The sequence below is a fragment of the Atlantibacter sp. RC6 genome (assembly GCF_014193285.1).
Taxonomy (GTDB): domain Bacteria; phylum Pseudomonadota; class Gammaproteobacteria; order Enterobacterales; family Enterobacteriaceae; genus Atlantibacter.
Genome location: NZ_JACHZE010000015.1, coordinates 1 through 53,992, shown reverse-complemented (window position 1 = coordinate 53,992; position 53,992 = coordinate 1). Strand labels below are relative to the sequence as shown.

The window sequence follows — 53,992 nt, the reverse complement described above, 5'->3', positions numbered from 1 at the left end:
GCTCGCCGATTTGCCGTTGGCGTAAATGACCCATATCCACTCGCGCCAGCGCCTGATCGGCGGCATGGCGATCGGCGGCGGACGGACGGCGCAACATGCCCATATAGCCGTAGCGCCCCATCATGACCACATCTTCCACCAGCACCGGGAAATTCCAGTCCACCTCTTCGGATTGCGGTACATAGCTCACCAGGTTATTGCCGAGCGCGGTTTTCACTGGCATGCCCAACAGGGTAATAGTGCCGTGCGCCAGCGGCACCAGCCCCATAATGGCTTTAAACAGCGTCGATTTTCCCGCGCCGTTGACGCCGAGCAGCGCGGTGATGCTGCCCTGCGGAAGTTGAAACGACGCGTCGCGCAGGGCGGTGTGGCCATTGCGCCAGGTGACGGTCGCCTGGTTAACCGCCACGCCGGGTCCGTGACGTGAGATATCTGAAGTTTGAACTCGCCTGAAAGGAGAAATCATTGTGCTGCCCCCTCGCGGATGCCGGTGACGATGGTGTCGGTGGTGACGCGTAGCAAATCGATATAGGTGGGAACCGGGCCGTCGGCTTTGCTCAGTGAATCGACATACAGTACGCCGCCGTAATGCGCGCCGGTCTCCCGGGCCACCTGGCGGGCTGGCTTATCGGATACGGTACTTTCACTGAAAATCGTCGGGATGCGCTCGCGCTTAATGGTGTCCACCACGTTGCGTACCTGCTGCGGCGTGCCTTGCTGATCGGCATTGATGGGCCACAGATACAGCTCTTTCAGCCCCATATCCCGGGCCAGATAGGAAAATGCCCCTTCGCTGGTTACCAGCCAGCGCTGCGGCGGCGGCAGTTGATCGAGCTTTTGATGCAGCGGCGCAAGAGTGGCGGCAATTTTTTGCTTATAGCGTTGGGCATTCGCGCGATAGGTGTCGGCATTGGCCGGATCGTGCTCAACAAAAGCATCGCGGATGTTATCCACGTAAATCATGGCGTTATCCGGCGACATCCATGCGTGAGGGTTAGGTTTGCCCTGATACGGCCCATTACCGATGGCCATCGGTGTGATGCCTTTCGTGACCACCACTTCCGGCACGCCTTTAAGATGCTGATAAAACTTGGCAAACCACAGCTCCAGGTTCATGCCATTAACAAGGATCAGCTTTGCCCCCTGGGCGCGTTTGATATCGCCAGGCGTGGGCTGATACTCGTGAATTTCTGCGCCGGGTTTGGTGATGGATTCCACATCAGCGGCGTCCCCGGCCACGTTTTTCGCCATGTCGGCAATGATGGTGAACGTCGTGACTGCTTTAAATTTTTCCTGCGCGCTGGCGTGAAAAGACATCAGCATGGCAACCAGTGCCGTTATTGCAGCCGCACTGCGCCCCTTTCCGGTTCCCATCATGCCTCTCTCCTGATTGATATTTCATCGTTTATAGCACCTGCTATAAAACATAGCCTAAGCTATATGAGAGGGCAAATGATAATTGTTATCATCGAAATTCATAAAATCAGGTAATCAGGATAACTTTTCAGAATGGAGAGAATGGGCATTTCACACCAGGGTGGCTATAAGATCATACTTCTGTAACATTCGGTCATGTTTTGACAATCTATGCTTAAAGTTCTGACTCAATAAGGAACGCTATGCTTCGTTTAATATTGGTTTCATTTTTACTTCTGGTTTCTGCGCTGCGAGCGTCCTGGGCGACTACCTATCCATTGCCGCCCGAAGGCAGCCGCCTGGTGGGCAGTAATATCACCATCACGATACCGGAAGGCAACACCGAGCCGCTCGAACACTTTGCGGCGATGTACGGGCTTGGGCTCAGCAATATGCTGGAGGCCAATCCGGGCGTTGATCCGTATCTGCCTAAACCTGGCAGCCAGTTAATTATTCCTCAGCAGGTGATCCTGCCGGATACGCCGCGTAAAGGGATTGTGGTGAACAGCGCCGAAATGCGCCTCTATTACTATCCGCCAGACAGCGGAACCGTGGTGGTGCTGCCGATTGGTATCGGCCAGGCGGGCCGCGAGACGCCGCGCAACTGGGTAACCAAAGTCGAGCGTAAACAAGAAGCGCCATCATGGACGCCGACCGCCAATACCCGCCGCGAATACGCCAAAGAGGGTGTTACGTTGCCGGCGTTTGTGCCTGCCGGGCCGGATAACCCGATGGGGCTGTATGCGATTTATATTGGCCGCCTGTATGCCATCCACGGCACCAACGCCAATTTTGGGATCGGCCTGCGGGTGAGCCAGGGCTGTATCCGTTTGCGCGACGATGACATTAAATTGCTGTTCGATAATGTCCCGGTGGGAACGCGTGTACAGCTGATCGATCAGCCGGTAAAAACCACCATTGAACCGGACGGCACGCGTTGGCTGGAAGTCCACGAGCCGCTATCGCGCAACCGCACCGAGTTTGAATCGGATAAACGTGTGCCGATCACCTTAACCGGGGCGTTGCGTAAGGAAGTGGAAAGCCCGGATGCCGATGCGCAGATTGTTGCCGAAGCTCTTGAGCGCCGCTCGGGCATGCCGGTACAGATTAATCATGTGGTCGGGACGACCTTTTAATTCCCCATATTACGAACCGAACCAGGCTTAAACGCCTGGTTTTTTTTCGTTCGTTTTGTTGATTCGGCGTTTATCTTTCCACTGGTAAGATTATTTCATCGACACGTACTCCTGAATCGCTGAGGTGAAAAATGACGACCACTCAAATTCTGATGCTGATAGCCCTGACCTGCTGGTCGGTTTACAAACAAACCATCCGCACCGAAGTGAACGGTAAAGGCCGGTTCAAAATGGCGAAAATTTACGGCATTGTCGGCCTGGTGGTTGGCGGCTTTTACCTGCCGACCGATGCCATCGCCTGGGCAACCGTTGTGTTAAGCGTTGGCGCAAGCGCGCTGGTGGGAGTGATGCGCGGTAATTTAACGCGTCTGAGCATTGAGGGCGGTAAAGTCTTCAGCCAGGGAAGCGCGCTGACGATTGGTTTATTCCTTGGGCTGGTAGCGTTTAAATTCCTGCTCGGCACCTGGCTGTATTTTAACCATCCGCAGCCGCATAACGGTTTTGGGGAAATCCTCGTGCTGATTGCCATCATGGTGGCAGTGCAGGCGCAGATAGTCTGGGTGCGGGCTCAAAAAGTTATGGCGGGAATGGTGCCGTCTGTACAGTAATATTCTTTCCTGCCTGCGGCGCAGACCCGTTACGGAAGCTGCGCCGCATTTTATTTATCTGATCCATCATAAACATTTCAACCGTCAAATCAGTTTCTTAGTATTGGCTTTCACGCCTGGCTGCGTTAAGGAAATCATCAATGGAATTGATGACTAATTGTGCATTTCGCAACTTCGATGTTATATTAAAATATAACTTTCGGAGGTTTAATATGTTTACTACTCGTTTAAAAAAGGTCGGCGGATCCATCATGTTGGCGGTTCCTCCCGCCGTGCTGAAAACGCTGGAACTGTCTACGGACAGCGAAGTGGGTATGACCATTGATAATGGCTGCCTGATTATTGAACCCCAGAAACGGCCCCGTTATTCACTTGAAGAGTTGCTGGCGCAGTGTGATCCCAACGCCGAAATGAGCGAAGAGGATCGTGAATGGATGGATGCGCCGCCGGTGGGCAAGGAGATTCTATAAATGGACAGAGGCGAAATCTGGCTTGTTTCACTCGATCCCATTGCTGGTCATGAACAAAGCGGAAAGCGTCCGGTGCTTATCGTATCGAAGGCATCGTTTAATACGTTTACCCGTCTACCCGTTGTCGTTCCCGTTACCCGTGGCGGACACTTTGCCCATGCTGCTGGGTTTACCGTTTCACTAGACGGGACCGGCACCAAAACAACGGGCGTCATTCGCTGCGACCAGCCCAGAACCATCGATATGGTAGCCAGGAGCGGCAAGCGTGTGGAACGTATTCCCGAGGCGATAGTGAATGAAGTACTGGCCAGGCTGGAAGCTATTCTGAACTGATGTTTCTGGGAGGTAGCGAGACAGGGAAAAGCTATAAAAACAAAAAAGCAGATACCTTCCGATATCTGCTTTTTCTAAATTTGGCTCCTCTGACTGGACTCGAACCAGTGACATACGGATTAACAGTCCGCCGTTCTACCGACTGAACTACAGAGGAATCGTGTGAACGGGGCGCATAGTATCGACCCACCGAATGCTTGTCAAAGCCTGTTTTTGATTTTGAGTGCGTTTGCTGATTAATTCCACAACTTGCCGAAAATCCGGGTGAAAACGCTCACCCGGACGGTGTTGCGCGGTTAGCGGAACGGCGGTTCGTTAAAGGTGCGCAGTTTACGGGAATGGAGGCGGTCGCCCTCGGCGCGCAGTAAATCTATCGCCCGGATGCCAATCTGCAAATGCTCGGAAATCGCCCCTTCGTAAAACCGGTTTGCCTGGCCGGGGAGTTTAATTTCACCGTGCAAGGGTTTATCCGATACGCACAGCAGCGTGCCGTAGGGCACCCGGAAGCGATAGCCCTGAGCGGCGATGGTGGCGCTTTCCATATCAATCGCCACGGCGCGACTTAAGTTAAAACGCAACGCCGAGGCGCTGTAGCGCAACTCCCAGTTGCGGTCATCGGTGGTGACGACCGTGCCGGTACGCAACCGCTGTTTGACCTCTTCCCCAGGCATGCCGCTCACCTGTTTGGTGGCGTCGTACAGCGCGCGCTGCACTTCGGCAATGCTCGGGATCGGGATATCCGGCGGCAGTACCGCGTCCAGGACGTGGTCATCGCGCAGATAAGCGTGAGCCAGCACATAATCGCCGATCGCCTGGCTTTCGCGCAGCCCGCCGCAGTGGCCAATCATCATCCACACGTCCGGGCGCAGCACCGCCAGATGGTCGCAGATAGTTTTTGCGTTCGACGGCCCGACGCCGATATTCACCAGCGTGATCCCCTGTCCGTCCTGCGTGATCAAATGCCAGGCCGGCATCTGGTGTTTCTTCCAGGCCAGATCGGAAATCGCCTCCTCAGGCGCTTCGGTATCCGCGGTGATCCAGATGCCGCCCGCGCAGGAGAGTGCGATGTACGGGCTGTCCGGGTCGAGGATCTGGCTGCATCCCCAGCGCACAAACTCATCTACGTAGCGGGTGTAGTTAGTAAACAGCACAAACGGCTGGAAATGCTCTACCGGCGTACCGGTGTAGTGGCGCAGCCTCGCCAGCGAGAAATCGACCCGGCGCGCGTCAAAATGCGACAGCGGGTAAAACTCGGTGGGGTGGAAAATCCCATCGGCGGTTTCGTCGCCGATTTGCGCCAGTTCGGTGGTGGGGAAATGGCGCGCCAGACCGGCGCTCATGGAGCGGTCCAGCGTCAGCGCCGAGCCGTCAATCACGTAAGGATAGGGGATTTCATGTGGCGACGGCGCCACTTCGATGATCGCGCCGTAATCGTGATACAGCAGCTCCAGTTGTTCCGCCAGATAGGCGCGGAACAGCGCCGGGCGGGTAATGGTGGTGGTGTAACAGCCAGGATGGGTAAACCGGGCGTAAGCGCGGGTCTTTTTCGGATTAACCGCCGTGCCGTCCCAGCTCACTTGCAGTTGCGGATAAACAAACAGCCCGCTGGCGCGGCGGGTGGCATCCGGCAATTTTCCTTCTGAAATGTACAGGCTAATGGCGTCGCGCAGGGCGTTTACCGCCTGGTCGTAAAGGGCTTCCAGTTGATCCAGCGCCTGTTCTGGCGTCAGGCTTACTACGGCTTGGTTCATCTTCTCTCCTTATCCCGGCAAGCTGTCGGGTGCAACATTACCGATAGTATGTCACAGGAGTAATACAGTCGTGTGTTGAATAGCAACCTCTGTAAAACTCATCCGTCTGAATGATTGCCACCCTGAACCGACTGTTAATGTTCAACAATCCGCATCGGACTGGTGATCTTCGCCGCAAATTTCTACTTGCGGGGTGCGCAGCCTGACGGGCGCGCGGCTATGTTTAAGATTCTGGACGGTCCGGAAACCGCGCATCCCAGCCAGCCACGTGATGGCAAACTCATCTCTTTGATTGTTAATAAACAGGCCTGTCCGAATGCCCGTGTATTGACGAAGCCCGTGATTTTTCCCGCGCCAGCGTTGGCGCCGTGTCTGAACAGTGCGAGGAATATCCGAATGTCTTTGAAAATAAAACAATTACCGCTGCATATCGCCATTGTCGGTTGTTTAACCACGGCATTTTATGCCCAGGCGGATATCAAAATCGGCGTGGCGGGGCCCTTCACCGGCCCGAACGCCACTTACGGCGCGCAATACTGGAAGGGCGCAACCCAGGCGGCGGAGGATATCAACGCCGCTGGCGGCATTAAAGGCGAGAAAATCGTACTGGTTCAGGGAGATGACGCCTGTGAACCCAAGCAGGCGGTGGCGGTAGCCAACCGCATGGTAGATGAATCAAAAGTCTCGGCGGTGGTAGGGCACTTCTGTTCTTCTTCCACCATGCCCGCGTCCGAAGTGTATGACGAGGCGGGTGTGCTGACTATCACGCCGGGCTCCACCAATCCGCAGGTCACCGAGCGCGGCATGAAGGGTATGTTCCGCATGTGCGGGCGCGATGACCAGCAGGGCGTCGTGGCGGCCAACTATATGCTCGACACGCTGAAAGCGAAGAAAATCGCCATCATTCACGATAAAGACACCTATGGACAGGGCCTCGCCGACGCCACCAAAGCGGCGCTGGAAAAACGCGGCACCAAAGAGGTGTTGTACGAAGGGCTGTCACGCGGTGAAAAAGACTTTAACGCCCTGGTGACCAAAATCGGTTCGCTGAAACCCGACGTGGTTTACTTCGGCGGCTGCCATCCGGAAGCGGGCCCGCTGGTGCGCCAGATGCGTGAGCAGGGCGTGCAGGCGAAATTCTTCTCCGGCGACTGCGTAGTGACCGAAGAGATGGTGACCGCAGCGGGTGGCCCGCAGTTTACCAACGGCGTGTTGATGACCTTCGGCAACGATCCGCGCACCATCCCGGCGGGTAAAACGGTGATCGAAAAATTCCGCGCCAGCGGTTTTGAGCCGGAAGGCTACACCCTTTACGCCTACGCCTCCATCCAGGCAATTGCCGCAGCCTATAACGGCGCGGGGAAAGATAACGAAAAAGCCAGTGAGTGGTTGAAATCCAATACCGTGGATACGGTGATGGGCCCCAAATCCTGGGACGGCAAGGGCGACCTGAAAGTCTCGGATTACGTGGTCTATCAGTGGGATGACAAAGGCAAATACAAACAACTGTAGTTTGCCGCCCCGTCCGTTTTGCCGCCAGGTAAAACGCCGCGACACTGAAAGCTGCCCGGCTGGCGGGCAGCTTTCTCACTGGCGAGAGTGTTGATATGGATGCTTTTTTTCTCCAACAGCTGATTAACGGGCTGACGTTAGGCGCTGTCTACGGTTTGATCGCCATCGGCTACACCATGGTTTACGGCATTATCGGGATGATCAATTTCGCCCACGGCGAAGTCTATATGATCTCCGCGTATCTCTGTGCCATCGGGCTGGCGCTGCTGGCCAGTTTCGGCATTCACTCCTTCCCGCTGCTGATCTTCGGCACGCTGATTTTCACTATCGCCGTGACCGCCGTATACGGCTGGGCAATTGAGCGGATCGCCTACCGGCCGCTGCGCAACTCCACCCGGTTGGCTCCGCTGATCTCCGCCATCGGTATGTCGCTGATCCTGCAAAACTACGTTCAGCTAAGCCAGGGACCAAATCAGCAGGGTATTCCCACGCTGCTGACCGGGGTGCTGCGCTTCCATGTTGACGACGGGGTGGTACAAATCACCCTGACTAAAATCTTTATCCTGGTGGCTGCCGTGGTGGGGATGGGGGTACTGACGTGGATTATTCAGTTTACCCGGCTGGGGCGGATTTGCCGCGCCACCCAGCAGGACCGGCGCATGGCTTCGATACTTGGCATCAACACCAACCGGGTGATCTCGCTGGTATTTGTGATTGGCGCATCGATGGCCGGGCTGGCGGGGGTGTTGGTCACCATGAACTACGGGACCTTTGACTTCTACGCCGGTTTTATTATCGGCATTAAAGCCTTTACCGCGGCGGTGCTGGGGGGGATTGGCTCACTGCCCGGCGCCATGCTTGGCGGCCTGCTGTTAGGGGTTGCCGAAGCGCAGTTCGCCGGGCTGGTGAACTCCGATTACAAAGACGTGTTTTCGTTTTCACTGCTGGTGGTGATCCTGATTTTTCGCCCGCAAGGCTTGCTGGGCCGTCCCGTGGTCGCGAAGGTGTAAGGGGTAAACGATGACAGATGCGGCACTGAAGCCAGGAATCGATATCAAAAAATGCCTGCTGGATACCGTACTGGCAGGGTTATGCGCATTAGTGGTGTTTGGGCCGATAGTCGGGGTGGTACTGCGAGGCTACAGTTATACGCTGTCGCCGGATCGCGTGGCGCTGCTGGTGGCGGCGGTGATGGCAGGGCGCTTCGTCCTGAGCCTGGCGCTGCAAACGTCGCGCGGGCGGCGGTTTGCCCGGCAGTTTGAAAGCGCGGACGACGGCGTCTACGTGCGCCCCGTCGATTATCAATCGCCGCTGCGCTGGGTGATCCCGCTGTTGATGGTGCTGGCGTTGCTGTTCCCCTTTGTCGCCACCAAATACTTGCTCACCGTGGCGATCCTTGGGCTAATCTACGTGTTGCTCGGGTTGGGGCTGAATATCGTGGTAGGCCTGGCCGGGCTACTCGATCTGGGCTATGTGGCGTTTTACGCCATTGGCGCTTACGGGCTGGCACTGGGTTATCAGTATCTGGGGCTGGGGTTTTGGGTGATGCTGCCGCTGGGCGCGCTTCTCGCCGCGCTGGCCGGGGCGCTGCTCGGCTTTCCGGTCTTGCGGATGCACGGGGATTACCTGGCGATTGTTACCCTCGGGTTCGGGGAGATCATCCGGCTGGTGCTCAACAACTGGCTGAGCTTCACCGGCGGGCCGAACGGGATTTCCGTCCCGGCGCCGACACTGTTCGGGCTGGAGTTTTCCCGGCGCGCCAAAGACGGCGGCGTGCCTTTTCATGAATTCTTCGATATTTCTTATAACCCTAACCTGAAGTTTATTTTTATCTACGCGGTACTGGTTCTGGTGGTGCTGCTGGTGCTTTTTATTAAGCATCGTCTGACGCGAATGCCGATAGGCCGGGCCTGGGAGGCGCTGCGCGAAGATGAAATCGCTTGCCGCTCGCTGGGGCTCAACCACGTGCTGGTGAAGCTGTCGGCCTTTATGCTCGGGGCGTCGACCGCCGGCATCGCCGGGGTGTTCTTCGCCACTTATCAGGGATTTGTTAATCCAACCTCATTTACCTTCTTCGAATCGGCGTTGATCCTCGCCATTGTGGTGCTGGGGGGCATGGGCTCGACGCTCGGCGTCGTGCTGGCCGCGTTTGTACTCACGGTGGCGCCGGAACTGCTGAGGAGCTTTGCCGAATACCGCGTACTGCTGTTCGGCGTGTTAATGGTGGTGATGATGATCTGGCGACCCCGTGGACTGGTGCGCACCAGCCGCGCCGGGTTCGCCACCCGTAAAGGAGTGGCGCCATGAGCGACAGCATCCTGCGGGTTGAGCATCTGATGATGCATTTTGGCGGCATCAACGCGCTTAACGACGTCAATCTGGACGTGGAGCGCGGTTCGATCACCGCGCTAATCGGGCCGAACGGGGCGGGTAAAACCACGGTATTTAACTGTCTGACCGGGTTTTATCACGCCACCGGCGGCGCGATCCTGCTGAATACGCGCACCCCTACCGACATCATCCAGGTGCTGGGGCAAAAACTGCGCGCCAATGATTTCCTTCATCCCCGACGGCTTGGTTCGCGGCTCTACTACAAAATGTTTGGCGGCACCCATCTGGTGAACCGTGCCGGGCTGGCGCGCACTTTCCAGAATATCCGCTTATTCCGTGAAATGTCGGTAGTGGAAAACCTGCTGGTGGCCCAGCACATGCTGGCGAACCGTAATCTGGTTGCCGGGATTTTTAATACCGCCGCTTATCGCAGGGCCGAAAACCAGGCGCTGGACCGGGCGTTTTACTGGCTGGAAGTGGTGGAGATGGTGGATTGTGCCAACCGGCTGGCGGGCACGCTTTCTTATGGGCAGCAGCGCCGGTTAGAAATCGCCCGCGCCATGTGCACCGGGCCGGAGATGATCTGCCTTGATGAACCCGCCGCCGGGCTTAACCCGGTGGAAACCCACGCCCTGAGCCGCATTCTACGGCTGCTGCGCCAGCAGCACGGCGTCACGGTGCTGCTGATTGAGCACGACATGGGCATGGTGATGGAGATTTCCGACCACGTTATCGTACTGGATCACGGCAACGTCATCGCGCGCGGCGCGCCGCAGGACATTCAGCACAACCCCAGCGTTATCGCCGCCTATCTGGGCGCAGAGGAAGAGGAGGTCACGGGATGAAGCCGTTGCTGGAGTTTCGCGATGTTGACGTGTTTTATGGGCCGATTCAGGCGCTGAAAGGCATTTCTCTGACGGTGAACGAAGGCGAAACCGTCTCGCTGATTGGCGCGAACGGCGCGGGCAAATCTACCCTGCTGATGTCGATTTTCGGCCAGCCGCGCATCGCCAACGGGCAAATTCTCTACCGGGGAGAAGATATCAGCCGCCGCTCCACCCATTTTATCGCCAGCAACGGCATAGCTCAGGCACCGGAAGGACGGCGCATTTTCCCGGATATGACGGTGGAGGAAAACCTGCTGATGGGCGCAATCGCCATCGGTAACCGCTATCAGAAAGAAGATAAAGCGCGCATGTTTGAGTTATTCCCCCGGCTTGAGGAGCGTCGCAGCCAGCGGGCGATGACGCTTTCCGGCGGCGAGCAGCAAATGCTGTCTATCGCCCGGGCGCTGATGAGCCGCCCAAAACTTCTGTTGCTGGATGAGCCGAGCCTGGGACTCGCGCCGCTGGTGGTGAAACAGATTTTTCATATCCTGCGCGAGCTGACTCAGCAGGGGGTGACGCTGTTTCTGGTGGAGCAAAACGCTAACCACGCGCTAAAACTCTCCGACCGCGGGTATGTGATGACCAACGGAGAAATTCGCCTGAGCGGGAGCGGGGCGGAACTGCTGGTGAACCCGGAAGTGAGGAAAGCGTATCTGGGTGGGGTGTGAGGCGGTTAAAACGCAGCACTGCTGGAATACAGATTCCAGATCCAGCAAACAAACTGGACGGGCCTGGCCTCCCTTTGCCAGGATGCGCTGACTGCCACTATCAGGAGAGGAAAACAAACATGGAAGGTCAATTAGTCTTCTGTTCCGACGCCATACTGCGCTTTTGCTCGGAGTATGATGACACAACCGCCGTACCGCTGCTTTCAATACAACAGACGTTCGCCGAAGCCGATCCGTACTTCCTGCTGAAATATTTTCGCCACCGGGTCGTGATAGAACAAGGCACCACTCTGGCGAGTATTTTTCTGGCGATCGAACCCTGGAAAGCGCTGTTAACGGCCTGGCTGGACCGGGACGTGGGCGCTTACATTGATGAGGTTAAAAAGCCCTCAGGCTCCACATCCTGCGATCTCGAGTGGATTGGTATCGATCGCCGGACGTCGGTTTATCGCGCTTATCATTATCAACCCCGGGAAGAAGACGAGTCTCTTCAGGATTATTTTAATCGCGAGCAAACCCCCTCCGATGAATTTGACATTGAAAGCCACTGTGATGCGTCAGGGTTTATCAAAGGCGACGAGCAGCGCTGGAGCATCAGTGAAGATATCCATCAAATTAAAAATCTGCCGGTGATCCTCTGTGATAAACAAACGCTTATCGCGCCAGGCAAAGAGGGGTTACTCAGTGACAGCGTAAGTGGCGTGAACAGCGCCCTTAATAGCCGTTACATTTCAGGTGAGACCTCGTTTTCTTTCGCTGATGTGATGGAGGCGATTTTTATTAGCGGGCTGTTTTTCTATTCGCCTCAGTCAGCCGCTGAGAGCTATCAGCAACTGGACGAGAGGCTGGGCGCATTTAAAGAGCACCTGGATAGCCAACCGGAGGGTTCAACCGAGACGGGCAACGACGATAACAAGCCAACGATACACATCGCGGACGGCGCGTTTGATTCCATGCTTGACCATATCGAAACCGAGAAAGAAGACTGGCACCTGGTGAAAACGCTTTGCAAGCAGAACCGCTCGCTGCCGGTGAGGATTGGCATAATTACACCCGCCAGGCCCCCTGAAATACCACAGCCAGGCGCACTCTTTGATGAGAGTTGAAACCGCAGCGGGGTGAGCGGCTGCAATAAAAAGCCCGCTTAAGTTTCCTTAAGCGGGCTTCCTGGAATTTGGCTCCTCTGACTGGACTCGAACCAGTGACATACGGATTAACAGTCCGCCGTTCTACCGACTGAACTACAGAGGAATCGTGTGAACGGGGCGCATGTTAACGGGGGCCGATCGCCTTGTCAAAGCCTGTTTTGCATAAAACTTTTTGATTGCTGAATTTTCCGGCAGCCTGGCGATGCAAACGTCGCCTGTAGGCAGAATCGTGATGATTATCAGGGAACTGGCGCCTTTGAGCCTACCTACGCTCGCAAATGGTGCATCCCTACCTCTTATGGGGCAGAAGTAAAACACGATTCCATTCTAAAAATGCATATAAAGATTAGTTTCTCTTATTATCCAGCGGGTTAAGAGGCCATTGCTGTAATGAAAAAAACTGGCAAGCATCTTGCAAATTCCCTGTAACCAGCTTGTTCATGTCATTCATTCCAGGGGGCCATATGAACCTTAGACGCCTGAAGTATTTCGTAAAAATCGTTGATATCGGCAGCCTGACTCAGGCGGCAGAAGTGCTGCACATCGCTCAACCGGCACTGAGCCAGCAGGTAGCAACGCTGGAAGGAGAGATGGATCAGCAACTGCTTATTCGCACCAAGCGCGGCGTTACGCCAACCGAGGCCGGGAAAATTCTCTATGCCCATGCGCGTACCATTCTGCGCCAGTGCGAGCAGGCGCAACTGGCGGTGAATAATGTGGGGCACACCTTAAGTGGTCATGTGTCGATCGGCCTTGCACCGGGAACCGCCGCCGCGGCGATTACCATGCCGCTGTTGCAGGCGGTACGTAATGAACTGCCGGACGTGCTGGTTTATCTTCAGGAAAACAGCGGCGCGCAGTTGAACGACAAACTGCTTGGCGGCCAGCTGGATATGGCGGTGCTCTACGATCGCGCGCCGGTTGCCGGGATCGCCAGCCAGCCGTTGTTGAAAGAGGAGCTGTTTTTAGTCGGCACACGGGATTGCCCGGGGCAGCAAGTGGATTTAGCCAGCGTGGCGGAGATGAATTTATTCCTGCCGCGTGATTTCTGCGCGGTACGTAAACGCGTTGACGAAGCCTTTTCGTTGCGCCGACTGACAGCCAAAATCATTGGCGAAATAGATTCGGCTTCTACACTGACTGCCGCTATCGCCAGTGGCATGGGCGTAACGGTATTGCCGGAATCCGCTGCGCGATCGTTGGCGCAAGCGGCAAACGGCTGGACGGCGCGCATTACCAGCCCGTCGCTGAGTTTGCCACTGTCTTTGAACGTCTCGGCGCATATGTCGCTGTCTCCACAGGCGCAAGCGGTAAAAGAAATTCTTATGTCGCTGATTTCACGTCCTGCGATGGAGGGTCGTGAGCTGTTGCTGGTCAGCTAGGCCATATTCCAGAAAAGAATAAGTTGCTGGTTTTTATTATTTGTTATGCAGAAGCACTGACTTTAACAATAGCGTTATATCAGAATGCTTCTGGGGACATTATGAATTTTCAGCAACTCAAAATTATCCGCGAGGCGGCGAAGCGGGATTACAACCTGACTGAAGTCGCCAGTATGCTCTACACCTCGCAATCCGGCGTCAGCCGCCACATACGCGAGCTGGAAGACGAGCTGGGTATCGAAATTTTTATTCGGCGCGGTAAGCGTTTGTTGGGCATGACGGAGCCGGGCAAAGCGCTGCTGGTCATTGCCGAACGTATTCTGAATGAAGCCAGTAATGTTCGCCGTCTGGCGGATCTGTTCTCCAACGATACCAGCGGTATTCTGACCATCGCTACCACGCACACCCAGGCGCGGTATAGCCTGCCGGCGGTAATTAAATCTTTTCGCGCGCTATTTCCCGAAGTACGGCTGGAACTGATTCAGGGCACACCGCAAGAAATCGAAACCCTGCTGGAAAACGGCACGGCGGATATTGGTATCGCCAGCGAGCGGTTGAGCAACGATCCGCTGCTGGTGGCCTATCCGTGGTTCCGCTGGTCGCACAGCCTGCTGGTCCCCGCTGGGCATGCGCTTTTACACGCCGTGCCGGTTACCCTTGACGAGCTGGGCCGCTGGCCGCTTATCACCTACCGGCAGGGGATCACCGGCCGCTCACGCATCGATGAGGCCTTTGCCCGTAAAGGTATCGTGCCCGATATCGTGCTGAGCGCGCAGGATTCTGACGTGATCAAAACCTATGTTGAACTGGGGCTTGGCATCGGGATTGTGGCGGAGCAGGCGAGCGGCGAGCATGACAGCGGGCAACTGGTCAGGCTGGATGTGCGCCATCTGTTTGATGCCAATACCGTCTGGTTAGGTTTGAAGCGCGGCCAGCTACAGCGCAACTACGTCTGGCGCTTTATCGAGTTATGTAATTCGGCGCTGTCGGTGGATGAGATTAAGCGTCAGGCTTTGGAAAGCGACGAAGTGGTCATTGATTATCAGATATAAAGGTGCCAAAAATTAAAAAGCCCGCTTAAGTTTCCTTAAGCGGGCTTCCTGGAATTTGGCTCCTCTGACTGGACTCGAACCAGTGACATACGGATTAACAGTCCGCCGTTCTACCGACTGAACTACAGAGGAATCGTGTGAACGGGTCGCATAGTAATAGCGAGCCCAATTTGTGTCAATGCAAAATTTAATGCCTTGATTCAATTGGCTGTTTTCGCACCATTTTGCCAGTTTAGTGTACCTTAGCCGCCCAGGGATCCGTTTCGCCTGAATAAAGACGTTTTAAGGGATCCTGACCGTAAAACTGGCTGAAGCGTTGCCACAGCGACGGAAAGCGCGGAGCGAACAACTGCGGCGCGCTAAAGAAATACTCTGACAACACCGCAAAACATTCCGCCGGGTCGGTTGCGGCGTAGGCGTCGATACTGGCGGCGTTTTCGCCTACCAGATCGATTTCATCCTGAATATTACTCATCGCGGCGTGGAGATCGTGCTCCCAACCCGCTACATCGCGCAGCGCGATAAAGGGTACGCCGCTGGCACGATCGCCATTACGCATATCCAGTTTATGGGCAACCTCATGGACAATAAGATTGAAGCCTGATGCATCAAAGGAGTCGTGGATATCCAGCCAGTTGAGAATAATCGGCCCCTGCTGCCAGCTTTGCCCCGATTGTACGCTGCGCTGGTTGTGGACCAGGCCAATATCGTCTTCCCACTCATCATCTACCACAAAGGGTGCCGGATAAATCAGCACTTCATGGAAGCCATCCAGCCATTCAATCCCAAGTTCCATCACCGGCAGGCAAAAAAGAAGGGCGATACGCGCGGATTTCAGTTCGTCGAGTTCAAAACCTTGCAGCGCGACCAGCCGTTTCTGCTGAAGAAAACGTTCAGCCAGGCGGATGAGCTTTTGCTGTTCCCCTGGAGTGAAGCCCGCCAAAACGGGAATGGTGAACGCGTCATCCCAGGGAAGAGGCGTTGTCGAGGTGGATTCATTCGCTTTCCACGGCCACTTAATCATCTATCTGCTCGCAAAGTCGTCATTTGAACAAAATCGAAAGGGCAAGGACTATTAAAATGCCAAATAACCTGGCATCATGGCAACCGTTCAAAACGGAGAGATGCCGGAGCGGCTGAACGGACCGGTCTCGAAAACCGGAGTAGGGGCAACTCTACCGGGGGTTCAAATCCCCCTCTCTCCGCCACTATTCAAGCACTTACACTTGATTGTGTCTGTGACCGAACTCGCGATGAGAAAATTTTGAGAGAAAAAATATAGCCATTTCATTCCGTTCGGCATATTCTGATTTTCGTGAAAAAACACAAAATCTATGTTATGGATGGCAACATGGCTAATAATCTTAATACTGCTGTAGCTCAAATGTCACACGCTACAAAATCTGCTTCTCATAGCCTATCAGATCTACTTAAAGCTCTCGATCAAGCAGATATGTATGCATACTTGAGCCAGATTTCAACTGTGTATGGGTTTCCTCCATTAAAAAGAGGTATGGATGCTGCATTACAGTCGATTGAAGAAGTTATTAATGTCCCATCTGCATCATTCCCTAATGCCGATTTAAAATCATTGTCATTGATGATTGACAGAATAAATATTGCCGGTAGCCATGTTTATTCTATCGATAGTAGTCAGACTGTGGGGTTTCATAAAAAAATCCAGCATGTATTTAAAACAGCAGTGCCAGAAAAAAAATATGCACAAAAATACCCCGTTAAGATTTATGATGGTACGACAACTAAGACTGTTACACCCGGAACACATCTAACAAAGTGCTTAGACACTGGCGATGGGTATGCGTTTATTTTTTCATATTTATACAATGTTAAAATTAAAGGTGCGAAAAACTCAACCCCATCTAACGTACCTTATCAATTTTTTACAACAGTTTTTGTTCCGAAAAAAAAGAAACGCATTGAGTACCGTATACCACGCAACCTTGGCAAAAGAGAGGGTTCTAAGGCCTTAACTGGTACAAGAAATGCTTTCATCGACTTATTACAAATTGCTGGTGTTAATATTCAGTTTAATTCACTGAACTTTTATAATGCCATCAAAAGCATTTTGACTGACAGAAAGTTTGGTCGGGCGGTGCAAATAGTCTATGTCGGAGATAGTACTGGCTCAGATGCAAATATGGTTGGCCGTAGTGATCCGAGTTTTGAAGCAAGAGATGTCACAGTAGAAAATAAAAAGAGGAAAGAGATATACTCTCCTCGAATGATTGCCGTCAGATTCAAAGGCACAGGAGATGATTTCACAGAGGTTGGTATTGATCCAAATAAAAAATCTTGGTTAGATAATAAGTTCTGTGAGGATTTTTATATTGATTTTCCTGCGGATACAATAACTCTCAACGGGTTAATCGACGATGTCATCGCTAGAGCATAAAAAAGAACGGGAATTAAATATGCTTATCGAACAGCAAAAAAAACTGATCGATGAAATCAGCTTGATTTTACCTCCGGACACTATTGTAAATTTTTACAATGTTATTGATTATATTAATGATCATCGTCACATTTCTTATTATCCTATAACAAGATTGCGTGAAGCCTCGCGCTGTAGAAATGATGAGCAACTTTTAAATATTGTTAAGTATTTTTGTGGTGCTCATTCTCGATTATTTAAGATAACTTACTGCTACTACGATCAGGACAGTGAGGAACATCAAATAACAAGTGAAGCCTATTTTAATGCTTTGATAAATGGCAAAGTACCAGTAAGTTTGAAAACGGGGCGCGAAATTGAATATTTCGATGATAAAAACATTTCATTTTATTGCAAACTAAATGTCGAACAATAACATATTAAACGTTTCGCCTGAGCAAAAAGCCTCTTTAGCAGCAACATTAACTGCTTTCAATGAGGATAATTTTGTTACAGCCTTATATAATAACATCTCAAGCGCAATTTCAGATATTGAGAAAAGTGCAGATAAATATTATTGCGAGGATGAGGACAAAATAACAAATCTTTTGGCCTTATACCTCAGAGCAAAGGGCTACGACGCTACTGAGCAGACTAAATCAAATGGTGATGTAGATCTGACTGTAAGAGATGCAACGAAAAATTTTTATTGGTTAGCTGAAGCGAAACGGGGAAACTCAAATAGTGGTGTTTTTGAGGGTATGTTACAGTTAGTTACTAGATATCTTACTGATGAAAAAAATGCTGGATTTCTAATTTATTATCAGAAGAAAGACTGCTTAAAATTCCTCAAGACTTGGCATGATTATATCAATACAGGAAAGTATTTATCATATAAAGGAATTAAAAATGATATTGAAGAATGCAAGCATTATTTTCATATAAACCCAGCGGTTACACCTTTGGCTAAAGATGTAAAATTTTTCGACTATGAAGCAACAAAAAAATCTGGGCAGCCAGTTAAGATTAGAAATTTCATAGCCAATCTTCATCATAAGCCAATAGATAAAAGCGGTCGGGGTAATGCCTCGCTTGTAAATGGACAAGCAAGGCTGAAAGTTATTGCGGATTGTGATTCATGGTTGCATGATGATAAAAACCCTGATGATATCGCGGCTTTTTTCGAAGCGTTAAAAAAAATTCACCCTGAGTATTTTCAATAAAAATGGATAACGCCCCTTAATGGCGTTATATCATCTTTTTTTATTTAATGTCGGGGTTATTTTGATTTTTCTGTCATATACAAGAACCTGTGATTCCGTTTTATGGCCACTAAACTGCTGTTTATCCCTGCTGGAACCTTCATAATCAGAGATACCTTTCGCTTTCAGGTCGTGAAACGTGCAGTCAAGTGGCACTCCAAGATATTCTGATGCAGCCGTTCTAGCTTTCCTCCAAGCTTCGTTGAAACCTTTGTAGGAATATCGCTCCCCATACATCGTTCTAATAACAGGCCCTTCCTCTCCCCATTCCCTGCAGAGTTCTACTGCATCCCGAAGCCGATCCGACCAGACCTTAATTTGTTTAACTCCATTCTTGCCCTGTTGAATAAAAATTCCTTTATCCATAATTTGATTCCAGTTCATTTTCAGAACATCGGAAACCCTTGCCGCGCATAAATAAGCAATTTCCATCGCGGCTTTAACCGGATCAGATGCATGGTTGTAGATGGCAATATATTCGTCATCAGTTATGTAGCGATCCCTCTGAGGTTTGGGATATTTATCAACACCGACACAGGGATTGCCTGGCACATAGCCTCGCTGAAAACCCCATCGGTAAACTCGAGACATCGAGCTATGTTCGTGATTCGCCTGAACGCGGCTACGTTTACCTCTGGCGTCCATGTAACGCCTGATGTGTTCCGGTTTAATGGATTTTGCCTCGGCCTCCCCAAACACCGCAAGGATATACTTTTCATGGGCGTGATAGTCTTTTTGAGTACGTGGCGCCAGGTCTGCAAAATCAGCACTCGCCAAAAACTTCTTCCAGAGGTGCTTAAACATAAAACAATTTTTACGCCCCTCTATCACTTTCTCATATGCCACCCATACCTCAGCTTTTGTGGCATCTGCAGGAGCTAGTTTTTCTGTGGATCCTCCAGGCTTCCAGTAATAGCCAGAAGGGCGAAAGAATACGCCCTTCGGCATCCATTCATTACCCGGTGCGCGTTTGCGTCCCATATCAACTCTCTATAGCGTCAAAGTTCATGCCCTTAGAGGGCGGGAACCCTGCTGGTGGTACGAGCCGGTGAATTGGGTGATTGATATGGTACCAGGTGGTTTTGATTGAACCGTCCCGTCTCTCAATGAAATAAATCCCATTGAGTTCAAGCACCTCTTTCTGCAGAGACTTCTGTGGTGATCCAGTAGCCTCTGCCAGCTCCTCATCAGTCAGGAAACGATCGCTCATGGGTTACTCTCCACATTACCGGCTGCACCCGGTCACTCTTTAAAAACACAGGTCCCGCAACCATTGCGGGCCCAGTCAAAACAAATACCACAGTGATCTACTTTTTTACTTCTTGCTCTTCCTGTACTACTGGCGCTGCGAGCATGGCGGCGCGGCAGGCTAACGCTTCAGCCCGGTTGTTAGCCTCCTGCGGCGTGGCGCCATAAACACGCGCTAATACCTCGTCATAATCCTCACCTATGCGCAGTTGCACCCACCAATCACCCAGTCCAGGGTATTCATCCTGATTCATGGTGGGAAGAAGGCCGACGCGGATTTCGCCGATTTCCGGCACGCTCGTAACTTGCGGGGCGGCGTGAAGGTAATAGATATCATCTGGCAACGCCTGACCTTCCCGCGTGAAAACAACGGCAAATTTATTTCCGTCTTTGCGCCCACTTTGAATATCAACCACTGCCACGGGTTTATCAGCGGCGGCGCGGTACTGCTGTAGCTCGAGATGATCAGCACCGGTTAACATGTTTGCGTAGGTGTAAAAATCCTGCATGTCCGCGTGATACAAATCGCATTTAAATTCCAGTCCGTTCCAGTATTTGCTATCGCGAATCTCTGGTTTTACCAGACGTTCATTGGATACGCGTTCGTTGATTCCACTCATTTCTCACCACCTTTCTTTATCTTCTTCTTCCCAGCGCTGGCGCTCAGCATCAATGCAGGGTTTACACACTTCATAAACGCGACCGCAGCCACCTTCTTCTATATCGCGGTGAGGGTAGAGGTGATCGGCTTGTTTCTTGCACCAGTCGCAAGTCCCTGAATAGTCTGCTTCACGTGATTCACGAAGATATTCATCGTGGCATTCCTGGCACATATCGATGTATTCACAACCAAACGAATCTGTTTCGCCCTGGATGCGGAGAACAGCATCTCTATCAGGGTGCGTATCGCATTTAGTGCCGGTAGGCACTCCGCAAGAGTGGCCTGGCAGCGTTGATACCGGACCATTGCTAATGTCTGCCATCCCTTACCCCTCCACCGTTAAATTGATGCCAGCAGACACGCACTCATCTACGTAATGGTAGATATTTTCTGCATCAGTAATTCTGTCTGCAAAGTCGTGCGCTTCGCGGTTACTGGTTGTTGTGTAAACAACAACGCGGTCATGCTCTCGAACTACAACCCAGGCACCTTTGTCGTATGATCTCCTTTCCTGAATCATGTTTATTCCTCACCGTTCAGGCGCTTAAATTCGTCAATGGCTGCGTTAAATCCAACCGTTTCATAAAACTGCTTAGTGTGCATGTCGGGCGAACATTTATACTCAGGCAGCTTCACAGTGACCGTACGCGCTTCCAGTTCGGTGATGTGCTTCTCGGCAGCTTCCAGCGCTGCTATCAACTCGTCGGTGTAGCTCTCTACCGCTAACGCCATGACTCGAAGCTCATCGGTGTGCGATTCCATAACGATCCGGGACAAGCGGTGCTGATTAGTGTGTTTTGGAATATCCAGAAATCCGCGCAGTTGCGCCAGTTGTTCTGCTGTCATGGTCATACCTGGCTCCCGCGAAGCTGTGCTGCCCAATCGTTTAACGCCTGCTCTGCGTATTCGCCTGACAGGCCGTCATCCGGCGCAGTGGCTAGTTCTTCTCTAGCTCCCAGCACCACTTTAACCACGTCGTAAACCTCTGCCGTTGGTTTATCGATGAAACCGTGGTTGAATGCGGCGGCCAGGCGGGCGGCGGCAAAATTAACACCTTCAGCGCGCCCAATCGTGCGCTGTCCATCTACCCAGGTGTCAGTTGCTGGGGTATCGATTTCACGCTGAACGATGACGTTCTTAACGCCGATGGTTATTCCATGAGAGGTCTGATGGTGTTTTTCGACAACGCCGTTTTTCAGCGTGTCTTTCAGTGCCAGATTCTCGGTTGCCAGCGCATCACGAATTTTTAGTGATTCGCACAGCGCGGCCTGGGTGGTATCCAGGCGCTCGGCCAGATCCCGCATCAGCTGAGCGGATGCTTTAGGCAGATAACGCGCAGCCTGGTGAGCAGCGTGTACTAATTGCTTAATGGTCAGGCGCATTTGCGGATCTCCGTCAGTTCATTGAACCGGGACATGAACATGCCATAAGCCTGCCCAGGGCGAAGCGGGATGATGGTAAACATGTCTGTCGCCGGGATGCCCTCGAGCACTAGCCACACGGTACCGTCATCAATATCCAGATCGCGGCGTTCGGTACCGAGCATGACCAGGTCGGCGTATTTAACGGTCGGGTGCTGGTGGGTGGGCAATCCGAACTTCGCGCGGATCACGCCATCAACATACGCCTCGATGCGCTGGTAATCCGGCAGCAGGCGTTTCAGCGGCGCGGGGATGTCCTGGCAATACGCTTCAGCCGCATCATGCAGCAACGCCTCAAGGGCAAACTCAGCCGGAACGAGCTGGCTGACCAGCACCGAGTGCTGCGCCACGCTGTAGAACTCCGGCAGGTGACCAGCAAAGCGGCAGATATGGGAAAGGGAAGTGGCGATATCCTCGATCACGATGTCGTCGTGCTGAATATCGGTGTAGTTAATATGCTTCCCGGATAGCGTCTGAATATATGGCATTACGTGTTCTCCGTTATTACGCGCTGCACCGCGCCTGAATTATGGTTGAGCGAATCCCTCGCCGGAGGGCGATAATTTGAATGGTTTCGCTTTAATAAATACCCCGCCTAACGAGGCATTTAATGAAACGGGCGGCTGCCACCGTCGGTTAGTTTCTCCACACAACACAAAAGAGCACCTGCGGCTGCAACCGCCCGGATGGATTGGGGAATGAGCCCGTCATCCGGTGATGCTCTTGTGTGTTGCGTAAAAAAGTGAGGCGTCCTCGCTGAAAATAAAAAAGGCTCAGACGCCGCCAAACAACTGCCTACTACCACGCTTGCTGCTTTTTTGGTTGTGACACCAGGGCGCTACTCCTGCTTATTTCCTGCCGCTCTGTTTTTGTCTTGGCCGCCAGTAGCTGCGGCTCAGCCGATTTACAGGTCTTTGCGTCGGCCGGCGCTGCAGTTCGCTTGAACACATCACAACGGAGAGAGCACTGCGTAACCTGGCACCGATCTGGCCGCCGGTCGGTTTGTACTGGATTCTTCCCCAGCCACTGGCCCGGACAACGAAGCTTCTATGTGCGTTCCAACCAGTGCTCTTTCCTGTTGTGCGCCGGGCTTCCACCGGCTCCCATCTGTTTTTTAAGCCACGCAGATATCGTCTGGGCTGCGTTCTACTTCCCGCCGTCACTGCCGTCGAGAGTGCTGGCAGCTCACTGACCTGATAACGCTCAGGATCAACTGGCGTATTTCTTACGATTCACCCACCCCGGTTCGGCAGCGCTACCTTACCGGGGCAGATGCAAAGGGCAGTTACGCTGCCAGACGGCTTATTGGTATGTGCAGGCATTTCAAGTCCTGCATCGCGGGGTTTGCTCTCCGCCCCAGGTTCTCCCCTCTATTGTTTAGCGCGCAACCTGAGTGAACCGCCTTCAACGCTGTCGGCTTTCGCCATGTTCTTGAGGTATCTTCGGGCGGGGTGCTAAGGGGGTGATTAGGCCTTATCCCTAGCACTCCTGCTGGTTTTGGGTATTCCTGGCTTGGTTATCGCCACCAGCTGTAGGAATCTGACTACGAGTTGCGGTTAATCAGGCCGCGCCTCTGTTACCCCTCCCGAAGACACCTGACAGCGAATCATCCGGTTATTCATACGCCACCGGCGGCTACTTCGTGGGCGTCCTGCTTGTTCGCTGTTTCTTATAGGTACATTATGTACCGTTAGGGTACATTGTCAAGCATAAAAAAACCCGCATTCGCGGGCTCATTCGTAAAACTTATTTTTTCTGAATATACCTTCGAGGCTTTCCTGAGAAGATTACTGTACCGATTATGGAGCAATTGCCATCAATTTTAACGTATGGCTCAGGCCAGTTTTGATTTAATGCTTTCAAATACTTAGTGCCGCTATCTTCAATAAGTCTTTTAAAGGTGGTCTCTCCAGAGTCATGCATGATAGCTATGACATCATCACCATGGCTTGCTGGAACTTCAGGATCCACAAAAATCATGTCACCCGGGCGGTACTCTTCGATCATTGAATCGCCAATCACACGCAAAATATACGTCATGGGTCCGCACGGCACAGGGCACGGATAAGTTTCAACACTGTTCAAGTCCACCTCAGCAAAGCCTGCTTCCGTCCATGCTCCTGCCTGCACCCAGGAAATAACCGGAACTAATGTTATATTTCTATTAGTGTCTGATACATCAGGATTTTTTGCAACGTTAGTGGTCTGGTGCTCCTGATCCAACCAGCCTAACGGCAAATCAAAGCACTTTTCAATATGGCGAGCCATCGTATCGCCAATATTTTTAGACGCGCCGTCCCCCATGAACCTACTGGTTTGGGTTGGTTCTCTGTCGATCATGGTAGCGAAGTAGCTATTACCCCCGACCCCATCTCGCAGCTTTCTGGCGTTCAACCGCCGTATTTCCTGAATCGTTTTCATCCCAGAATTAGACATTGTGTACCTTGTTGGTACAAGTACCTTGTAGGTTCATATTATTCGTGTAATATGTACACAGGAGGTACATGTTATGAAAGAGTATTGGGACTCTTTATCAAAAGAGCAGCAGTTTGAGTTAGCAAGTAACGTCAAGTCTACTCCGGGTTACCTGCGGTTGGTTTTCAATGGCTACAAAAAGGCCGGGTTCTCCCTTGCAAAAAAACTCGAGGAAATCACCGCAGGCGCAATTACCAAATCAGATTTGCGTCCTGACATTTACCCAAAACAGTAGGCAGAAACACAGAGTAAGAACACCACAGTAAGAAGGGGTTAACCGTGGGCAAAGAGCACTGGAAGGTAGAGAAACAAACCGATTCCTATGTCGCGGTAGTCAGAAAAATTATCGCGGCATTTCCGGGCGGGTACAAAGAGGCGGCTGAGGTTCTCGACGTTAGCCAGGACGCGATATTCAATCGGCTGCGCACTGGTGGCGATCAAATTTTCCCGCTTGAGTGGGCACTGGTACTTCAGCGAGCAGCGGGGGTGACCTGCCTTGCCGATTACATCTCGCTTGAAACTGATAGCGGCATGCACATCCCAGGCGCGACTGGCGAAGATGCCAACGAAGAGCTCGGGATCAAACTGGCGGAGCTGGTGGGGCAGTTGGGCGATCTGGTTAATGCGTATCGACAGTACACCGAGGATGACGTGGTAACGCGCGCTGAATGGAAAAGCCTCAACGAGATCGCGTATCGGTTTCGCGTAACGCTGATGACATTTTTGAACCTGATATCCCGCGTTTATTGCGAGCCAGAAAAGAGTGACGCCCGCGAGTGTGCAGCTCCGGGCGCCGTGGCGTGTCGTAATCAGTGGAGAACTAACGCGTGAACAGTTTAACAACACAGTACCGACACTCGCAACTCATTGCGTTGCCTATGCCTGGTGGCCGCGAGCCGGTTCCGTTTTGCTATGCAGTCAATGTACCAGGCGTTCGTGAAGTTGTAACCCACGAGTTTGTGGAATGGGCTGTGGGGGACTGGTGCAAGGAGGTTGCGGCGCAATTATGCAAGAACTTAACCGATGGTTCCGCGATCACTACGGCGTGCCCGTCAAAGTTATCCGCTGGGAGCCAGAAACCCGCCGCGTTATCTACCTGCGGGAAGGTTACGAGCATGAATGCTTTAGTCCGCTCGAGCAATTCCAGCGCAAGTTCAGGGAAATAGAGGGCGATCATGAGCACTAAATTAAGCAGCTATGTGTGGGACGGCTGCGCGGCGTCGGGCATGAAGTTATCCAGCGTGGCGATCATGGCGCGCCTGGCTGACTTCAGCAGCGACGAGGGAGTGTGCTGGCCGTCGATAGAGACCATTGCGCGCCAGCTCGGCGCCGGGCCAAGCACTGTCCGCACGGCGATCGCGAAGCTGGAGAAAGATGGCTGGCTATCACGCACCCAGCGCCGCCAGGGAAACCGCAACGCCTCCAACATTTACCAACTCAATGTGGCGAAGCTTCAGGCGGCTGCGTTGTCTCACCTGTCAGATTCTGACACCTCAAAATCTGACGCATCAAAATCTGACCCGTCAAAATTTGAGGCATCAGAATCCGGCAAAAAAGGCGGTTTTGACCCGTCAGAATCTGGCGGGGATCCGTCAGTAAATTCAACTAATGATCCATCAGATAAAAAACCTTCTTGTCCGGTTGCTGCGCAACCCGACCCTGCGGTGGTGATCACTGACCAGGCGAAACAGGTTTTATCTCACCTGAACAAGACCACCGGTTCCCGATACCAGGTTTGCAAATCGTCCCTGGAAAACATCCGCGCCCGCTTGGCTGACGGGTTTACGCCTGAAGAACTGGTGCTGGTGGTGGATTACAACGTCGAGAAGTGGAGCGAGGACCTGAAGATGTCCGAGTATCTGCGTCCAACAACTTTGTTCCAGCCAATCAAATTTCCGGGCTACCTGCAGTCGGCGAACAAGTGGGATTCCGCCGGACGCCCGGCGCGCGAAACATGGGGGCAGCGCAACAAATTGCCTGACTCAGCAGTGTTCCGTTCAAGTCACCAGGACGTGGCATACACCATTCCGGAGGGGTTCCGGGGATGAGCATCGCATCTGAAATCATGAAGTACGTGATTGAAAATCCGGGCTGCACTTATCGCCAGATTGCCGCGGCCATGCCTGACATAAATCTAAGCACCATCAATCGCTGCCTAAGCCGGGCTTTTATCAATGGGAAGCTGGCGCGAGAGCTTAACGATTCGACTCTTGCTTACTACCCGATCGAAGAAGCGGGGCCAGAAGCACTCACAGAAGAAAACCGCCGGATGCTGACTGAACTGGAAAACCTGGCGCAGCAGCTGGAAGCGAAGGGGCTTTATTTCCGCGCTGCATCTGTCTGGCTTACAGCTTTTGATATGGCGATCAGCAATACGGATCGGAGCCGTTATATCTCGCGCCGCGCTGCCTGTCTTCGATATGCGGGAAATTTCAAAGCCCCGGAAGGGCGCTGCTATCTCGCTGGCCGTTATGTAGGGGAAGAATAATGCCAAATAAATACTGTCGTGACCTGGCCGAACTGCGTAGCCAGCCGGTACATGAGCTGAAGGAAGTCGGCGATCAGTGGCGTACGCCTGAAAACATCTTCTGGGGTATCAATGCCATGTTTGGCCCGCTGGTGTTAGACCTGTTCAGCGATGGTGAGAACAGCAAATGCGAAGCGTATTACACCGCTGAGGATAACGCGCTGACGCAGGACTGGTCTGCGCGCCTGGAGGAACTCAACGGCGCCGCGTTCGGCAATCCGCCCTATAGCCGAGCCAGCCAGCATGAAGAGCAGTACATCACCGGTATGCGTTACATCATGCAGCACGCCAGCGCGATGCGCGAAAAAGGTGGCCGCTATGTTTTACTGATCAAGGCCGCAACAAGTGAGGTGTGGTGGCCGGAGGATGCGGATCATATCGCGTTTATCCGTGGGCGTATTGGTTTCGATCTGCCGACGTGGTTTGTACCGAAGGATGAAAAGCAGGTGCCTACCGGAGCGTTCTTCGCTGGTGCAGTTGCTGTATTCGACAAGAGCTGGCGCGGCCCGGCGATGAGCTATATCAGCCGTAAGGATCTGGAAGCGCGCGGCAATGCATTCCTGGCGCAGATCCGCCGTGAAGCTGAGCGGCTCGCCGGGTTATTAGCACCACAAAAAGAACCGCAAAATATTCCTGAAATTATTCCCGAGACCACAATGCAGGTTGAGGAGCCCGCGCAGCCAATTGATGAGCCAGAAATCCCGCTGACCAAAAGTGACATCATTGAGAAAAGTGGCTTTAACTTCTGGGCGTGCGCATGCGCCGCGTTCGGCGACAAAGAAGAATATACGTTCTCCGAATCCCGCTTCGCGCATACCTGGGCAGCTGATTCAGTAGCAAATCCTGAATTTATCGTCGTTCCGACGGAAACAGTCGACAAAGCAATGGCGTTGATTAAAGAGAATGCCGATCAGCAAGAAGTTATCGCCTGGCTGGGTCAGCAAAGCTTTGAACATGACGGCATCCGTAATGACATGCAGGATCGGCTGTTGATACTGGCATCAGAGGTTATTGCCGAATATGGTCTTTCCGCAGCGGATGTTACGGCGACCCTGGAATCCATTCCCAGCCATCACTGGCACAATATTCGCTCCCTGCGGATCCGCTTTCGGATACTGATGGAAGCGCGAAAAGCGGAGGCATCAGCATGCTGAAACTTACAGCGCGGCAACAGGAAGTTTTAGATCTGATTAGTGATTACATCGCTGATCACAGGTTCCCGCCAACGATTACCGAGCTGTCAGAGCTGATGGGCTGCCGTTCGCCGAATGCGGCAAACGACCAACTTCGTGCGCTTCAACGTAAAGGCGCTATCACAATCACCCCGGGCGTCTCCCGGGGCATCACGATCACCGGCCAGAGCGTGGAGGATGAGGCAATCGCGCTTATCCGCGCACTCCTTAATGGTGACGACCAGGCCCGGGAAAACGCGATTGCTTTTCTCGAAATACGCGGGGTAGAGCTATGAAGTTGACACTTCCATTCCCGCCCAGCGTGAACACCTACTGGCGCGCCCCGAATAAGGGGGCGCTGGCTGGTCGTCACCTGGTCAGTGCTGCCGGGCGTAAATACCAGAGCGAAGCCTGCGCGGCGATTGTCGAGCAACTGCGCCGCCTGCCGAAGCCATCCACCACGGCAGCGGCGGTCGAAATAATTCTTTTCCCTCCGGATCAGCGCCGCCGTGATCTGGACAACTACAACAAAGCGCTGTTTGACGCGCTGACACATGCGGGCGTCTGGAAGGACGACAGCCAGGTAAAGCGCATGCTGGTGGAGTGGGGGCCAGTGGTACCGAAGGGCAAGGTAGAGATTGCCATCACGCCTTACGATCAGGAGGTGGATAAATGTCCAGCTGTGGGTTGAAAGAAATGCGTTATGGCAGTAATGTCAAAAAGTGCAAGCGAAGCGGGCGTGCAGGCCCCTCGCAATACAATTAGTGGAGAACAAAATGAGTCAATTACTCGTAATTGATGGCGTTTCCGTACGCCGTGATCTTGATGGTCGTTACTGCCTAAATGATTTACACCGTGCTGCTGGTGGTGAAAAGCGCCACCAGCCATCAAACTGGGCCTCGCTTACCCAGACACAGGAATTAATCGCTGAAATTTCGAGCGCTCCTGACATCACAGGAGCGGCCCCGTTGGTTACCATCGCTGGCGGTAACAGTCAGGGGACGTTTGTTTGCAAAGAGTTGGTCTACTCCTATGCGATGTGGATCAGTGCCGCCTTCAATCTGAAAGTGATCCGCACGTTCGACTCTCTTCATCAGGCTGGTATCGCAACACTTAAATCTGACCAGGTGCAAGCGGGCGTGATACTGCTTGAATCCGCTTCACGTATGTTGAACCTCTCCAATTCTTCAAAACTGGGCGCATACCAGAAGCTTCTTCAGGTCGCTGGGCTGCCGGATCTTATGCCTCAATACGCTATTGACGCACCAGCTGGCGCACCAGATGGCTCAAGCCGCCCCACGCAGTCTCTGAGTGCTCTGCTGAAAGCTAACGGCATCCGCATCACGGCTACGGTGGCATATCAGCAACTGGCTAAGCTGGGGATCGTTGAACAAAAAGAACGTCGCAGCCGGTCAGGCACTAACGGAATAAAGCGCTTTTGGTCGATGACTGCGAAGGGTTGTATGTACGGGAAGAATATAACCAGCCCGGCGAACCCGCGAGAAACACAGCCGCACTTCTTTGAGTCTAAATTTCAGGAGCTGTTACGCCTGCTCGAAACTGTGCACTGAGGTGACCGTGAGAGCTTTATTGAACCCTGTAATCGTCAAAGAGTTCGGGCTGGTGGCGTTTCGGCCAGGCCCGGAACTGCTGCCGTATTTTTATCGCGGTCGCATTCTGCTGGAGAACGAACCGGATCGCCTGGCGGGTATGCCAACAGGTGAAATCCCGGCGGCGCGCCAGCCGCTCGCAGAGGACCCGGTTATGGTGCCTGTTTTCGAACATCCCGAAGTGATACAGCGCGCTGGTGGACTGACAAGCCTGGAGGCCTGGCTGTTGCGTGAAACCGGCTGCCAGTACCCGCATGCCAGCTATCACCACCACGAAATGGTCACGATGCGGCATGAGCCCGGCGCGCTGCGACTGTGCTGGTCCTGTGACAATAAGGTGCGAGACCATTTCACTGACGAACTGGCGGGCATTGCGCGGGCAAACCTGGTAGCCTGGGTATTGTCGGTGGTTCGGCGCGGACTGGGCTTCGATGATTCCCACGCGGTAACCCTGCCGGAGCTGTGCTGGTGGCTGACATTCAACAAGCTGGCGCACGTGATCCCGGAGTCAGTCGCGCGCCAGGCGATGCGGATGCCTCCGCAGGTTATCCAGTCGGTAACCCGTGAAGCGGATATCATGCCTTCGGTCCCGGCCACCAGCATCGTTGAGGAGGCAGTAAAACAGGTGCTGGCGTTAAAGGTTGACCCTGAGACGCCTGAGTCATTCATGTTGCGACCGAAGCGCCGCCGCTGGCAGAACGAGAAGTACACCCGCTGGGTGAAATCGCAGCCGTGCGCGTGCTGCGGCAATACAGCAGACGATCCCCACCACCTGATCGGTTACGGTCAGGGCGGGATGGGGACCAAAGCCCATGACCTATTCGTGTTGCCTTTGTGCAGAACGCACCACGATGAACTTCATGCGGATGTAGGGGCATTTGAAACCAAATACGGCACGCAGCCGGAGCTGCTGCTGAAGACATTAGACCGTGCGCTTGCCATTGGCGCACTGGCGTAATTAGTGGAGAAATTTATGCGCGATATTCAGTTGGTATTGGAACGGTGGGGCGGTTGGGCTGCGAGCGATAATTCCGGGGTCGATTACTCACATATAGCCGCTGGCTTTAAGGGGCTGCTACCACCAACAGGGAAGTCCAGGCCATCCTGTACTGACGACGATGGGTTGATTATTGAAAGCTGCCTGGCACGTTTGCAGAAGAAGAAGCCATATGAGCATTCATTATTGGTGGCTCATTACCTATATGGCGTTTCTAAACGTAGTATGGCGCGGGCTAGGAAGAAGGATGAAAAACTAATCCGTATAGAAATACAGTTGGCAGAAGGCTTTATAGAAGGTTGTTTGTCCATGTTAAATGTTAGGCTTGACATGGATGATTAAATAATAGGGTGCGAGCCTTTTATTGGCTCGCAAATTTATATCAAATGCTTTGAAATGATAAAATTCTTAACGATTTCATAAGTGTTTTAGAATAACTGTAATCACTAAAGTTTAAAAAAGTCATACGAGCATATCTCTCATCCAAAAACTTAATCGTCTCTTGTATGGCTTGGTCGTTTGCTATGTATGATGTAGGATTGAAATTAATTTCCTTCATTAATCCGTATATAACGTAATAATAGTAAGGTGTCTTGGAGTTTTGAGTTAAGTCAACTGGAAAGCTCTCGAAGCGCAAAGATTTCATGATCTTTTTTAAAGCTTCCTTGTTAAATGAATCTATGTTACTAGTGTCCTCGCCAAAACAACTAAAATACACAGATATTAAACGCGTAAGAGCTTGGCAAAGCGGGCTTCTAGGTTTTATTGCGCATTCATCAGCTAATATCTGATATATTTCCAAGTGGCGAGCAAAGGTTTCAATTTCACGTAATGATAAAGCTTTTATCATCAAGATGTCTTTAATATGTGAACCGTACTCATTATTTACTTCTTTTAATTTTTCGCTGTTATTGCTTAATAAATCCCAATGCTTTATAGAGTTATAAATCAAATAATTGTAATCGTCATTATGGGTTAATGGGAGACTAATCGTGTATTTAATAAACTTATCAAGATATTGCTTGGAGTTTATAGATGAACCATATATGTGATTCACCGATGCCTGTAATTGTGATTTATTTGTTGTAAGTAGAAAATATACATTCTCAACATTGAAGATATGCTTTATTTTTTCAAGAAGGTTAACAGAGTATGACGGTCTACAGCGATCAAGCTCATCAATAATAATGATTATTTTATTATTAGTAGATATTTCCTTAAGTTTTTCTCTGAGCGCGTTCAAATTTCCATCTAAATCAATATGCTCTTGAATAAGCGACTCAATTGTATTATCAATAATAGCATTGTTAGTGTTTATTAAAGAATCCTTAAATTCCTCAGCTAATTGGTCGACGTTATTGCGTAATAGCCAGTTCGAACCTGCCTTAAGAGTGGTTTTCAAACCAAATTTCAGAGCTGGGATTGCTTTAGATATTAAGGCGGTTTTCTCTTTGGGAGGAAGTACAGCAGCGATAGCTGCCGTCATAGTCAGTAATGGATCATCACTATGATCTTCTTTGAAGGCATCAATATAAATCACCTTACAGCCTATATCGTCGGTAGAAAAAAAATTCTGCAGTTTTAAGCAAAATTCAGTTTTCCCAGTCCCCCACTCTCCATCAATAACAATAGGAGAGATATCAATGCCGTAAGAGATCAGCCGCTTGATGTTTATAGCAATTTTTTTTCTTTGATATTCGTCACGTTCTTCAAAAGTGTAATTCACTATTGCTTCCTTATTTAAGTTTTACAAAATTATAAATAATGCTGCCTCGGTCCGCAATTTGCATTGTAATCTGTTAAGAGTGGTTACTTCGTCACGAACTTAACAAAAATATTAAACCTCGCTTCGGCGGGGTTTTTCTTTCCCCTCATCTCTGAGAGGACTCACCACTAACGAGGGGGCTTAATGTCCGATCCTGTTTCCGGCACGTCTGTAGCGGCTGCCGGGCTCGCTGGTGCCAGCGTGTTTGGCCTGGCGACTGGTATTGATTACGGCGTCGTGTTTGGCTCGTTCGCCGGTGCCGTGTTTTATGTCGCCACGGCAGTAAACATCAGCCGTATAAAACTCGCGGCTTACTTCATGACTTCTTTCATCATGGGTGTTCTGGCTGCCGGGCTGGTCGGCTCAAAGCTGGCAGCGGCGACTGGTTATACTGAGCGCTCCCTCGATGCCCTGGGCGCGGTATTTATCTCGGCTCTGGCCATCAAGGTTCTGACATTCATTAATGCGCAGGACCTGAACACTCTGATGGGGATCCTGACCCGCTTTAGGGGTGGAGGTGCCAATGGCCGATAACCCGGCAGCACTCATCAATGCGATCGTGTGTGGAGTGATCGTACTCGTTCTGATGTTCTATCGCCGTGGCGATGCCCGGCACCGGCCAGGCATATCGATTCTGGCTTATGTGCTGGTGCTGGTATACGCCACGGTACCATTCCGCTTCCTCTTCGGCCTCTATGACTCATCCCACTGGCTGGTGGTGGTGGCAAACTTCATGATCTGCGCCGCCGTGTTATGGGCACGGGGTAACGTGGCGCGGCTAATCGACACGCTGAGGCGCTAATGAACCAATCTCAATTTCAGCAGGCGGCTAATCTCAGCGCCGGAACAGCTGCGCGCTGGTATCCACATATCGACGCGGCAATGAAAGAGTTCGGCATCACCGCACCGCTCGATCAGGCGATGTTTATTGCTCAGACCGGGCATGAGTCGCTGGGCTTCACCCGAGTGGTAGAAAGCTTTAATTATTCGGTAGACGGCCTGAAGAAAACCTTCGGTAAAAGGCTCACCGCATATCAGTGCGAGATGCTGGGGCGAATTGACGGTAAGCAGACCGCGCATCAACCGCAGATCGCCAATCTGGTTTACGGCGGGCGCTTGGGTAACAAAGCAGCAGGTGATGGCTGGAAATATCGCGGACGCGGCCCGATTCAGATAACAGGTCAGGATAATTACCGTCGCTGCGGCACCGCGCTGAAACTCGACTTGGTCACCAGTCCAGAGTTACTGGAACAGGACCGTAACGCGGCCCGTTCGGCGGCATGGTTCTATGCAGTTAGTGGCTGCATGCACTATTCCGGCGACCTTGCCCGCATCACCCAGATCATCAACGGCGGACATAACGGCATTGAAGACCGCCGTCAGCGTTACAACCGGGCGCGAGCTGTATTGCTATGAAGCTGCGATTTGTACTTCTGGCGATGGTGGTCGCAGTCTCAGCCACCGCGCTTATTGCCTGGCGTTCTGGATGGAATGCCCACGCCGACCATATCAACGCGCTTGCGGCAGCCAAAAAAGATAGGGCCGAGAAAGCCATCCAGCCGGTAGAGAAGAAAGCCGCTGCGGCCAGCGCCGAGGCGAAGGTGATTTACCGGACCATAACCCGCGACGTGGTGAAATATGTCCAGGATCCGAACCGTACTGTGTGTAAGTTTGATGATGAGTCTGTGCGGTTGCGCCAGCGTGCCATCGACGCTGCCAACACCATCAGCCGATTTGATGCAGGAACCGTGCAGGGCCAGTGATGCCGGGGCAAACAGCGATGAGGACCTGCAGGTGGATATCGAAACGGCAGAATGCCTGCGCCAGCTGCGGCTCAACACGTATCGCTGGCAAGCTTGGTATAAAGCGGTTAGGTGAAGGCAATAACCATCGTAAAGAGCATAGTGGTATGCTGCTAATTCCGTTTACTAGCAGGATAACTTTATGGCTATAAGCACGCTGTTGAAAACTATCGTCATTGAACACGAAAGGCATGGGCCGTTTAAGTTCGAAATTTATCTGACGAATGAATACTACTCAGCTGATATTCAATACCGTAACGGTGATGGCCGTTGGATGGTACATCAGAACGGTTATGGATTTCCCCAGGTCAAAAGCATTGATGATGCACAATCTGCTTGTGAAAGGTTTATAGAAAACCTAGGGAAATAATTAAAAGACTGCCTGTGGGCGGTTTTCTATTTCTCTCAATTTGGCCTCTCAATCGCGGGGCTTTTTAACAACTAAGGGTAATAAATGTCATCTCCAATCATGAAGTATTTTGCATATCAGCATCTCCCGGCACACCTGCAGGAGGTGAGTAAGCCAATTGGTGATCTTGCGACAATGATGGATGAGTCGCTTCCGGACGGCGCGGAAAAGTCAGCAGGCCTTCGCAAGCTGCTCGAAGCTAAAGATGCGCTGGTGCGCGCCAAGTTGGGTTAAGCCATTCAGAAGCTCTTCAATGAGGGGCTTCGATAATGGTTTACAAAATGGCATGATTTCTCTGTGGGCACATGAAGTGCCTCTATAAGGAGAAATACATGGCATATTTGAACCTAGTGAAGACGGTCTTAATTGGGGGCGCTGATAAGTATGAGATTTACGCTCAAGGCCCAAATGGGCAAGTGGAGAGAATTATTCACTACAAATTACGTTCAAGCAAAAACAGCAACGCCGTAGATGGAAGGTCTGAGTCTCAGTGGTTTATAAACGACCCGCTATTCCCGGTTCCCAAGGATAGTTTCAACAGTATGGTAGCAAACATTGGCTACTATCTGGACGAGCTAAAGTAACCGCCTCCGGGCGGTTTTTTATTGCCATCACCATGGGCATTACAGCAGGCATTCACTGATTGATTAGGGTAATGCTATTTAAGTCCGAATCCCTTAGATGCCGCATCGCCTGCAAGCATTCCTAATCCGCAGAAAAGTATCACGGGAATCCACGTTATAAAATCAGCGTATTCAGGGAGAATTTCTGCGAAGTAGAGACAAATTGAATATCCTGAATGAGTGATGGCGATGACAACCCATAGACAAAGCACCAATTTGAAGAAGTTTGTTATCTTTTGCATTCTTGCTATCTCAGGGAAAAAAATGATTTTTTAACATCTAATATTTCACGTCCTACAGTCAAATGGTGAATATCAATTATTAAGCTAATTTCACAAGCCACTGGCATCTGCTGGTGGATTTTTTATGCGCCGCGGACGCTGATTGGTTCACCCTAATCGCCTGTAACAGATCTCTGGATGGCTAAATTCAATGCCCATCAAATGCAAATGAGAATACCTCTCATTATGGCGGGTCCTCCCGGAGGGGGCCTTAGCCACGAGGCGGCGGGCACGCGGAAAACGGCTGGTTTTTGAAATCTGTGGTCATCATCATCATATGGGCAAGTTGCTGATTTAACGTATCGGCGATTTGCGAAGATGTCGAAACGGTTAAAAAGTGTTCACCATCATGGACCAGGAAATCGCTTCCCTGAAGCTCAACATTAACCAGCTCGCCGGGATCACTAATGTGCATCGCCAGACGGTAGCCGCCAGGCTGAAAAACGTCGAGCCAGCGCCCGGCAGCAACAGCAAACTGAAACTCTATCTGGTAACGGACGTCCTGACGGAGCTGATGGTGCCAACGGTGTCTGCGAGCACTGAGGAAATGCCACCTTCTGACCGCCTGGCACACTGGAAAGCGGAGAACGAGCGGATCAAGTTCGAGCAGGAAACAGGGCAGCTCATACCGGCGGAGCAGGTGGCACGCGAATTTGCTGTCATGTCTAAAGCCGTGGTTCAGGTTCTGGAAACGTTACCCGACATCCTGGAGCGTGACTGCGCATTATCGCCCGCAGCCGTCGCCCGCGTGCAGAGTGTCATTGATGATCTACGCGACCAGATAGCCCAGCGCGTTCTGGACGCCGAACCGGAGGAGGACCAGCCTGAGGAGGACTGATGGCGAAGCGGGCATCCGCAAGGGGTATCCGCAGGGATATGCCTGGAATTCTTCGAGCCCCGCGACGCATGCTGGTGGCCGAGGCGGTCAGTAAATATATGCGTGTCCCAATGGGGGCGGGTAACTCGGTCCCATGGGACCCTAACCTTGCACCCTATGTTATTGAGCCAATGAACTGCCTGGCATCACGCGAATATGATGCTGTCGTGTTCGTTGGTCCGGCGCGAACCGGTAAAACCATTGGCCTGATTGATGGCTGGGTGGTCTACAACGTGGTGTGCGATCCCTCCGATATGCTGATCATACAGATGACGGAAGAGAAGGCGCGCGAACACTCGAAAAAGCGTCTTGACCGTACATTTCGCTGTAGCCCGGAGGTTAAGAACCGGCTCAGCCCCCGGCGCAACGATAACAACGTTCACGACCGCACATTTCGGGCTGGCAACTACCTGAAAATTGGCTGGCCCTCTGTGAACATCATGTCCTCCTCGGATTATAAGTGCGTGGCGCTGACCGACTATGATCGCTTCCCGGAAGATATTGACGGTGAAGGTGATGCGTTTTCGCTGGCTTCAAAACGTACCACCACTTTTATGTCGTCCGGCATGACGCTGGTGGAAAGCTCACCCGGGCGCGACATCATCGACACCAAATGGCGGCGCACGTCGCCTCATGAAGCACCGCCGACAACAGGCGTTCTGGCGTTATACAACCGCGGCGATCGCCGACGCTGGTACTGGCCCTGCCCGCATTGCGGCGAGTATTTCCAGCCAGAAATGCATGCCATGACTGGCTATCGCGAAATCAGTGACACCGTTAAAGCCAGTGAAGCCGCGCATATCTGCTGCCCGGCTTGCAGCGGCAAAATCACCGCAGACATGAAGCGTACGCTCAACCTGAAGGGTTTATGGTTACGCGAAGGCCAGCATATAGACCGCGACGGCAATATCACCGGCGAGGCGCGGCGTTCCCGCATCGCCTCGTTCTGGATGGAGGGACCCGCAGCGGCGTATCAGACGTGGGCGCAGCTGGTCTACAAACTGCTGACGGCGGAGCAGGACTACGAGGTCACGGGCAGCGAAGAAACCCTCAAGACAGTCATCAATACCGACTGGGGACTTCCGTACCTTCCGCGCTCCGGGCTGAACCAGCGCAAGGGCGAAGCGTTGCAGCAGCGTGCAGAGCCGGTGGAAAAGCGCCGGGTGCCAGCCGGTGTCCAGTTCCTTGTTGCCACGGTTGACGTGCAGGGCGGGCGCAACCGCCGTTTTGTTGTTCAGGTCGTGGGTTACGGCGCGCAGGGTGAGCGGTGGATAGTTGACCGCTACAACATTCTTCAGTCCCTGCGTACCAACGCCGACGGCGAAAGTTTTCATATCGATCCGGCAAGTTACCCGGAGGATTGGGAACTGCTGCGCACTGACGTGCTTGATAAAACCTGGGCGATCGAAGGTGAGCCAGGAAAACGCATGAGCCTGATGGCGATGGCCGTGGACTCCGGCGGCGAAGACGGAGTTACGGATAACGCTTATGAGTTCTGGCGGCGCTGTCGCCGGGATGGTCTGCAACGCCGGGTATGGTTGTTCAAGGGTGACAGCCAGGCGCGCGCAAAACTCATCACCCGAACGTATCCTGACAATACCGGCCGCTCCTCCCGCCGGGCAAAGGCGGCGGGTGATGTTCCGCTCTATCTTCTGCAAACCAACGCGCTTAAGGACCGGATCAATAACGCCCTATGGCGTGATGTTCCCGGGCCGAACTATGTTCATTTCCCCGACTGGCTGGGGGAGTGGTTCTACGACGAACTGACCTATGAGGAGCGTTCCCCTGATGGTAAATGGACGAAGCCCGGTAAGGGCGCTAATGAGGCGTTTGACCTTATGGTTTATGCGCATGCCCTGGTCATTCTGCACGGTTACGAAAAGATTAAGTGGCCTGATGCGCCGGAATGGGCGCGCCGCGACACCTGGCTGGTGGCTGAAGTGGCAAACGAATCACCTGTTGTGGCAGCAGTTGCTAAGCCGGTACCGGCAGTATCTCAACCGAAGACTAAACCATCCCGTGACTCGGTATGGGCACCATCATCATCAGGAGGCTGGGTGTGAAGCTTAACGATATTCAGAATATGGTCGACCGCTACACCGAGGCGGAGCTGGTTGTTCTTCAGGGGAAATCCATCACCTTTAACGGCCAGCAGATGACCATGGAAAACCTCAGTGAAATCCGTAAAGGCCGCCAGGAGTGGGAGCGCAAACTGGCATCGGCAACTGCAGCCACCGCGGGCCGCTGTTCCGGCGGGTTTAAGCTGGCGAGGTTTCCGCGATGAGCCTGCTGGATAATGCAATCGGCCTGTTCTCACCGGGATGGAAAGCAGCGCGGCTGCGTTCCCGGATGGTGATCCAGGCATATGAAGCGGTTATGCCGACGCGCACCCACCGCGCCCGGCGCGAAAACCGCACCGCCAACCAGTTGACCCAGTTTGGTGGGCGCTCCCTGCGAGAGCAGGCACGCTGGCTGGACTGCAATCACGATCTGGTGATTGGCGTGCTCGATAAGCTGGAGGAACGCATCGTCGGCGCGAAGGGCATCATTGTGGAGCCACAACCGCTGCTCACAAACGGTCAGCTGGCTGACACGCTTGCCACACAAATCCGTGCAAAATGGACGGAATGGTCAGTATCCCCTGACGTGACAGGGCAGTTTACCCGGCCTGTACTGGAGCGCCTGATGGCGCGGACCTGGCTACGGGACGGCGAAGTCTTTGCCCAGCTGGTAAGCGGTACCGGAAACGGGCTTTCACCGGTGGCGGGCATCCCGTTCTGGCTGGAGGCGCTGGAGCCGGATTTTGTCCCGCTGGAAAAAACCGATACCAGCCAGAAACTCAGCCAGGGCATCTACCTGAACGACTGGGGACGCCCGGTGAAATATCTGGTGTACCGCAACATGCCCGCTGAAGGGATGCTGCTGGGCGACACCAAAGATATCGTCGCTGAAAACATGCTGCACCTTAAGTTCATGCGCCGCCTGCATCAGTTACGCGGTAACTCCCTGCTGGCAGGCGTAATGATGCGTTTGTCTGCGTTGAAGGAATACGAGGACGCCGAACTGACCGCCGCGCGCATCGCTGCCGCGCTGGGCATGTTTATCAAAAAAGGGGACGGCCAGTCCTATCCTGAAGACGCTGGCAGTGGCTCACGAGAGCTTAATATTGAGCCCGGCATGTTGTTTGACGATCTGCGGCCAGGTGAAGACATCGGGATGATCAAATCAGACCGACCCAATCCCAACCTCGAAACGTTCCGCAACGGCCAGCTGCGTGCAGTTGCTGCGGGTTCGCGCGGCAGTTTCTCCAGCATCGCCAGGAATTATGACGGTACCTACAGTGCCCAGCGCCAGGAGCTGGTTGAGTCCACTGAAGGTTATCTCATCCTCCAGGACGCATTTATTGCCGCGATCACCCGCCCGATGTACCGCGCGTGGCTGAAGATGGCTATCGCTTCCGGGGAAATCGAACTGCCGCGCGGCGTGGATAAGGCATCGCTCTATAACGCCGTCTACTCCGGACCGGTAATGCCGTGGATCGACCCGGTTAAAGAGGCGACAGCGTGGAAACTGCTTCTGCGCGGCGGCGCGGCCACGGAAAGCGAGTGGGTGCGTGCACGCGGTGCCAATCCGGATGACGTAAAACGTCGCCGTAAAGCAGAGGTTGATGAAAACCGTAAACAGGGGCTGGTGTTCGACACAGACCCGGCAAATGACAAAGGAGTCACCAGTGTCCAGGAAACGAAACCGGGTAATGAACCGCCCGAAAGCCAGCGTAAAAAATAGCTGGTTCCGTATGCAGGCCAGCGCGGAAAGCGAGGCGGAGATCTACATCTACGATGAAATTGGCTACTGGGGGGTAACGGCAAAACAGTTCGTTGCCAACCTGAAAGCCCTAGGTGATATCACCCACATCAAACTGCACATTAACTCGCCGGGTGGCGATGTCTTCGATGGCATCGCCATTTTTAATGCCCTGAAGTTCCACGGCGCCGCCATCACGGTTTATATCGATGGCCTGGCCGCGTCAATGGCCTCGGTAATCGCGATGGTCGGTAACCCGGTCATTATGCCGGAAAACACGATGCTCATGATCCATAAGCCATGGGGTTTCGCGGGCGGCGATGCAGATGACATGCGCGACTATGCCGACCTGCTAGACAAAGTGGAAAGTGTTCTTATCCCGGCCTACGCGGCCAAAACCGGCAAATCTCATGATGAGATTGCCGCCATGCTGGAAGACGAAACCTGGCTTACTGGCGAAGAGTGCCTGGCTCAGGGTTTTGCCGACCAGGTGACCCCGTCACTGCAGGCGATGGCCTGTATCCATTCAAAACGTATTGAGGAATTTGAGAAGATGCCAAAAAGCATTCGTAATATGGTCACCCCGCCGCGCAACACCGCCAGCCGTGATCCGCAAACCCCCGCGCAGCCGGATGCACCGCAGAATCCGGTAAACGCTGATACCATTCGTGCTCAGGTGATTGCAGAACAGCGTGAACGGCTCAACGGCATTAATGATCTGTTTGCCATGTTCGGCAATCGCCACCAGGACCTGCAGGCGCAGTGTATTGCCGATCTGGACTGCACCGTTGAGCAGGCCAAAGACAAGCTGCTGGCGGAACTCGGCAAAACAGCGACCCCCTCCAACAAAACCAGCACCACCCACATTTATGCGGGTAACGGGAATATCGTAGGCGACGGTATCCGCCAGGCGCTGATGGCCCGTGCCGGTTACGAAGAAGTGTCGCGCGATAACGTTTATAACGGTATGACGCTGCGTGAGTATGCGCGCATGTCCCTGACCGAACGCGGTATCGGTGTGGCGAGTTACAACCCGATGCAGATGGTCGGCTTCGCGCTGACGCACAGCACTTCTGATTTCGGTAATATCCTGCTGGACGTTGCCAACAAGGCGCTGCTGCAGGGCTGGGAAGAAGCCGAGGAAACCTTCGAGCTCTGGACCAAGAAAGGTAGCCTGAGCGACTTCAAGACCGCACATCGTGTTGGCATGGGTGGATTCCCGTCGCTGCGCCAGGTTCGTGAAGGTGCTGAATATAAGTACGTGACCACCGGCGATAAAGGCGAAACCATCGCACTGGCGACCTACGGTGAGATTTTCTCCATTACCCGCCAGGCCATTATCAATGATGACCTGAACCAGCTAACCGACGTCCCTACCAAAATGGGGCGTGCGGCAAAAGCCACCATTGGGGATCTGGTTTATGCGGTACTGATTGAAAACCCGAAACTGTCAGACGGCAAGGCACTGTTCAGCGCCGATCACAAAAACCTTTCTACGGGTGCTATCGATGTCACCAGCCTCGATAAAGCGCGCCAGCTGATGCGGGTACAGAAAGAAGGCGAACGTGCGCTGAATATTCGCCCGGCATACGTGCTGGTGCCGACGGTGCTTGAAACTGTAGCCAGCCAGACCATCAAGTCTGCCAGCGTTAAGGGTGCCGACGTCAATGCCGGTATCGTTAACCCGATCCAGAACTTTGCGCAGATTATTTCAGAAGCGCGACTGGATGATGCTGATCCTGCAGCGTGGTACCTGGCGGCCCAGAAAGGCAGCGACACCATCGAGGTTGCCTACCTGAACGGCGTCGATACTCCGTATATCGATCAGCAGGAAGGTTTCACCACCGACGGCGTGGCCACCAAAGTGCGTATCGACGCGGGTGTGGCACCGCTTGATTACCGCGGGCTGGTCAAATCCACCGGTAAATAATCTCTCCCTGTAGTTCCCGTGGCCCGTCAGGGCTTTTTTTGTGTCTGAAATTCGGCTCCGCCAGGGGCCGTGGAGACTTGCATGAAAAATTATCTTCAGGATGGCAATACCATCGCCATCACGAACAGTGGTGCTTCCGCAATCCTCAGTGGCGCGCCAGTTGTAATCAGTGACGTTGTTGCCGTGGCAATCGTCGATATCGCCCCCGGCGAAACCGGCGACGGACGCACGACCGGCGTCGTGATCCTGCCAAAACTGGCCGCTGATGATATCGCCCAGGGCGAGGCGGTTTATATCAAAGGCGGGAAAATCCAGCTGGATGCGACCGGAGCGGTACCAGCCGGGAAGGCCTGGGAAGCTGCCGGTGCGAATGCCACTTCAGTCGCGGTAAGGCTGAATGGCTAACCGGTTCCGGCAAATGGTGGCGCGCATGGACGCCGCCACTGTCCGGCAGATGGGCGATCGTGTGCTGATTAATGGTACGGGGTATGACGCCATCGAAAGCCAGTTCGTGGCTGAAATTGGGCCGGTGGTCGGTGAAGGGATTTCCCTCGTTATTTTCTCGGATTCACTGAAACCGCGCCGGAATGATGTCGTCATCTGGAAAGGTGAAATGTACAAAATTACCCGTCAGCAAACGTTCAACGGAAAGCCGCAAATCTGGATTGAATAAGGGGGCAGCATGTCCATCAAAGGACTGGATCAGGCCATTGCCAATCTTGAAAGCATCAGTAAAACAGCGGTTCCGCGCGCATCGTCCCAGGCTGTCAACCGCGTAGCCACCCGGGCAGTCAGCCACAGCACCCGGCGCGTCGCGGGGCAGACCAGGGTACCCAGGAAACTGGTTAATCAGCGTGCCCGGCTGAAGAAAGCCACGATCCGCAAGCCGCTGGCGACTATCCGTGTTAACCGAGGCAATCTTCCCGCCATCAAACTGGGCGTTGCCAGCGTCAGGCTTTCGCGCCGCAGGCGTGATGTGTCCGGTGCTGGCAGTGTGCTGCGTATTGGTAAATTCTCCTTTCCCGGCGGCTTCATTCAGCAACTGAAAAACGGTCGCTGGCATGTGCTTCGCCGTACCACCCGGGCGCGTTATCCGGTTGAAGTGGTCAGCATACCGCTGGCGACACCGTTGACCACTGCGTTTAAGGAAGAAAGTAAGCGGCTTACTGAAACCGACCTTCCCAAAGAGATGGCCGCGGCCCTTCGTAACCAACTGAGGCTGATAGTCACGAAATGAAGCACCCACTGATTCGTAAAACTGTACTCGACACACTGAAAGCCAGTAACGCCCCGGCGGCGACCTGGTTTGATGGTCGTCCGTCCGTACTGGACCCGCAGGATCTGCCGGCGGTCGCTGTATATCTCACCGATGCCGAGTCTACCGACGAGTCCGTTGACGAAGATATGTGGCGCGCCATGCTGCATATCGAAGTTTTTCTTAAAGGGGATGACACCGATTCGGCACTGGATGAATGGATGGAAAACAACATTTATCCGGTCATGGTCAGCATTCCCGCGCTTTCCGGCGTTCTCGAAACCATGTCTGCCCAGGGCTACGACTACCAGCGCGACGACGAAATGGCCACGTGGGGCTCGGCGGACCTGCAATATTCTATCTCTTATGTGATGTGAGGAAATTATGCCAACACCAAACCCTCTTGAGCCGGTCAAAGGCGCAGGCACCACGTTCTGGGTGTACACCGGTACCGGCGATCCCTATGCGAACCCACTTTCTGACACGGACTGGACGCGCACGGCGAAGGTTAAAGAACTGACGCCCGGGGAACTGACGGCGGAGTCTTATGACGATACCTACCTGGACGATCCCAACGCCGACTGGACGAACACCGCACAGGGTGAAAAGTCCGCTGGCGAAACCAGCTTTGTGCTGGCCTGGAAGCCTGGTGAATCCGGGCAGCAGGGGCTGGTTGACTGGTTCTATGCCGGTGATGTGCGTGCCTACAAAATTAAATTCCCCAACGGTACGGTCGACGTGTTTAAGGGCTGGATCAGCAGCCTGGGTAAAACCATTCCGGCAAAAGAAGTGATCACCCGCAGCGTGAAGATCAGCAACAACGGTAAGCCAAGCCTGGCGGAAGAGACCCGAACACCTGTTACTTCGGTGACCGGCGTGACGCTGAGCAAAACCACGCTTGCGCTGGCGGTAAATGCCTCCGATTCACTGAATGTCACGGTGAACCCGGCTGGCGCCACGGATAAAACTTTCCTGGCTTCGTCTTCCGACCGTGCGAAAGCAACTGTAACTGTGGCTGGCAATGTCCTGACTGTTAAGGGCGTGGCCGCAGGCCAGGCGGACATCGTAGTGATGACCAGTGACGGCCAGTTCATCGCAATCTGTAAAGTTACCGTTTCCTGAATCCAGGGGGCGTGAGCCCCCTTACGGAGAAAAGATGTCCAAATTCCTGAAGTCTGGCCAGCTTGAATACGGCGAACAGACAATCACCCTCTTTGAACTTTCTGCGCTACAGCGTATTGAGCATCTACAGTTCATTTCCAGCGCAGCAAAAGCACTGCCGACAGACGCAGATAAAGAGACGCTTTACACACTGCTGGTGGAGCAGGATATCCGCCAGGGTGCCCGACTTGTTGCCATGTCGCTCTGGCATGCCGATCCCGCCAACAGCGATATTGAGCAGCTTTATCAGGATGTCTTGTCCGGCTGGCCAATCACCATGATCGGTGCTGCTGACCGGTTCGTGAAGGCACTCTCTGACATGCTGCCGGCAGAGCAGGATCAACCTGATAACCCGGGCGAAACTGAAGAGCTCGCGCCGGAAAAGTCCTCGCCGGCGAGCTGAATTTTGTCATGAAGCTGGCGAGGGAATTTCGACGCCCGGACTGGCGCCAGATGCTTGCCGGCATGTCATCTTCAGAACTGGCTGAGTGGGGGCGTTTTTACCGAGAACAGTATTTCGAAAACGATCTGCAGGATGCTCATTTTTCCCGCCTGAGCCATCTCATCATTTCCATCATGTGTAAGGACACTGATCTGACCCCCGGCAGCTTCAGTCTTCTTAATCCTCCTGAGCTGGTCACTGAACAGGATGACAACACCATGATGTCCGTTGCTGAAAGTCTAGGAGGAGTACGCTATGGCCCAGTCGGTGGGTGACCTGATCGTTAATCTCGATCTGAATTCCCCAAAATTTAACGAGCAGCTGGTTTACAGCGGAAAGAAGCTCAGTGAACTGGGCAAGGCGGCCACCGCTACTGCCGATCAGGTCGACCGGGCGTTCAACCGTCAGGAAGCCGCGGCCCGGCGCGCGGGTATGTCAGTGGGCGCATACAGTAACGCCGTTCGTATGTTACCTGCGCAGTTCACCGATATCGCCACACAGCTGGCCGGCGGCCAGTCGCCGTTCCTGATCCTGCTCCAGCAGGGCGGGCAGGTTAAGGACAGCTTCGGCGGATTTGGGCCGATGTTCCAGGCACTTCGCGATGCACTTTTCGGTTTTAGTGGCGACGTACAGAAAACCACTGACGAGGCGAGTGAAAGTGCGGGTGAACTTGCTGAGAGCTTCAATAACGCTTCTGACGCCGCGGAAAACCTCGGCAGGGCACGAGGATTTATCACGCCGTTCAACGTGGCGCTGGCTGCTGTAGCGGTGACTGCCGGCCTGATGATGTATTCGTGGTATCGCAGCAATTCGCAACTGTCTGATTTCAACAAAACGCTGGTTCTTTCAGGCAATACTGCAGGGCTGACAGCGCAAAAAATGCTGACGGTGAGTAAGGCTGCCGCCAGCGCCGGGATCACATTCTCAGCGGCTGCCGGTACGCTGACTGCACTGGTGAATGCCGGTGTTGCTGCGGGAGCTAATTTTGAGCGCCTTTCGGTAAGCATCACCGAGTTTGCAGACAAAAGCGGTCTGGAAATTGAGGATGTGGCCAAAGCGTTCGGGAAACTGACCAGCGATCCCACCTCCGGTCTGATTGCCATGGCGCAGCAGTTTCACAACGTGACGGCTGAGCAAATTGAGCACGTAGCGCAACTGCAGCGCTCCGGTGATGCCGCGGGCGCGCTGAAAGCGGCAAACGACGCAGCGACCGAAGGTTTTGAAAGGCAGACCCGTGCCATTGAAGGCAATATGGGTACTCTTGAGCGTGCGGCGAATACTGTCGGCGATGCGTTCAAGTCGATGTGGGATAAGATACTTGATATCGGTCGCCCTGATAGCGGTGCTGAACTGCTGAAAAAGGCTCAACAGCAGTTTGATATTGCTCAGGCCAACTTCGATAAAAACGCAACCGGTCCTGGCGTATCCGATGCGATGCGAAACCAGTATCAGAAAGTACTGGACCGTACCCGAATCAGTCTTCAGGCCGCGCAACTGCAGGCAGATTTGCAAACTGTTTCTGAGGAGAGCGCACAGGCGCAGGCGACCATTGAGCGGGACAGGCTCAGGTATGCCACGCAGGCTCAGGCGAGTTATGAAAAGACGCAAACCGCCCTTGATAAATACACCAGTAAACAAAAAGAACTGAACAAGGCGCTACAGGAAGGGCGTATCCTTCAGGGAAGCTACAATACCCTGATGGCTGCGGCGAAAAAAGAATACGAGGACTCCCTTAAGAAGCCCGCCAGAACCACCACCCCAGGTGGTGTAAAAGCGACGGACTCTATCAGTGCACAAACGCTGGAGCTCCAGGCGCAACTGGAAGTACTGCGCCAGCACCGGGGACTGAATGACACCATCAGCCAGCAGCGTCAGAATCTCTGGAAAGAACAGGCCCGTTTCGCTGTACTGGAGAACGCTGCGAAAACGCGTGCCCTGACGGCTGACGAAAAATCCCTGCTCAGTAATAAAGAACAGATACTCGCCCAGGCAGAAATCAATGCCCGGCTTGGCGATCAAATCGCTATTCAGGAGCGCCTGAACAACCTGCAGGACCGATCTCAAAAATATGTCACACAGATGGGGGAGAAGACCCGGGCCCTCACTGACAGTGCAGGCCTGAGCAGCCGCCAACAGCAGCGCAGGCTTGATGAGGCGCAGTTGCTGCAGGGCTGGAAAAATGCTGGTGGTACTGAATCGGATGAGGGTTACCAACAGGAGCTGGAGTCCCTTAAGAAATTCTACGCCGCACAGGATGATCTGCGCGGAAACTGGCAGGCGGGCGCGCGTACCGCATGGGCGAATTATGTTGATTCAGCATCCGATGCTTACGGGCAGATGGAATCACTGGCGACTACTGCATTTGATGGCATCAGTGAAAATATGGCCGAGATGCTCACAAGCGGGAAAGCTAACTGGTCTGACTTTACCCGGTCAATTTTGTCCATGCTGACCCAGATCCTGATGAAGCAGGCGCTGGTGGGGATGGTCAATTCAGTAACAATGGCTATGGGTTACGCTGCCGGAGGTTACACCGGTTCAGGTGGTAAATATGAGCCTGCTGGCGTGGTTCACCGTGGCGAGTTTGTTTTTACCAAAGATGCAACCAGTCGCCTCGGGGTGGGCAATCTCTATAACCTGATGCGGGGTTACGCATCGGGTGGCCTTGTCGGTGGTGGATCAACAGCTATCGCCGCACCTTTTGGTGTCAGTGTCTATGCGCCTGTTTCAGTCACCTCCCCGCAGAACGAAACGAAGCAACCTCCCGGTGATCAGCTTGGTCGCGCTTACCAGCAGGTCATTACGCAGGCCGTTAATGAAGGCATTGCAAAAGCAGTGCGTCCTGGCGGCCTAATCTGGAACGCAACCAGAGGCAGATAAACTATGGCTATCGAAAGCTTCCCCTGGTCGATTCAGTCGGCCAGCCAGCCCACGACCAAAAGCACCGATACGATCCGTAAGGTTCAGTTTGGCGATGGTTATACGCAGGTCAGCGGCTCAGGGCTGAACAGCGAGACCCTGAACTACGAGTATTCTTTTACCGGGCGGCCGGAGAAAGGATTGCAGATTTATGCTTTTCTCCGCCGCCACAAAACTAAATCCTTCTCGTTTAAACCGCCTTTCGGTGATCTCGCCTTATGGCGGGTTGAGGCTGACAGCCTTCAGAAGGTCATCAGGAGCAAAACGGTGATGACAATTACAGCCACCTTTGAACAGGCTTTTAAACCATGAGCTTAAACAGTGATTACCAGAAACTTGAGCCGGGCAATGCAGTCCGGCTTTTTTCTGTCGACGGTACGGCGTTCGGAACCGGCGAAGTGCTGCGTTTCCACAGCCACAACGTTCCGCATACAGAAGCAGAGATCGTGGCCGCTGGCGGCGTTGAGTCAAAACTACCGGCAAAAAGTATCTGGTGGCAGGGGCAGGAATATAAAGCCTGGCCGTGCCAGATTGAAGGGATAGAGGCGTCTACCAGTGGCAGCAGCGCACAGCCAAAATTATCGGTTGCCAACCTGGACGGCTCGATCACCGCGCTGTGCCTGGCGTATGACGACCTGCTGCAGGCTAAAGTGATGATCCACGACACGCTGGCGCAGTACCTTGATGCGCGTAACTTTCCCGGTGGAAACCCGACGGCAGACGCGACGCAGGAAAAGCTACAGGTCTGGTATATCGACGCGAAAACTTCTGAAACCAGTGAGGTGGTGGAGTTTGCGTTATCCAGCCCGATGGATTTGCAGGGTCTGATGATCCCGACGCGGCAGCTTCATTCCCTGTGCACATGGTGCATCCGCAACAAGTACCGCACCGGCGATGGCTGTGATTACGCCGGGACGCGTTACTTCGATAAAAACAACAACCCGGTGGACGACCCGTCCCGCGACGAATGTAACGGCACACTGACCGCCTGCAAACTGCGGTTCGGTGGAGGTAATGAACTGTCGTTCGGCGGCTTTCCGGGCACATCGCTAATCCGGAGCTGATATGCGTAAAAAGACCATCGCGGCCATCATGGCCCACGCCGAAGCGGAATATCCGCGCGAGTGCTGCGGGGTGGTGGCACAGAAAAGCAGAGTGGAGCGGTATTTCCCCTGTCGCAATCTCGCTACCGAACCAACAGAACATTTTCACCTCTCGCCGGAGGATTACGCCGCAGCGGAAGATTGGGGAACGGTCACCGCCGTCGTGCACAGCCATCCGGACGCCACCACGCAGCCGAGCGAAATGGACAAAGCGCAGTGTGATGTGACGGCGCTGCCCTGGCATATCGTCAGCTGGCCGGAAGGCGACTTACGAACCATCATACCACGCGGTGAAATTCCGCTGCTTGAGCGTCCGTTCGTGCTCGGCGTCTACGACTGCTGGGGTCTGGTGATGAGTTTTTACCGCCAGACCTACGGTATAGAGCTGGCGGATTACCGCGTCGATTATGCCTGGTGGGAAGATCAATACCCTGACAACCTTTATCAGGATAACTGGTACAATTGCGGTTTCCGGGAGTTCACCGGCGCGCCAAAGCCGGGGGACGTGGTGATCATGCAGGTGCAGTCGAATAAGTGGAACCATGCCGGGATCTTACTTGAAGGCAATATGCTGCTGCACCACCTTTACGGGCATCTCAGTCAACGGGTGCCTTATGGCGGTTACTGGATGGAACGCACCATGAAGATTTTACGGCATAGTTCCCTGTGCTAACCTTCGTTTTTTACCGAAGGGATATGGAAATGAAAAAGTTATTTTTGGCTATATGCGTTATTGGATTGGCTGGTTGCGCCAGGCCATACGGTCCAGCTGAGACAATAATTAATAAGCAAATTGTTCAGCCTAAGACTGGAGTTGAACAAACCAAAGTTACCATAACTCGTAACAAACAATTCATTGGTGGTGGCAGTGGCGGCACATGTCGGTTCTTGGTGCAAATCGACGGAGCCGACGTTGCTAAGCTCCGTCAGAATCAATTCGTTTCTGCCTATTTGGATAATGGCAAGCATTTATTAAGGGTTAGTAACGAATGTGATATAGCATCAATGGGAATGAGAAAGTCATTAGAAATTGACGCTTCTGGAGGGGAGCAGGAATACTTAGCCGAAAATGGAATGTGGGGTCAATATCGAATGTGGAGAATAAAATAATATCCTTTACCCAAACAGGTCGCTCAGGCGGCCTTTTTTATTGGAGTGATAATGAAAGAATTAATGACTCAAATTGAGCTTAGTGGAGACTTAGGAAAATTCTTTGGAAAAACTCACCATCGATTGATTAGTACAGTTCATGAAGCTACAAGAGCGTTGGCGGCAACTATTCCGGGTTTTGAAAAATACATGATAACCAGCGATCGACGCGGGATAACGTACGCGGTTTTTCGCGGAAAGAAGAATATTGGAAAAGATGATTTAGGTTACCCTGTAACCAAGGAAGTAATCCGTATAGTGCCAGTAATAATGGGTAGTAAAAAAGCAGGTGTATTTCAAACAATATTAGGTGCTGTTTTGGTAGTGGTTGGGGCTGTTGCTACTTACTTTGGTGGCGGTGTCGTGGGAGTCCCAATGATGCAAGCAGGTGGGGCGATGATGCTCGGAGGAGTAATCCAGATGCTCTCTCCACAACCCTCTGGTCTTGCCAGTAAGCAGGATTCTGATAATAAAGCCTCATACGCTTTTGGCGGCGTAACGAATACAGCCGCACAAGGGTATCCTGTACCCATTGGCTACGGAAAGCGCCGTATTGGTGGCGCGATTATTTCTGCCGGTATTTACGTCGAAGATCAGCAATAACCATTCACTGATTATTCCCTCACTGTTACCGCCGCCTGGCGGTTTTTTTATGGGCGCAACATGGCAAAACATATTAAAGGGCGCAAAGGCGGCGACTCTAAACAACGCACGCCCACGGAACAGCCGGACGATCTGCAGTCGGTGGCAAAAGCCAAAATACTGATTGCCCTGGGCGAGGGGGAATTTGCTGGTGGGCTGGCGGGCAGTAATATTTTTCTGGATGGCACGCCCCTGGAAAATCCTGACGGCTCCCAAAACTTTTCCGGCGTCGCCTGGGAATTCCGCCCCGGTAACCAGGCGCAGCCGTATATTCAGGGTATGCCGGGTTCTGAAAACGAAATCAGCGTGGGCACGGAGGTTTCCAGCGCTACCGCCTGGACGCGCACGTTTACCAATACCCAGCTTTCCGCCGTTCGCCTGCGTATCAAATGGCCGTCGCTGTACCGCCAGGAGGATGACGGGGATCTGGTGGGTAATTCTGTGGCCTATGCCGTTGACCTGCAGACAGATGGCGGAGCCTGGCAGACTGTAATCAATACGGCGGTAACCGGCAAAACCACCTCGGGTTATGAGCGCAGCCACCGTATCGACCTGCCGCGCGCCGGTACCACCTGGACATTGCGCCTTCGCAAATTAACGCCGGATGCCAACAGCGCCAGAATCGGCGACACCATGACGCTGCAGAGTTACACGGAAGTCATTGATGCCAAGTTGCGTTACCCGAGCACCGCGCTGCTGTACATCGAATTTGACTCCAGCCAGTTCAACGGCAGCATACCGCAGATTTCCTGTGAGCCGGCGATGCGCGTGATCCGTGTCCCCGATAATTATGATCCGGTTGCGCGCACCTATACCGGCACCTGGACGGGCGGGTTTAAATGGGCCTGGACAGATAACCCGGCGTGGATTTTTTACGACATCGTGATTGCCGATCGATTTGGGCTGGGCCATCGCCTGACGGCGGCGAACATCGATAAGTGGACGCTGTACCAGGTGGCACAGTACTGCGACCAGATGGTACCGGACGGGAAGGGCGGGAACGGCGCTGAGCCGCGCTATACCTGCAACGTCTATGTGCAGGACCGCAACGAAGCCTATACCGTGCTGCGGGACTTTGCCGCCATCTTCCGTGGCATGACGTACTGGGGCGGTAACCAGATCGTGGCGCTGGCGGACATGCCGCGCGATATCGATTACAACTACACCCGCGCTAACGTGGTCAGTGGTGAATTCGTTTACTCGAGCAGCACGACCAAGACCCGTTACACCACGGCGCTGGTCTCGTATTCGGACCCGGATAACGGCTACGCTGACGCCATGGAGCCAGTGTTTGAGCAACCGCTGGTTGCACGCTACGGGTTTAACCAGCTCGAGATGACCGCAATTGGCTGCACCCGGCAGAGTGAGGCAAACCGCAAAGGGCGCTGGGGCATTCTGACCAACAACAAGGACCGAATCGTCACGTTCTCAGTTGGGCTGGACGGCAATATCCCGCAGCCGGGTTACATCATCGCCGTCGCTGATGAAATGCTCTCCGGAAAAGTGACAGGTGGACGCATCAGTTCGGTTAATGGCCGGGTGATCACGCTTGACCGCGTGCCGGATGCTAAGCCAGGTGAGCGGCTTGTTCTCAACCTGCCGTCCGGCGCATCACAGGCCCGGACGATCCAGGCGGTTAATGGTCAGGCCGTCACTGTCAGTATCGCCTACAGCGAAACGCCGCAGACCGAAAGCGTCTGGGTGGTCGAATCTGACGAGCTGTATGCCCAGCAGTACCGGGTGGTCAGCGTCAGCGACAACAATGACGGGACATTCACTATTTCCGGCGCGTTTCACGATCCGGATAAGTATGCCCGCATTGATACCGGCGCAATCATCGACCAGCGCCCGGTAAGCGTGATCCCGCCGGGCAGCCAGTTCGCACCGGAAAATATCGCCATCAGTTCTTTCTCGGTGGTGAATCAGGGCATCAGCATTGAAACGATGCGCGCCAGCTGGGACCCGGCACCCAACGCCATTGCTTATGAAGCACAGTGGCGGCGCAACGACGGGAACTGGGTGAACGTTCCGCGCAGTTCGACCACTTCGTTTGAGGTGCCGGGCATCTATGCGGGGCGCTACCTGGTGCGCGTGCGCGCCATCAACGCGGCGGAGATCTCCAGCGGCTGGGGGTACTCACCGGAGAAATCGCTGACGGGTAAAGTGGGCAACCCGCCGAAGCCGATCGGATTTACGGCGACAGGTATCAACTGGGGTATCCGGCTTAACTGGGCTTTCCCGGCCAACACGGAAGACACGCTGAAAACCGAAATTCAGTACACCCCGCGTGACGACCATGCCGATCCGCTTTTGCTTTCTGATGTGCCATACCCGCAGGCCGACTACACCCAGCTCGGGTTACGCGCCGGGCAGATTTTCTGGTACCGCGCGCAACTGGTCGACAAAACCGGTAACGAGTCGGGCTGGACGGACTGGATCAGGGGCATGGCTAACGACCAGGCCAGCGACTATCTGGAGGATATCGCCAAAGACCTGCTGACCTCAGAAGATGGGAAGCGACTGACAGAACAAATCGATTTCACCCTGGCGGGACAGATGCAGACTACGCTGGCCCAGGTGGAAAGCGCGCAATTGCAATATGAGCAGGTGGGAGCTGCACGCGCTGAGATTTCACAGGTAAAAATCACCCAGGCCGATGCAGAGAAAGCCTTTGCGCAGTTCCAGGAACTGGTGGCCGTGCAGTTCGGTGAAAACGCGGCGGAAATTAACGAGGTTAAAACGGCGCAGGCAACAGCGGATGAAGCGTTTGCTGAATATCGTCTCACCGTCGCGGCGGATTTTAACGGTGTTAACAGCAGTATCTCCACCATTCAGGAGGCGCAGGCCAGCGCGGATCAGGCATTCGCGCAATACCAGACGCAGGTGGCGACGAAGTTTGGCGATCAGCAGGCCGCCATCAACGAAAAAATGACCGCGTATACAGACGCTGCCAGCGCCAATGCGATTTACACCCTCCGCACGGGCGTGAAATACAACGGCAATTATTACGACGCCGGGCTGTCAGTGGCGGTTATGGCGGATGGTTCCGGGGTGAAAACCCGCGTGGCGATTAATGCCGATCAGTTCGTGATGCTGTCCGGGCAGGGCGGCGTTCAGTATTCGCCGTTCGGCATCGTTAATGGTCAGGTGTTTCTGAACTCCGGATTCATCCAGGACGGGACCATTATTAACGCGAAGATCGGTGCCTATATCCAGTCAAATACCTGGGATGGCTCGGGGAATAGTGGATGGCACATCAATAAAAGTGGTTATGCCTATTTCACCGGCGTAACCATTAAAGGGACTGTTTATGCCAGCGCCGGCTCGTTCACAGGAACGGTGTATGCAACTGACGGGCGGTTCACCGGGGT

The 53,992-nt window shown here is 53.3% G+C and carries 65 protein-coding genes and 4 tRNA genes (1 of these 69 cut by a window edge); 53 read left to right on the top strand and 16 right to left on the bottom strand.

All coding sequences use genetic code 11. The features are described 5' to 3' along the window. A protein-coding gene (locus FHW74_RS22055; protein ID WP_221192565.1) for a manganese/iron ABC transporter ATP-binding protein crosses the window boundary here: on the bottom strand, nt 1-466 show its 5' portion. It extends 335 nt beyond the left edge of the window; only the first 466 of its 801 coding nucleotides appear in the window; its start codon is at nt 464-466; its stop codon lies beyond the left edge, outside the window. Beyond that, the gene (locus tag FHW74_RS22050; RefSeq protein ID WP_370528062.1) at nt 463-1,323 is read right to left on the bottom strand and encodes a metal ABC transporter substrate-binding protein; all 861 of its coding nucleotides are present in this window, start codon (nt 1,321-1,323) and stop codon (nt 463-465) included. Before FHW74_RS22050 ends, FHW74_RS22055 begins: the two co-directional genes overlap by 4 nt. Before the next feature lie 296 nt (nt 1,324-1,619). Between FHW74_RS22050 and ldtA the strand changes: the two genes are divergently transcribed. The 4 genes from ldtA to FHW74_RS22030 all read left to right on the top strand — a co-directional run bounded on the left by ldtA (nt 1,620) and on the right by FHW74_RS22030 (nt 3,963). Then, nucleotides 1,620-2,552, top strand: a complete 933-nt coding sequence (gene ldtA / locus FHW74_RS22045) for a L,D-transpeptidase (RefSeq protein WP_183172433.1) — start codon at nt 1,620-1,622, stop codon at nt 2,550-2,552. A gap of 131 nt (nt 2,553-2,683) precedes the next feature. Further along, on the top strand, nt 2,684-3,160 hold the full coding sequence (locus tag FHW74_RS22040; RefSeq protein WP_183172432.1) for a DUF1453 family protein: 477 nt from the start codon (nt 2,684-2,686) through the stop codon (nt 3,158-3,160). A gap of 212 nt (nt 3,161-3,372) precedes the next feature. Beyond that, on the top strand, nt 3,373-3,630 hold the full coding sequence (locus tag FHW74_RS22035) for an antitoxin (protein WP_183172431.1): 258 nt from the start codon (nt 3,373-3,375) through the stop codon (nt 3,628-3,630). Then, nucleotides 3,631-3,963: a type II toxin-antitoxin system PemK/MazF family toxin gene (locus FHW74_RS22030; protein WP_183172430.1), complete on the top strand. Its 333-nt coding sequence runs from the start codon at nt 3,631-3,633 to the stop codon at nt 3,961-3,963. It begins immediately after the preceding gene. Between the two features lie 81 nt (nt 3,964-4,044). On the opposite strand, the gene FHW74_RS22025 is transcribed toward FHW74_RS22030, so the two are convergent. Continuing rightward, nucleotides 4,045-4,120 (bottom strand) — tRNA-Asn (locus tag FHW74_RS22025). 139 nt (nt 4,121-4,259) lie between these two features. Continuing rightward, complete coding sequence (locus FHW74_RS22020) at nt 4,260-5,714, bottom strand: AMP nucleosidase (protein ID WP_183172429.1); 1,455 nt, start codon at nt 5,712-5,714, stop codon at nt 4,260-4,262. A 396-nt stretch (nt 5,715-6,110) separates the two neighbouring features. Here FHW74_RS22020 and FHW74_RS22015 point away from each other — a divergent pair, with 396 nt between their 5' ends. From FHW74_RS22015 to FHW74_RS21990, 6 genes are all read left to right on the top strand, one after another. Further along, the gene (locus FHW74_RS22015) at nt 6,111-7,226 is read left to right on the top strand and encodes a branched-chain amino acid ABC transporter substrate-binding protein (protein ID WP_183172428.1); all 1,116 of its coding nucleotides are present in this window, start codon (nt 6,111-6,113) and stop codon (nt 7,224-7,226) included. A gap of 95 nt (nt 7,227-7,321) precedes the next feature. After that, on the top strand, nt 7,322-8,236 hold the full coding sequence (locus FHW74_RS22010) for a branched-chain amino acid ABC transporter permease LivH (RefSeq protein ID WP_183172427.1): 915 nt from the start codon (nt 7,322-7,324) through the stop codon (nt 8,234-8,236). Between the two features lie 10 nt (nt 8,237-8,246). Next, entirely contained in the window at nt 8,247-9,533 is a 1,287-nt protein-coding gene (livM, locus tag FHW74_RS22005; protein ID WP_183172426.1) for a high-affinity branched-chain amino acid ABC transporter permease LivM, read from the top strand. Then, entirely contained in the window at nt 9,530-10,402 is an 873-nt protein-coding gene (locus FHW74_RS22000) for an ABC transporter ATP-binding protein (RefSeq protein ID WP_183172425.1), read from the top strand. Before livM ends, FHW74_RS22000 begins: the two co-directional genes overlap by 4 nt. After that, on the top strand, nt 10,399-11,112 hold the full coding sequence (locus FHW74_RS21995) for an ABC transporter ATP-binding protein (protein ID WP_183172424.1): 714 nt from the start codon (nt 10,399-10,401) through the stop codon (nt 11,110-11,112). Before FHW74_RS22000 ends, FHW74_RS21995 begins: the two co-directional genes overlap by 4 nt. 119 nt (nt 11,113-11,231) lie before the next feature. Next, nucleotides 11,232-12,218 (top strand): hypothetical protein, encoded by a 987-nt coding sequence (locus tag FHW74_RS21990; RefSeq protein WP_183172423.1) that lies wholly within the window; start codon nt 11,232-11,234, stop codon nt 12,216-12,218. A gap of 69 nt (nt 12,219-12,287) precedes the next feature. Here FHW74_RS21990 and FHW74_RS21985 read toward each other — a convergent pair. Then, nucleotides 12,288-12,363: transfer RNA gene (locus tag FHW74_RS21985), tRNA-Asn, on the bottom strand. A gap of 361 nt (nt 12,364-12,724) precedes the next feature. On the opposite strand from FHW74_RS21985, the gene nac reads away from it, so the two are divergent. Together nac and cbl are read left to right on the top strand one after the other, a co-directional pair. Continuing rightward, nucleotides 12,725-13,642 carry a nitrogen assimilation transcriptional regulator NAC gene (nac, locus tag FHW74_RS21980; RefSeq protein ID WP_183172422.1) on the top strand — a complete coding sequence of 306 codons (918 nt, stop codon included), beginning with the start codon at nt 12,725-12,727 and terminating at the stop codon, nt 13,640-13,642. A 101-nt stretch (nt 13,643-13,743) separates the two neighbouring features. After that, complete coding sequence (gene cbl / locus FHW74_RS21975) at nt 13,744-14,694, top strand: HTH-type transcriptional regulator Cbl (RefSeq protein WP_183172421.1); 951 nt, start codon at nt 13,744-13,746, stop codon at nt 14,692-14,694. A gap of 56 nt (nt 14,695-14,750) precedes the next feature. Here the strand turns inward: cbl and FHW74_RS21970 are convergent. Continuing rightward, nucleotides 14,751-14,826: transfer RNA gene (locus FHW74_RS21970), tRNA-Asn, on the bottom strand. A 100-nt stretch (nt 14,827-14,926) separates the two neighbouring features. Further along, nucleotides 14,927-15,718, bottom strand: a complete 792-nt coding sequence (gene mtfA, locus FHW74_RS21965) for a DgsA anti-repressor MtfA (protein WP_183172420.1) — start codon at nt 15,716-15,718, stop codon at nt 14,927-14,929. A 94-nt stretch (nt 15,719-15,812) separates the two neighbouring features. Between mtfA and FHW74_RS21960 the strand changes: the two genes are divergently transcribed. The 4 genes from FHW74_RS21960 to FHW74_RS21945 all read left to right on the top strand — a co-directional run bounded on the left by FHW74_RS21960 (nt 15,813) and on the right by FHW74_RS21945 (nt 18,309). After that, nucleotides 15,813-15,902, top strand: a tRNA-Ser gene (locus FHW74_RS21960). Nucleotides 15,903-16,045: 143 nt separating this feature from the next. Then, nucleotides 16,046-17,107: a hypothetical protein gene (locus FHW74_RS21955; protein WP_255459966.1), complete on the top strand. Its 1,062-nt coding sequence runs from the start codon at nt 16,046-16,048 to the stop codon at nt 17,105-17,107. A 19-nt stretch (nt 17,108-17,126) separates the two neighbouring features. Continuing rightward, nucleotides 17,127-17,522 carry a hypothetical protein gene (locus FHW74_RS21950; RefSeq protein WP_183172419.1) on the top strand — a complete coding sequence of 132 codons (396 nt, stop codon included), beginning with the start codon at nt 17,127-17,129 and terminating at the stop codon, nt 17,520-17,522. After that, complete coding sequence (locus tag FHW74_RS21945) at nt 17,509-18,309, top strand: hypothetical protein (RefSeq protein ID WP_183172418.1); 801 nt, start codon at nt 17,509-17,511, stop codon at nt 18,307-18,309. The genes FHW74_RS21950 and FHW74_RS21945 overlap by 14 nt, the downstream gene beginning before the upstream one ends. A gap of 30 nt (nt 18,310-18,339) precedes the next feature. Here the strand turns inward: FHW74_RS21945 and FHW74_RS21940 are convergent, their stop codons facing one another. The 8 genes from FHW74_RS21940 to FHW74_RS21905 all read right to left on the bottom strand — a co-directional run bounded on the left by FHW74_RS21940 (nt 18,340) and on the right by FHW74_RS21905 (nt 24,099). Then, complete coding sequence (locus FHW74_RS21940) at nt 18,340-19,329, bottom strand: tyrosine-type recombinase/integrase (RefSeq protein WP_183172417.1); 990 nt, start codon at nt 19,327-19,329, stop codon at nt 18,340-18,342. A 1-nt stretch (nt 19,330) separates the two neighbouring features. Then, nucleotides 19,331-19,558 carry a DUF4224 domain-containing protein gene (locus FHW74_RS21935; RefSeq protein ID WP_125292295.1) on the bottom strand — a complete coding sequence of 76 codons (228 nt, stop codon included), beginning with the start codon at nt 19,556-19,558 and terminating at the stop codon, nt 19,331-19,333. 97 nt (nt 19,559-19,655) lie between these two features. Continuing rightward, entirely contained in the window at nt 19,656-20,216 is a 561-nt protein-coding gene (locus FHW74_RS22950; RefSeq protein ID WP_255459965.1) for a hypothetical protein, read from the bottom strand. A gap of 3 nt (nt 20,217-20,219) precedes the next feature. Beyond that, on the bottom strand, nt 20,220-20,579 hold the full coding sequence (locus FHW74_RS21925; protein WP_183172416.1) for a hypothetical protein: 360 nt from the start codon (nt 20,577-20,579) through the stop codon (nt 20,220-20,222). A gap of 200 nt (nt 20,580-20,779) precedes the next feature. Further along, entirely contained in the window at nt 20,780-21,109 is a 330-nt protein-coding gene (locus tag FHW74_RS21920) for a hypothetical protein (protein ID WP_183172415.1), read from the bottom strand. Next, nucleotides 21,106-21,639 (bottom strand): hypothetical protein, encoded by a 534-nt coding sequence (locus FHW74_RS21915; RefSeq protein WP_183172414.1) that lies wholly within the window; start codon nt 21,637-21,639, stop codon nt 21,106-21,108. Before FHW74_RS21915 ends, FHW74_RS21920 begins: the two co-directional genes overlap by 4 nt. After that, nucleotides 21,630-22,166, bottom strand: a complete 537-nt coding sequence (locus FHW74_RS21910) for an HD family hydrolase (RefSeq protein ID WP_183172413.1) — start codon at nt 22,164-22,166, stop codon at nt 21,630-21,632. The genes FHW74_RS21915 and FHW74_RS21910 overlap by 10 nt, the downstream gene beginning before the upstream one ends. 1,258 nt (nt 22,167-23,424) lie before the next feature. Further along, the gene (locus FHW74_RS21905; RefSeq protein ID WP_183172442.1) at nt 23,425-24,099 is read right to left on the bottom strand and encodes a LexA family transcriptional regulator; all 675 of its coding nucleotides are present in this window, start codon (nt 24,097-24,099) and stop codon (nt 23,425-23,427) included. 88 nt (nt 24,100-24,187) lie between these two features. Here FHW74_RS21905 and FHW74_RS21900 point away from each other — a divergent pair, with 88 nt between their 5' ends. The 11 genes from FHW74_RS21900 (at nt 24,188) to FHW74_RS21850 (ending at nt 30,801) form a co-directional block, all read left to right on the top strand. Then, on the top strand, nt 24,188-24,388 hold the full coding sequence (locus tag FHW74_RS21900; protein WP_183172412.1) for a YdaS family helix-turn-helix protein: 201 nt from the start codon (nt 24,188-24,190) through the stop codon (nt 24,386-24,388). Nucleotides 24,389-24,432: 44 nt separating this feature from the next. Further along, nucleotides 24,433-24,984, top strand: a complete 552-nt coding sequence (locus FHW74_RS21895; RefSeq protein ID WP_183172411.1) for a YmfL family putative regulatory protein — start codon at nt 24,433-24,435, stop codon at nt 24,982-24,984. Nucleotides 24,985-25,159: 175 nt separating this feature from the next. Continuing rightward, complete coding sequence (locus FHW74_RS21890) at nt 25,160-25,339, top strand: DUF4222 domain-containing protein (RefSeq protein WP_183172410.1); 180 nt, start codon at nt 25,160-25,162, stop codon at nt 25,337-25,339. Next, nucleotides 25,329-26,201, top strand: coding sequence for a conserved phage C-terminal domain-containing protein (locus FHW74_RS21885; protein ID WP_183172409.1), 873 nt, complete (start codon nt 25,329-25,331; stop codon nt 26,199-26,201). Before FHW74_RS21890 ends, FHW74_RS21885 begins: the two co-directional genes overlap by 11 nt. Continuing rightward, complete coding sequence (locus tag FHW74_RS21880; protein ID WP_183172408.1) at nt 26,198-26,641, top strand: PerC family transcriptional regulator; 444 nt, start codon at nt 26,198-26,200, stop codon at nt 26,639-26,641. Before FHW74_RS21885 ends, FHW74_RS21880 begins: the two co-directional genes overlap by 4 nt. Beyond that, entirely contained in the window at nt 26,641-27,834 is a 1,194-nt protein-coding gene (locus FHW74_RS21875; RefSeq protein ID WP_221192564.1) for a phage N-6-adenine-methyltransferase, read from the top strand. Before FHW74_RS21880 ends, FHW74_RS21875 begins: the two co-directional genes overlap by 1 nt. Beyond that, entirely contained in the window at nt 27,828-28,148 is a 321-nt protein-coding gene (locus FHW74_RS21870; RefSeq protein WP_183172407.1) for a LexA family transcriptional regulator, read from the top strand. Before FHW74_RS21875 ends, FHW74_RS21870 begins: the two co-directional genes overlap by 7 nt. Further along, nucleotides 28,145-28,543 carry a RusA family crossover junction endodeoxyribonuclease gene (locus FHW74_RS21865; protein ID WP_183172406.1) on the top strand — a complete coding sequence of 133 codons (399 nt, stop codon included), beginning with the start codon at nt 28,145-28,147 and terminating at the stop codon, nt 28,541-28,543. Before FHW74_RS21870 ends, FHW74_RS21865 begins: the two co-directional genes overlap by 4 nt. An 85-nt stretch (nt 28,544-28,628) precedes the next feature. Further along, nucleotides 28,629-29,423 (top strand): KilA-N domain-containing protein, encoded by a 795-nt coding sequence (locus FHW74_RS21860; RefSeq protein ID WP_183172405.1) that lies wholly within the window; start codon nt 28,629-28,631, stop codon nt 29,421-29,423. A 7-nt stretch (nt 29,424-29,430) separates the two neighbouring features. Beyond that, nucleotides 29,431-30,420, top strand: a complete 990-nt coding sequence (locus FHW74_RS21855) for a DUF968 domain-containing protein (protein ID WP_183172404.1) — start codon at nt 29,431-29,433, stop codon at nt 30,418-30,420. Between the two features lie 15 nt (nt 30,421-30,435). Then, complete coding sequence (locus tag FHW74_RS21850; protein ID WP_183172403.1) at nt 30,436-30,801, top strand: antiterminator Q family protein; 366 nt, start codon at nt 30,436-30,438, stop codon at nt 30,799-30,801. A gap of 40 nt (nt 30,802-30,841) precedes the next feature. Here FHW74_RS21850 and FHW74_RS21845 read toward each other — a convergent pair whose 3' ends face one another. After that, nucleotides 30,842-32,185 carry a P-loop NTPase fold protein gene (locus FHW74_RS21845; protein ID WP_183172402.1) on the bottom strand — a complete coding sequence of 448 codons (1,344 nt, stop codon included), beginning with the start codon at nt 32,183-32,185 and terminating at the stop codon, nt 30,842-30,844. Nucleotides 32,186-32,368: 183 nt separating this feature from the next. Here FHW74_RS21845 and FHW74_RS21840 point away from each other — a divergent pair, with 183 nt between their 5' ends. From FHW74_RS21840 to FHW74_RS21715, 26 genes are all read left to right on the top strand, one after another. After that, nucleotides 32,369-32,758 carry a phage holin family protein gene (locus FHW74_RS21840; RefSeq protein ID WP_183172401.1) on the top strand — a complete coding sequence of 130 codons (390 nt, stop codon included), beginning with the start codon at nt 32,369-32,371 and terminating at the stop codon, nt 32,756-32,758. Continuing rightward, nucleotides 32,748-33,026: a phage holin family protein gene (locus FHW74_RS21835; protein WP_183172400.1), complete on the top strand. Its 279-nt coding sequence runs from the start codon at nt 32,748-32,750 to the stop codon at nt 33,024-33,026. Before FHW74_RS21840 ends, FHW74_RS21835 begins: the two co-directional genes overlap by 11 nt. Then, nucleotides 33,026-33,640, top strand: a complete 615-nt coding sequence (locus tag FHW74_RS21830; protein ID WP_183172399.1) for a glycoside hydrolase family 19 protein — start codon at nt 33,026-33,028, stop codon at nt 33,638-33,640. Before FHW74_RS21835 ends, FHW74_RS21830 begins: the two co-directional genes overlap by 1 nt. After that, on the top strand, nt 33,637-33,987 hold the full coding sequence (locus FHW74_RS21825; protein ID WP_183172398.1) for a hypothetical protein: 351 nt from the start codon (nt 33,637-33,639) through the stop codon (nt 33,985-33,987). Before FHW74_RS21830 ends, FHW74_RS21825 begins: the two co-directional genes overlap by 4 nt. A 181-nt stretch (nt 33,988-34,168) precedes the next feature. Further along, nucleotides 34,169-34,396 (top strand): hypothetical protein, encoded by a 228-nt coding sequence (locus FHW74_RS21820; RefSeq protein WP_183172397.1) that lies wholly within the window; start codon nt 34,169-34,171, stop codon nt 34,394-34,396. Nucleotides 34,397-34,480: 84 nt separating this feature from the next. After that, nucleotides 34,481-34,669, top strand: coding sequence for a hypothetical protein (locus FHW74_RS21815; RefSeq protein ID WP_183172396.1), 189 nt, complete (start codon nt 34,481-34,483; stop codon nt 34,667-34,669). Between the two features lie 98 nt (nt 34,670-34,767). Continuing rightward, on the top strand, nt 34,768-35,019 hold the full coding sequence (locus FHW74_RS21810) for a hypothetical protein (RefSeq protein WP_183172395.1): 252 nt from the start codon (nt 34,768-34,770) through the stop codon (nt 35,017-35,019). 669 nt (nt 35,020-35,688) lie between these two features. Then, nucleotides 35,689-36,177, top strand: a complete 489-nt coding sequence (locus tag FHW74_RS21805) for a DUF1441 family protein (RefSeq protein ID WP_183172440.1) — start codon at nt 35,689-35,691, stop codon at nt 36,175-36,177. Then, entirely contained in the window at nt 36,177-38,279 is a 2,103-nt protein-coding gene (locus FHW74_RS21800; protein ID WP_183172394.1) for a phage terminase large subunit family protein, read from the top strand. Before FHW74_RS21805 ends, FHW74_RS21800 begins: the two co-directional genes overlap by 1 nt. Further along, nucleotides 38,276-38,500 (top strand): hypothetical protein, encoded by a 225-nt coding sequence (locus FHW74_RS21795; protein ID WP_183172393.1) that lies wholly within the window; start codon nt 38,276-38,278, stop codon nt 38,498-38,500. The genes FHW74_RS21800 and FHW74_RS21795 overlap by 4 nt, the downstream gene beginning before the upstream one ends. After that, nucleotides 38,497-40,002 (top strand): phage portal protein, encoded by a 1,506-nt coding sequence (locus FHW74_RS21790; RefSeq protein WP_183172392.1) that lies wholly within the window; start codon nt 38,497-38,499, stop codon nt 40,000-40,002. Before FHW74_RS21795 ends, FHW74_RS21790 begins: the two co-directional genes overlap by 4 nt. Then, on the top strand, nt 39,971-41,950 hold the full coding sequence (locus FHW74_RS21785) for a ClpP-like prohead protease/major capsid protein fusion protein (RefSeq protein WP_221192569.1): 1,980 nt from the start codon (nt 39,971-39,973) through the stop codon (nt 41,948-41,950). The genes FHW74_RS21790 and FHW74_RS21785 overlap by 32 nt, the downstream gene beginning before the upstream one ends. Before the next feature lie 81 nt (nt 41,951-42,031). Continuing rightward, nucleotides 42,032-42,355: a DUF2190 family protein gene (locus FHW74_RS21780; RefSeq protein ID WP_183172391.1), complete on the top strand. Its 324-nt coding sequence runs from the start codon at nt 42,032-42,034 to the stop codon at nt 42,353-42,355. After that, on the top strand, nt 42,348-42,623 hold the full coding sequence (locus FHW74_RS21775) for an ATP-binding protein (RefSeq protein WP_183172390.1): 276 nt from the start codon (nt 42,348-42,350) through the stop codon (nt 42,621-42,623). Before FHW74_RS21780 ends, FHW74_RS21775 begins: the two co-directional genes overlap by 8 nt. A gap of 9 nt (nt 42,624-42,632) precedes the next feature. Then, a complete protein-coding gene (locus FHW74_RS21770) occupies nt 42,633-43,187 on the top strand; it encodes a phage tail protein (protein WP_183172389.1) in 555 nt (184 codons plus the stop codon). After that, nucleotides 43,184-43,582: a phage tail terminator protein gene (gpU, locus tag FHW74_RS21765; protein ID WP_183172388.1), complete on the top strand. Its 399-nt coding sequence runs from the start codon at nt 43,184-43,186 to the stop codon at nt 43,580-43,582. Before FHW74_RS21770 ends, gpU begins: the two co-directional genes overlap by 4 nt. Before the next feature lie 7 nt (nt 43,583-43,589). Continuing rightward, the gene (locus tag FHW74_RS21760; protein WP_183172387.1) at nt 43,590-44,327 is read left to right on the top strand and encodes a phage tail protein; all 738 of its coding nucleotides are present in this window, start codon (nt 43,590-43,592) and stop codon (nt 44,325-44,327) included. Between the two features lie 34 nt (nt 44,328-44,361). Further along, on the top strand, nt 44,362-44,769 hold the full coding sequence (gpG, locus tag FHW74_RS21755; RefSeq protein WP_183172386.1) for a phage tail assembly chaperone G: 408 nt from the start codon (nt 44,362-44,364) through the stop codon (nt 44,767-44,769). Nucleotides 44,770-44,777: 8 nt separating this feature from the next. After that, nucleotides 44,778-45,083 carry a phage tail assembly protein T gene (locus tag FHW74_RS21750; RefSeq protein ID WP_183172385.1) on the top strand — a complete coding sequence of 102 codons (306 nt, stop codon included), beginning with the start codon at nt 44,778-44,780 and terminating at the stop codon, nt 45,081-45,083. Then, nucleotides 45,064-47,688: a phage tail tape measure protein gene (locus FHW74_RS21745; RefSeq protein ID WP_183172384.1), complete on the top strand. Its 2,625-nt coding sequence runs from the start codon at nt 45,064-45,066 to the stop codon at nt 47,686-47,688. The genes FHW74_RS21750 and FHW74_RS21745 overlap by 20 nt, the downstream gene beginning before the upstream one ends. Before the next feature lie 3 nt (nt 47,689-47,691). Continuing rightward, complete coding sequence (locus FHW74_RS21740) at nt 47,692-48,039, top strand: phage tail protein (RefSeq protein ID WP_183172383.1); 348 nt, start codon at nt 47,692-47,694, stop codon at nt 48,037-48,039. Beyond that, complete coding sequence (locus FHW74_RS21735; RefSeq protein WP_183172382.1) at nt 48,036-48,791, top strand: phage minor tail protein L; 756 nt, start codon at nt 48,036-48,038, stop codon at nt 48,789-48,791. Before FHW74_RS21740 ends, FHW74_RS21735 begins: the two co-directional genes overlap by 4 nt. A gap of 1 nt (nt 48,792) precedes the next feature. Then, nucleotides 48,793-49,503: a C40 family peptidase gene (locus FHW74_RS21730; RefSeq protein ID WP_183172381.1), complete on the top strand. Its 711-nt coding sequence runs from the start codon at nt 48,793-48,795 to the stop codon at nt 49,501-49,503. Nucleotides 49,504-49,532: 29 nt separating this feature from the next. Further along, nucleotides 49,533-49,940: a hypothetical protein gene (locus FHW74_RS21725; RefSeq protein WP_183172380.1), complete on the top strand. Its 408-nt coding sequence runs from the start codon at nt 49,533-49,535 to the stop codon at nt 49,938-49,940. A gap of 51 nt (nt 49,941-49,991) precedes the next feature. Then, nucleotides 49,992-50,582: a tail assembly protein gene (locus tag FHW74_RS21720; RefSeq protein ID WP_183172379.1), complete on the top strand. Its 591-nt coding sequence runs from the start codon at nt 49,992-49,994 to the stop codon at nt 50,580-50,582. A 60-nt stretch (nt 50,583-50,642) separates the two neighbouring features. Next, nucleotides 50,643-53,992, top strand: a 3,350-nt coding sequence (locus tag FHW74_RS21715; protein WP_183172378.1) for a host specificity protein J, incomplete at its 3' end; no start/stop codon positions are given.

Excerpts from the sequence above, each read along its gene's own strand:
- FHW74_RS21775 (WP_183172390.1), top strand. The coding sequence starts at position 42,348 with ATGGCTAACCGGTTCCGGCAAATGGTGGCGCGCATGGACGCCGCCACT.
- FHW74_RS22015 (WP_183172428.1), top strand. The coding sequence starts at position 6,111 with ATGTCTTTGAAAATAAAACAATTACCGCTGCATATCGCCATTGTCGGT.
- gpG (WP_183172386.1), top strand. The coding sequence starts at position 44,362 with ATGTCCAAATTCCTGAAGTCTGGCCAGCTTGAATACGGCGAACAGACA.
- FHW74_RS22030 (WP_183172430.1), top strand. The coding sequence starts at position 3,631 with ATGGACAGAGGCGAAATCTGGCTTGTTTCACTCGATCCCATTGCTGGT.
- FHW74_RS21790 (WP_183172392.1), top strand. The coding sequence starts at position 38,497 with ATGAGCCTGCTGGATAATGCAATCGGCCTGTTCTCACCGGGATGGAAA.
- FHW74_RS21860 (WP_183172405.1), top strand. The coding sequence starts at position 28,629 with ATGAGTCAATTACTCGTAATTGATGGCGTTTCCGTACGCCGTGATCTT.
- FHW74_RS21905 (WP_183172442.1), bottom strand. The coding sequence starts at position 24,099 with ATGAAAACGATTCAGGAAATACGGCGGTTGAACGCCAGAAAGCTGCGA.
- FHW74_RS21910 (WP_183172413.1), bottom strand. The coding sequence starts at position 22,166 with ATGCCATATATTCAGACGCTATCCGGGAAGCATATTAACTACACCGAT.
- ldtA (WP_183172433.1), top strand. The coding sequence starts at position 1,620 with ATGCTTCGTTTAATATTGGTTTCATTTTTACTTCTGGTTTCTGCGCTG.
- FHW74_RS21925 (WP_183172416.1), bottom strand. The coding sequence starts at position 20,579 with ATGGCAGACATTAGCAATGGTCCGGTATCAACGCTGCCAGGCCACTCT.
- FHW74_RS22020 (WP_183172429.1), bottom strand. The coding sequence starts at position 5,714 with ATGAACCAAGCCGTAGTAAGCCTGACGCCAGAACAGGCGCTGGATCAA.
- FHW74_RS21840 (WP_183172401.1), top strand. The coding sequence starts at position 32,369 with ATGTCCGATCCTGTTTCCGGCACGTCTGTAGCGGCTGCCGGGCTCGCT.
- FHW74_RS21890 (WP_183172410.1), top strand. The coding sequence starts at position 25,160 with ATGCAAGAACTTAACCGATGGTTCCGCGATCACTACGGCGTGCCCGTC.
- FHW74_RS22040 (WP_183172432.1), top strand. The coding sequence starts at position 2,684 with ATGACGACCACTCAAATTCTGATGCTGATAGCCCTGACCTGCTGGTCG.
- FHW74_RS21955 (WP_255459966.1), top strand. The coding sequence starts at position 16,046 with ATGGCTAATAATCTTAATACTGCTGTAGCTCAAATGTCACACGCTACA.
- FHW74_RS22050 (WP_370528062.1), bottom strand. The coding sequence starts at position 1,323 with ATGCTGATGTCTTTTCACGCCAGCGCGCAGGAAAAATTTAAAGCAGTC.
- FHW74_RS21870 (WP_183172407.1), top strand. The coding sequence starts at position 27,828 with ATGCTGAAACTTACAGCGCGGCAACAGGAAGTTTTAGATCTGATTAGT.
- FHW74_RS22035 (WP_183172431.1), top strand. The coding sequence starts at position 3,373 with ATGTTTACTACTCGTTTAAAAAAGGTCGGCGGATCCATCATGTTGGCG.
- FHW74_RS21915 (WP_183172414.1), bottom strand. The coding sequence starts at position 21,639 with ATGCGCCTGACCATTAAGCAATTAGTACACGCTGCTCACCAGGCTGCG.
- FHW74_RS21945 (WP_183172418.1), top strand. The coding sequence starts at position 17,509 with ATGTCGAACAATAACATATTAAACGTTTCGCCTGAGCAAAAAGCCTCT.
- FHW74_RS21830 (WP_183172399.1), top strand. The coding sequence starts at position 33,026 with ATGAACCAATCTCAATTTCAGCAGGCGGCTAATCTCAGCGCCGGAACA.
- mtfA (WP_183172420.1), bottom strand. The coding sequence starts at position 15,718 with ATGATTAAGTGGCCGTGGAAAGCGAATGAATCCACCTCGACAACGCCT.
- cbl (WP_183172421.1), top strand. The coding sequence starts at position 13,744 with ATGAATTTTCAGCAACTCAAAATTATCCGCGAGGCGGCGAAGCGGGAT.
- FHW74_RS21875 (WP_221192564.1), top strand. The coding sequence starts at position 26,641 with ATGCCAAATAAATACTGTCGTGACCTGGCCGAACTGCGTAGCCAGCCG.
- FHW74_RS22010 (WP_183172427.1), top strand. The coding sequence starts at position 7,322 with ATGGATGCTTTTTTTCTCCAACAGCTGATTAACGGGCTGACGTTAGGC.
- FHW74_RS21900 (WP_183172412.1), top strand. The coding sequence starts at position 24,188 with ATGAAAGAGTATTGGGACTCTTTATCAAAAGAGCAGCAGTTTGAGTTA.
- FHW74_RS21805 (WP_183172440.1), top strand. The coding sequence starts at position 35,689 with ATGGACCAGGAAATCGCTTCCCTGAAGCTCAACATTAACCAGCTCGCC.
- FHW74_RS21885 (WP_183172409.1), top strand. The coding sequence starts at position 25,329 with ATGAGCACTAAATTAAGCAGCTATGTGTGGGACGGCTGCGCGGCGTCG.
- FHW74_RS21820 (WP_183172397.1), top strand. The coding sequence starts at position 34,169 with ATGGCTATAAGCACGCTGTTGAAAACTATCGTCATTGAACACGAAAGG.
- FHW74_RS22000 (WP_183172425.1), top strand. The coding sequence starts at position 9,530 with ATGAGCGACAGCATCCTGCGGGTTGAGCATCTGATGATGCATTTTGGC.
- FHW74_RS21880 (WP_183172408.1), top strand. The coding sequence starts at position 26,198 with ATGAGCATCGCATCTGAAATCATGAAGTACGTGATTGAAAATCCGGGC.
- FHW74_RS21825 (WP_183172398.1), top strand. The coding sequence starts at position 33,637 with ATGAAGCTGCGATTTGTACTTCTGGCGATGGTGGTCGCAGTCTCAGCC.
- FHW74_RS21800 (WP_183172394.1), top strand. The coding sequence starts at position 36,177 with ATGGCGAAGCGGGCATCCGCAAGGGGTATCCGCAGGGATATGCCTGGA.
- FHW74_RS21850 (WP_183172403.1), top strand. The coding sequence starts at position 30,436 with ATGCGCGATATTCAGTTGGTATTGGAACGGTGGGGCGGTTGGGCTGCG.
- FHW74_RS21995 (WP_183172424.1), top strand. The coding sequence starts at position 10,399 with ATGAAGCCGTTGCTGGAGTTTCGCGATGTTGACGTGTTTTATGGGCCG.
- FHW74_RS21785 (WP_221192569.1), top strand. The coding sequence starts at position 39,971 with ATGAACCGCCCGAAAGCCAGCGTAAAAAATAGCTGGTTCCGTATGCAG.
- FHW74_RS21990 (WP_183172423.1), top strand. The coding sequence starts at position 11,232 with ATGGAAGGTCAATTAGTCTTCTGTTCCGACGCCATACTGCGCTTTTGC.
- FHW74_RS21725 (WP_183172380.1), top strand. The coding sequence starts at position 49,533 with ATGAAAAAGTTATTTTTGGCTATATGCGTTATTGGATTGGCTGGTTGC.
- nac (WP_183172422.1), top strand. The coding sequence starts at position 12,725 with ATGAACCTTAGACGCCTGAAGTATTTCGTAAAAATCGTTGATATCGGC.
- FHW74_RS21770 (WP_183172389.1), top strand. The coding sequence starts at position 42,633 with ATGTCCATCAAAGGACTGGATCAGGCCATTGCCAATCTTGAAAGCATC.
- FHW74_RS21810 (WP_183172395.1), top strand. The coding sequence starts at position 34,768 with ATGGCATATTTGAACCTAGTGAAGACGGTCTTAATTGGGGGCGCTGAT.
- FHW74_RS21735 (WP_183172382.1), top strand. The coding sequence starts at position 48,036 with ATGAGCTTAAACAGTGATTACCAGAAACTTGAGCCGGGCAATGCAGTC.
- FHW74_RS21935 (WP_125292295.1), bottom strand. The coding sequence starts at position 19,558 with ATGAGCGATCGTTTCCTGACTGATGAGGAGCTGGCAGAGGCTACTGGA.
- livM (WP_183172426.1), top strand. The coding sequence starts at position 8,247 with ATGACAGATGCGGCACTGAAGCCAGGAATCGATATCAAAAAATGCCTG.
- FHW74_RS21940 (WP_183172417.1), bottom strand. The coding sequence starts at position 19,329 with ATGGGACGCAAACGCGCACCGGGTAATGAATGGATGCCGAAGGGCGTA.
- FHW74_RS21720 (WP_183172379.1), top strand. The coding sequence starts at position 49,992 with ATGAAAGAATTAATGACTCAAATTGAGCTTAGTGGAGACTTAGGAAAA.
- FHW74_RS21750 (WP_183172385.1), top strand. The coding sequence starts at position 44,778 with ATGAAGCTGGCGAGGGAATTTCGACGCCCGGACTGGCGCCAGATGCTT.
- FHW74_RS21740 (WP_183172383.1), top strand. The coding sequence starts at position 47,692 with ATGGCTATCGAAAGCTTCCCCTGGTCGATTCAGTCGGCCAGCCAGCCC.
- FHW74_RS21815 (WP_183172396.1), top strand. The coding sequence starts at position 34,481 with ATGTCATCTCCAATCATGAAGTATTTTGCATATCAGCATCTCCCGGCA.
- FHW74_RS21745 (WP_183172384.1), top strand. The coding sequence starts at position 45,064 with ATGGCCCAGTCGGTGGGTGACCTGATCGTTAATCTCGATCTGAATTCC.
- FHW74_RS21780 (WP_183172391.1), top strand. The coding sequence starts at position 42,032 with ATGAAAAATTATCTTCAGGATGGCAATACCATCGCCATCACGAACAGT.
- FHW74_RS21835 (WP_183172400.1), top strand. The coding sequence starts at position 32,748 with ATGGCCGATAACCCGGCAGCACTCATCAATGCGATCGTGTGTGGAGTG.
- FHW74_RS21950 (WP_183172419.1), top strand. The coding sequence starts at position 17,127 with ATGCTTATCGAACAGCAAAAAAAACTGATCGATGAAATCAGCTTGATT.
- FHW74_RS21865 (WP_183172406.1), top strand. The coding sequence starts at position 28,145 with ATGAAGTTGACACTTCCATTCCCGCCCAGCGTGAACACCTACTGGCGC.
- FHW74_RS22950 (WP_255459965.1), bottom strand. The coding sequence starts at position 20,216 with ATGAGTGGAATCAACGAACGCGTATCCAATGAACGTCTGGTAAAACCA.
- FHW74_RS21730 (WP_183172381.1), top strand. The coding sequence starts at position 48,793 with ATGCGTAAAAAGACCATCGCGGCCATCATGGCCCACGCCGAAGCGGAA.
- gpU (WP_183172388.1), top strand. The coding sequence starts at position 43,184 with ATGAAGCACCCACTGATTCGTAAAACTGTACTCGACACACTGAAAGCC.
- FHW74_RS21760 (WP_183172387.1), top strand. The coding sequence starts at position 43,590 with ATGCCAACACCAAACCCTCTTGAGCCGGTCAAAGGCGCAGGCACCACG.
- FHW74_RS21920 (WP_183172415.1), bottom strand. The coding sequence starts at position 21,109 with ATGACCATGACAGCAGAACAACTGGCGCAACTGCGCGGATTTCTGGAT.